The following is a 54,523-nucleotide window of genomic DNA, read 5'->3' as shown; positions in this document are numbered from 1 at the left end:
CGGCCGGCTCGCAAAACACGAACCGGGCCTCACGGCCCTGATCGGCGAAATAGTGCGTCACCCCGGCAGCCAGACCGCCGCCACCCACCGGCAGCATGACGATGTCGGGCATGCGCGCGCCCGGCATCTGGTCCGCGATCTCATAGGCGACCGTCGCTTGGCCCTCGATGATGTCCTTGTGGTCGAAGGGCGGCACCATATGGGCACCGGAGCTCTCGGTGAATTCGAAGGCGGCGCGATAGCAGTCGTCGAAGAAATCGCCGACCAGCCTGATCTCGACAAAGTCGCCGCCAAACAGCCTGGTCTTGTCGATCTTCTGCTGCGGGGTCGTCACCGGCATGAAGACCACGCCCTTCTTGCCGAAATGACGACAGACGAAGGCAAAGCCCTGCGCATGGTTGCCGGCGGACGCGCAGACGAACAGCTCGGCCTGGTTGCCCTCGCCAAGCGCCTTGCGGAAGAAGTTGAAGGCGCCGCGGATCTTGTAGGAGCGCACCGGACTCAAATCCTCGCGCTTCAACAGCACCCGGGCGCCGGTCTTTTTCGACAGATAGTCATTTTCCTGCAGCGGTGTCTCCGGGAAGATCTGACGGATCGCGGAGGCGGCGGTGGCGACGCGCGAGGAAAAGCTGGTCATGGCAAGATCATCCCGGGATCGCCCGCGGGCGAGTTAGACAATATCCCTATTACACATCCGGCCCGGCAAGACCATTGCCCGGTCGAGCCCGCGCCCGCAACGGCGCCGTCCCGAAATGCTAGCAAGCACTTGGGGACGTTTGTTCATGTTTTCTCGCATCGAGCCTAGCCGCGCATTGGTGGGCGCCTGAATTCGACATCCGGCCGAGATGCAGGCGCCTGCCCTCTGCGGCGTTGCGGCCTTGCTGCCGCTTTGGCTTTCGCGCAACAGTGCGAAGGCCGTCGCGAGGCGCCGACCGCATTTCGGCTGGACACGACTTACTTCCGCCGCACTTGGCCTGCTGGGGAGATATCGCGGAGGGTGGACGGCCCTTGTTTGGGCTCGAGTGGAATTTTTATCGTGCATTTGAAGACGATTTGCATTCTTGCGCTTGCGCTGCTGGTGGCGGGCTGCGGCGGCCGCAAAACCGAGGAACTGCTCGGCAGCGCGGTCATGTCGGCCCCGGTGACGGAAATCGCGGGCAACCACTCGATCTTCATTGCCACGACCCGGAAGCCCTCCGATGACCCCAACAAGGTTTTCGACGGCGAACGCTCGGCGACGCTCAACTACGCCCGCGTCAACGTCACCGTTCCGGGGCTCCACACGACCGGGCAGATCGAGCGGCGCTCACGCGGCAAGTCGAACGATCCGGCCAAGTATTTCATGGCTTCCGAGGTCGTCGGCTACGACACCCAGCCGAAATTCTCCAGCGCGCTCAACGCCGACATAGCGGCGCGCGGCGGCCGCGTGATGGTCTTCGTCCACGGCTACAACACCGGCTTCGACGACGCCGTCTACCGCTTGACCCAGATTGTCCATGATTCCGGCTATCCCGGGACGCCGGTGCTGTTTTCCTGGGCTTCGGGCGCCAAGACCACCGACTATGTCTATGACAAGGAAAGCGCCAGTGCCGCCCGCGACCAGCTCGAAGTGACCTTGCGAATGCTGCAGCAGTCCGGTGCGCGGCGCATCGACATTGTCGCCCATTCGATGGGAACCTGGGTGACAATGGAAACGCTGCGCCAGATGGCCATCAGCGGCGATCGCGATCTTGGCGGCAAGCTTGGCGATGTGGTGCTGGCCTCTCCCGACATCGATGTCGATGTGTTCAAGAGCCAGATGCGCCGCTATGGCAAGCCCGACAAGCCGTTCATCCTGCTGTTGTCGGACGACGACCGCGCGCTGAGGTTGTCCGGCCTGATCGCCGGCTCGCGGCCGCGCGTCGGCGATTACAAGGATGCCGCCGACCTTGCCTCCTACGGCGTTACGGTCGTCGATCTCTCCAAGGTCAAAGGCAGCGACAGCTTCAACCACACGAAATTCGCCGACAATCCGGCACTGGTGAAGATGATCGGCCAGCGGCTGCGCGAGGACGATGGTTTCGCCAGCGACCGGGACGTGACCGACCGCATCAGCCTGCTTGGACAGTAGATGCGGCACCGCGGTTTTCGCCGTGCCTGTTCACCATCGCCGAACCATTGGCCTACTTTGAACTGGACCGCGCCCGTCTCTGGCCTTATCGGAGTATCGAGCGACGTCATGCGTTTGACGTCTCCTTATGCGGAAGCCGACGCGTGGCCTTGCGCTTGAAGAGTTATGGTGTCGTCGCGTTCGCGCTGCTGGTTGCTGGCTGCGCTGGAAATACGCATGATCTGCTCAACAGGACGACGGTCACCGTGCCGGCATCCGATATTGCGGCCAGCCATGAAATATTTGTCGCCACCACCCGCCAGAAGGCGGCGAAGGATCCGCGGCAGGTCTTCGACGGCGACCGTTCCCTGACCACCAGCTTCGCGCGGGTCGATGTCACGATTCCGAAGAGCCATCAGGTCGGCAACATCGAGCGCGCCAAGGGTTCGGCCAACAGCAACCCGGCCAAGGATTTCACAGCCAGGGATGTCACCTTCTACGAAGGCGCGCCGCAATTCGCCAAGGCAGTCGGCACCGATATCGCCATGCGCGGCGACCGTGCGCTGGTTTTCGTGCATGGCTTCAACAATGGTTTCGACGACGGCATCTACCGGCTGACGCAGATCGCCCACGACACGAAATATCCGGGTACGCCGGTGCTGTTCTCGTGGGCGTCGAGCGCCAAGACGACGGGCTATATCTACGACAAGGACAGTTCCACCGCCGCCCGTGACGATCTCGAAGCAACGCTCAGGATGCTCGCCAAGACGCGGGTCAAGAGCATCGACATCATTGCCCATTCGATGGGGACCTGGTTGACGATGGAGGCGCTGCGCCAACTCGCCATCACCGGCGACCGCGATCTCGGCGGCAAGCTGGGTTATGTCATCCTTGCCTCACCGGATATCGACGTCGACGTGTTCAAGAAGCAGATGATCCGTTATGGCAAGCCCGACAAGCCGTTCGCCGTGCTGCTTTCAGGCGACGACCGGGCTCTCAAATTGTCCTCGTTCATCTCTGGCGACAAACCGCGCGTCGGCGACTATGGCAATGCCGCCGACCTCGCCTCCTATGGCGTGTCGGTGGTCGACCTGACCAAGACCAAGGGCGGCGACGGCGGCCTCAACCACGCGAAATTCGCCGACAACCCGTTCCTGGTGCAATTGCTCGGCAATAGGCTGCGCACGCCGGCGGGCCTCGCCGCGGACGAGGACCCCGCACAGCTCACCGATATCGGTCAGGGCCTGGGAAAGGTCGTCGGCTCGGCTGCCGAAGTCATCATCACGACACCGTTCAAGGTGCTGACCATCGCCACCGGCGGGTGAGCAACCAGGAGCGGACGGCTGGTTTCAGACGAATAGATCGACTTTCTGGAACGTCGTTACGTCGATCAGCCCGACGTCGGAAATTCTCAACTCCGGAATGACCACCAGTGCCAGCAGCGAGTGCTGCATATAGGCGTTGTTCAGGGAACAGCCCATCTTGCGCATCGCCTCGGTCAGTTTCTCAGCCTTGGCGGCGACGATCTCGGCGCGCTGGTCCGACATCAGCCCGGCGATCGGCATTTCGACCAGCGCCAGTTCCTTGCCCTTGGAGAACAGCACCACCCCGCCGCCGACTTCCCCCAGCCGGTTCACGGCCAGCGCCATGTCCTGCTTGTTGGTGCCAACGCAGATGATGTGATGGGCGTCATGGGCGACGCTGGAGGCCATGGCGCAGTCGGCCATGTAACCAAAACCGGAGACGAAGGCATTGGTGACGCCACCCGTGCCCCGGTGCCGCTCGACCAGCGCGATCTGGCAGACGTCGTTGCGGCGATCCATGGCGACCAATCCGTCCTCGACCGGCAGATCGGCCTCCAGCGCGCGCGTGGGTGCCTGGTTCTCGATGACACCGATCACCCGCACCCGCACTTCGTTGGCGCCCTTGGGTGCCGCGATATCGAAATCGCCGGCCTTCAGTTTCTTGCCCAATTTGACGGTGTTCTTCGCCGTCTTCGGATAATCATAGGCCGGGATATGGATGTCGAGCTTGCCGCCCTTGGCCAGCCTGACGCCGCGCGCATAGACCTCGTCGATGCTCATTGCGGCGAGATCGGAGACAATCAGCAGGTCGGCCAACCGCCCCGGCGCGATCGAACCGATCTCGCGTTCCAGCTTGAAATGAAGGGCGGTGTTGAGCGTTGCCATCTGGATCGCGGTCACGGGCTTCAGACCTTGGCTGATGGCGTGGCGCACCACCCGGTCCATGTGTCCCTCGTGCACCAGCGTGCCGGAATGGCTGTCGTCGGTGCACAGGATGAAGTTGCGCGGATCGATGCCGCTTTCCGTCACCGCCTTGATCTGCGAGGCAACGTCGTACCAGGCAGAGCCCAGCCGCAGCATTGCCTTCATGCCTTGGCGTACGCGGGCGATTGCGTCCTCGGCGCGCGTGCCCTCGTGGTCATCCTCGGGTCCGCCGGCGACATAGCCGTGGAACGGCAGACCAAGATCGCGCGAGGCATAATGCCCGCCAACCGTCTTGCCGGCCTTGACCGTCGCGGCGATCTCGCCCGACATCACCGGATCGTTGGCGGCGACGCCCGGGAAATTCATCACCTCGCCAAGTCCGATGATGTTTTCCCAGCCCATCGCTTCCGCGACATCGGCGACCGTCAGTTCGGCGCCGGCATGTTCGAGCCCAGGCGCCGAGGGCACGCAGGACGGCATCTGCACATGCACGTTGATGGGCATGGCCACGGCCTCGTCATGCATCAGCCGCACGCCCGGCAGGCCCAGCACATTGGCGATCTCGTGCGGATCGATGAACATCGAGGTGGTTCCGTGCGGGATGACGGCGCGGCAGAATTCGGTGACCGTCACCATGCCGCTCTCGACATGCATATGCGCGTCGCAAAGGCCGGGCACGAGATAGCGTCCGCCCGCGTCGACCACCTTGGTGCCCTGCCCGATCGTGTGGCCGGCATTCGGCCCGCAATAGGCGAAGCGACCGCCTGAGATGGCGATGTCGGTGCCGGCGATGATCTCGCCCGAATGGACGTTCACCCAGCGCCCGTTGCGGATGACGAGATCGGCGGGTTTGCGGCCCATCGCGACATCGACCAGATCGGTCGCCATTTCGGTCCACGGTTTGGGTTTCGTCGCGCGAGCGGGCGGCTTCGTGGCCATCAAAGACTCCTGTTTGCCCGACTGTGCCAAGCCGACGGCGTTTTGGCCAGCGAGGATGAAGGGATTTGCCTGGAGATTTGCCGGATTACTCGGGTTTCAGGTCGACTTCGACCTTGGGGTTGCCGGCCGGAATCCGCTCGGCGATGCGCTCGACCTCGCCCTAATCACCTTTGCGGAAATCCGATTCCGTTTTGCCGCAGATCAGGTTATGTTCCGATCCAGGATATTTGACTCTTCTCGGGGGGTTCGATGCATCGCCTGGTCGCAAGTGCCGGTCTTCTTGCAGTCCTGTCCGTGCCGGCTTTCGCGGCCGACGCGATAGTCGACGTGCCGATGACCGCGCCTGGCTTCGACTGGACCGGCTACTATGCCGGCCTGCAGGCGGGATATGGCTGGGGCCGCTCCGAGATCACCACAACGGAAGGCGCGCCGTTTTCCATCACGCCTGACGTCGACGGAGGGTTCGTCGGCGGGCATGTCGCCGGCCTTTGGCAGTTCGATCAGGCCGTGCTGGGCGCCGAGGCGGACCTCAACTATTCCTCGGTGGACGGCACGGCGCAATCAGGCTTGGGAGACACATTCGGCGCCGAAATCAAGTGGTTCGGGTCGGTCAACGCCAAGGCCGGCGTCGCCGTGGACCGCCTGCTGGTCTACGGCATCGGCGGCATAGCGTTTGCCGACATCGAGACGTCGCAGACCTCGGGGCCAGGGTTTGACAACACGCGCACAAATGTCGGTTGGACCGTGGGCGCGGGCGTCGACTACGCGCTGACCGACAAGTTCGTCGTCGGCGCGCAATATCGCTATTACGATTTCGGCTCAGAGAACCATGAGGCGCCAGCCCCCTTCAGCGATCGCGATCAGAGCGTGAAACTGAACACGGTCGGCGTCAATCTCAGCTACAAGTTCTGAACGTGGCCACCGGGCGTCGTTGCTGGACAAGCAGCGCGCGGACCTGTCTTGCCGGATGTGGGGCGGCCGGCGCTCCCAAGTGGGCGGGGGGATGGGTTGGGCCTGAGAGGCGCCGGCCAGGCGGATCAAGTCCGCCGCCCAGATATTACCCACGCCCGCGGCGCGGATAATTCCGTGATCGCGCCAGTATCGTTACGCGACCTCCTCTGGGTTGCGCGTTCGGGCACCGCAGAACACGACTTGACGGGCTGTGTCTGGCGTCTGAAAAGGGCTGGCCTGCGGACGTGGCGGAATTGGTAGACGCAAGGGACTTAAAATCCCTCGATCTCTGATCGTACGGGTTCGATTCCCGTCGTCCGCACCACATTGGATATGGAACTGCGCTCCTTGGCAGGCGCGCCCCTGAATATCAGGGCGGCCTCCCCTTATCATCTAATCTTCAGGGAGAAATTGCCGTGGATCTGGATGCCTAGCCGCTCGCCTTTTCTCCACCGCACTTCCGCTCGATAGGTCGCGCCGTCCAACGGTACGCGCAGCCGGAAGTTATCTGGCACTTTTGCCCCCGCGGCGACACGCAACTCGGCGCCGTGCTCATGCTGATTTCTGACGGCGCAGCCTATTTCGCCGTCCTGCGTGATTATGAACGCGTCCTTCAAAACCACCTCACGCAGGTGCGTTCGACGCTCTACCGGAGGGTCAGAAGGTTTATCAGTCATGCAAGCCGCCTCCGACGAGCGAAATGCTCCCAGACTAAAGTCTGCGGCTCAGGACGCAAAGGTCCGACGTTTTTCGCTTAAATCCTGTGCTTGTCCTTTGTACGCTCGTCATATTATTAAATCGTGAAATATATACCCTATAGTCATCGCCAAGGTTGTCACCTGACAGTGCGGCAGAGACAGTCGAAAATGCATGGCATGGGGAACCCGGTATGTTCGTTGACTTCTATGAAATGCTGGAAATCAGTCCGAATGCCAATTCGGAAACGATAGAGCGCATTTTTCGTCACTTTGCCATGCGCTACCACCCCGACAACCAGGTCACCGGCAACGAGTCACGCTTCAGCGATATCCTGGAGGCTCACAACACGCTCAAGGATCCGGTCAAGCGTGCGCAATACGATATTCAGTACAAGGCCCATTTGAACCTCCGGGCCGAGCTGACCGATCAGGCGAGCAACAGCAACAACCTCGATCGCGATTCGGTCTTTCAAGCCAAAGTGCTCTCACTGCTTTATGTAAAACGCCGACAGGACGTCAACAATCCTGGCATTGGCGACGATGAGCTCGAACGAATGTCAGGCTGTCCGCGTGAGCACCTCGAGTTTCACCTCTGGTATCTAAAAGCGAAGGGCTGGATAGCCAGAACAGAAAACGGGACGTTCGCCATCACCGTCGAAGGCATCGATCGCGTTAATTCCGAACATCATCGTGACGCAGCAACCACCCGCCTGTTGGATCATGCGGGCTGAATTGGAATCCCTCGGTCCCTGATCAAGCCGCCATCGGGTTCAGCTTCAGATGCTGGATCAGGATGATGGTCTTGGCATCGATGATGCGGCCATCGGCGATGCCGGCCAGCGCTTCGTCGAGCGGCATTTCCAGGACCTCGATGTCCTCGCCTTCGTCGGGTGCGCCGCCGCCGGCCGAGATGCGGTCGGCGGGCGAATAGCGCGCGATGAAGAACCAGAGCCGCTCGGTCACGCTGCCGGGACTCATGTACGGCGAAAACAGCCGCTCGATCTTGTTCAACCGGTAACCCAGTTCTTCCTCGGCTTCCTTGCGGATGGCGGTCTCCGGATCGTTTTCGTCCAGCAGCCCGGCACAGGCCTCGATCAGCGGTTCGCGGTGGCCGGTGACATAGGCGGGATAGCGGAACTGACGCACCAGAAGCACGGTCGAACGCCGGGGGTCATAGGGCAGGATCACCGCACCGTCGCCGCGATCATAGGTCTGGCGAATCTGCGTCTCCCATTGGCCGTCACGCCGACGGTAGTCGAGCACCGTCTTCTTCAGGACCGCCCAGTCGTTGGAAAGAATCTCTTCCGAGCGGATACGAATGCGGTCTTCCATCTGACACCTCGATGCTTGCTGGCGGAGGCAGGCGTAGCCGCGAACCGGTAAAGGCGCAATCGGGCCAGCGATTGGTCCAGCACCCTTCACTGTCTCGTGTGTGGTATGGACGGGTGCCATTGCCTAAATAGCGCATTCCCGTCCCCGGAGTTTGTTCATGACGACATCGCTTTTCCAACCGATCACACTCGATGGGCTCACCTTCCCCAACCGCATCGCCGTGGCGCCGATGTGCCAGTATTCCGCCGAGGACGGCTCGGCCAGCGACTGGCATCTCTACCACTGGATGAACTTGGCCATGTCCGGCGCCGGCATGGTCACGGTGGAGATGACAGATGTCGAGCGGCGCGGACGCATCAGCCATGGCTGCCTCGGCCTCTATTCCGAAGACAATGAGGCCGCCGCGCGCCGCGCGCTGGACGCGGCCCGGCGCGTGGCCGCACCCGGCACGAAGTTCGGCACGCAGCTGGCGCACGCCGGCCGCAAGGCTTCGAACCGCAAGCCTTGGGAAGGTGGCGGCCCATTGCAGCCAAACGAGGATCCCTGGCAGACCGTCTCGGCCTCGGCCATCGCCTACGACACCGGCTGGAACGTGCCGCACGCCCTGGAGGGCGAGGAAATCCTGCAGCTCATCGAGCGGTTCGCGGAAGCCGCCATGCGGGCCGAACGCGCCGGCTTCGACTTCATCGAACTGCACGCGGCGCATGGCTACCTGATCTTCCAGTTCCTGTCGCCGCTATCCAACCAGCGCACGGATCGCTGGGGCGGCTCGCTGGACAACCGGATGCGTTTTGTCGTCGAGATCGCCAGGGCGGTGAAGAAAGCAGCGCCAAGGCTGATGCTCGGCGCACGGTTGTCGGTGAAGGACTGGGTCGATGGCGGCTTTGACGTCGAGGACGCGATCGAGGTGGCGAAAGCGCTGAAGGCCGAAGGCATCGCCTATCTCTGCTGCTCGAGCGGCGGCAATTCGCCATTGCAGAAATTGCCCACCGGGCCGGGCTATCAGGTGCATCTGGCGGAAGCCGTACGCAAGGGCGCCGGCATTCCAACCCGTGCGGTCGGCCTGATCGACGACCCGAAACAGGCGGAAGCTGTTATAGCCGAAGGCCGCGCCGACATGGTGGCGCTGGCACGCGCCTTCCTCGCCGATCCGCGCTGGGGATGGCGTGCGGCCGCCACCTTCAGTGAAAAAATCCATCCGGCACCGCAGCTCGCCCGCTCGGTGCCGACGATGGAACATTGGATGAAGGCCGCCGGCTGATCGCTCATCTCCCGATCCCGGCGCACTCCTGCTTGTTATCCCGGACCGTTCGCCGACGGCCCGCTTCAATTCTGGCCGCAAGCTGTTACGCTGGGTCAGGCTGCGGCGGGCGCGGCCGGCTTGGGAGATAATCATGTCGTTCAGGGCATTCTTGTCGGCTGCAGCACTTACGGCCGCAGTCGGGTTTTGGCTCGGCGCTTCGACGCCGACCGTCGCGCAATATTGCGAGGGTACGGTGCACGGCCTCTCCGGCCGCTACAATCTGGCGACCGGCAGCGGCTTTCTGGCCGTGCGCACACGGCCGAACTCGTCGTCGCGGATGATCGGGCAATTGTTCAACGGCGACCATACCGAGATCTTCGACCGGCGCGGCAACTGGTACCAGGTCGAAATCGGCGGCGGCACCGGCTGGGCGAATGCATGCTGGCTGCGCAACAACTGCGGTTACTGAGACGCCAATGCATCCAGTGCGCGTCACGGACGCGACGCGACTTTTGGGCGCAGACCGAAGGCCATTTTTGCAACCAAATTGGCTGCTTTGCGTTGCGGCCATGATGGACAACAAACCTTTTGAAACGCCTGTCGTGGTCGAGCTTGGCCACGTCGGCAAATATCGCCATATCCGCTCGACCCAGGAGGCGGCGGAGTGCCTGATGACTGTGTGGCCGCTCAATCGCGGCCCCCGTCATCGTGATGCTCTCGACACTTGCCTCAAAGTGCTGGAAGGTTATCGTTCGACAGCGGAAGCGCGCCGGGCACTGATCGAGGCCGCCAGGGAATCGGAAGTGCTGGTGCCCGACGATAAGCTGCCCGACGACCGGTTGCATTGAGCAGGCGGACCTTTAACTGGAGGTTTTCATGGCGAAGCTGACTTACAAGATCGTCGAGCACGACGGTGGCTGGGCCTACAAGGTCGGCTCAACCTTCTCGGAGACTTTTCCCACCCATCAGGATGCGTTGCGCGCCGCCGAGATCGCTTCGGCCGAGCAACAAGTGGCGGGTTCCACCGACGGTATCCAGTATGAGGACGCCGAGGGCAAATGGCACGAGGAACTGGCCGACGGCCGCGACCGGCCTCAGACTGAAATCTCGGATTGATCCAGCAGAACTATGGCCGCGGATAGTATGAAAACCATCCGCGGCCAGCCGGCGCCCTGCGGCCGAATTACTTGCCGCAGTACTGATCGTTGACGTTCTGCCCGGAATTGGCGTCGGGACCAGGCGTGTTGTGAGCACATGGCCCGATACCTCCAGTTTGGCCTTGGGTGCTCAGCCCCGAGCCGTAGGCGTTGATGCTTCCCGTGGTGCGTGGATCGACAGTTGTCTCATCATTGTTGCCGAACAGCCACCAGCTGTGGTTGGTATATGTCGGTTCTGACGACTGAGCCATGGCCGATGTGGCGAGACCAATCGTCAGAGCGGATGCGGCTAGAAGTTTTACATACATATTAGTTACTCCGTATCTACTTTGGTCGTCTTGGGTGCGACAGGGTGAAAACCCAATAGTCAGCCGAATGGTTCCCTGAAATTCTCGTGAAGTGGCGGTGATGCCGGGGCGACAAAAGCGCGCGCCGCGATGCGCTTGATGAAGGCGACGACTTGTTCAGGCGCGGCGAATTGCGGCATGTGGCCAAGGCCGTCGACCGCCTCGAAATCGAGTCCGCCGATCCTGTCGCGCATCGGTTCGCCATGGATGGCCATGCCGATGACGCGGTCGGCGCTGCCGAACAGGATGCCGGCCGGCATAACAATCTCGCCGTAACGCTGCTCGACGCCGCCGAGATCCTGTTCGACCGCGACGACATCGGTTGAAGTCGCATGGAAATGCGCCGGCCGCAGCCCCAGCCACCCGCCGCCAGCGACCATGTAGTCGGCGGGCAAGGGCTGCGGCCCGAAGATGAATTTCATGGTCGGCTCGGCGAATTTCAGGCTCGCCGGTATCCCGACCGTGTAGGCAATTATCCGCCGCAACAGGCGCGAGGGAATGTAGAGCAGGTCAAATCTTTGGCGCGTCCTTGTCTCCAGATGGGTCAAGGGCGCCAGCAGTGCGATACCGGAAATTGCCTCCGGATGTTCCACGGCCAGGGTCAACGCGATGGCACCGCCCAGGGAGTGGCCCACCACCAGTGGCTTTTCCAGCCCAGGGTTTCGATGAAGCGCCGCACGATCTCCGCCTGCTCGGGCAAGCGGCCCGTTGCGCCCCTCGCCCGCGTCGAATAGCCCGACCCCGGACGATCCAGCGCGGTCAGCCGGTAGCCGCGACCGAAACGGCCAACCACGGTGTGCCGGAAATGATGCAACTGGGCGCCAAGCCCATGCAGGAAGACGATCGGCCGTCCCTGCCCCACATCGACATAGTGAATGTGGTTGCCGTCGATCTCGATGGAACTTCCGACCGGCGGCACCAATCTTTCCGCTTTCGCCGCGATCCACAGCGTGGCCAGCAGCAGAGAGGCAAGCAAGAGGATTGCCGCAAGAAAGGCCGCGCCAAGCAGCCAGAGCAGAATCGACATCAGTATTCGTCACCCGGATCCGAGCCGCGCACCTTATCCGCCTGCGATGCCGCCGCAAGGATGGGCAAAACGGGCTGACTTCGCGAGGCGTTGATCGTACTCAGGGCCCCGAGGCGGAAACGAGCTTGCCCTCATCCTGAACGAACCATACCGGCCCACTGCAATCCAGGGTGATATCCTTGTGGGAACGTTCGCCATTTGGCGGGCATTGCCGCCGCCCGTCGGCCGCGCTATTCAGACGACCCGTCTGCCGGAGCCTTCCATGCCTGAAATCGTCACTGCCGCCATGCTTGTCATCGGCGATGAGATTCTGTCCGGCCGCACCAAGGACAAGAACATCGGCCACCTTGCCGATATCATGACGGCGGTCGGCATCGACCTGAAGGAGGTGCGCATTGTTCCCGACGAGGAAGACGAGATCGTCGCGGCGGTGAATGCCGTGCGCACACGCTATACCTATGTGTTCACCACCGGCGGCATCGGCCCGACGCATGACGACATCACGGCCGATTCGATCGCCAAGGCATTCGGCGTGCCCTGTGAATACGATGCCAAGGCCTATGCCCTGCTGGAGGCGAGCTATGCCGCACGCGGCATCGAATACACGGAGGCTCGCAAGCGCATGGCGCGAATGCCGCGCGGCGCCGACCACATCGACAACCCGGTGTCCGTGGCCCCCGGATTCCGCATTGGCAACGTCCATGTCATGGCCGGCGTGCCGTCGATCTTCCAGGCCATGCTCGACAATGTCGTCCCGACGCTGAAGACCGGCACGAAAATGCTGTCGGCCACGGTGCACTGTCCGTTCGGCGAGGGTCTTGTCGGCGGGCCGTTGGGTGAGATCCAGAAAGCGCATCCGGATACGATCATCGGCTCCTACCCCAAATATGGCGATGGCAAGTTCTGGACCGAACTGGTGGTTCGTGCCCGCGGCGCGGATGCGCTTGAAGCCGCGCGCGCCGATGTCGAGGCCATGGTGGCTGGCTTCGCCGGCAAGGCGAGCTGATCCGGCGCAAACCGGAACCAAGGCCGACACTGTAACGTTTCCCTGCCGCGACCCGTCACTCGCAAGATTGAGGGACCATCATGCGCTTCAAGACCATCGTTGCCATTCTGCAGAACGAGCAGGACGCCGAGCGGGTGCTCGACTGCGCCATTCCGCTTGCCAGCCGCTTCGAAAGCCATCTGATCGGCATCCATGCCGAGGCGCTCCCGGTGCCCTACACTTCGGCGACGGGTTTTCCCGATACGGAGTTCCTGCAGGTTTCCGCCGACATGAACCGGGAGCGGGCCGAAAAACTCCAGGCTTTCTTTCTGAGGCGCATCGAGGATTCCGGCCTTTCCTTCGAATGGCGCAGCCTGGAGAGCTTCTCCGGCGACAGCGCGCTGACCGGCATTTCAAACGTGCGCGCCGCCGATCTCATCATCGCCGCCCAACGCGAGACCGACGGCGATCCTGGCGCAGACGTCGATACGCTGGTCTACGATGCCGGCCGGCCGGTGCTGGTGGTGCCGCATGCCGGCCCTCTCGTCACCACCTTCAAACGCGTTCTGCTCGCCTGGAACGGCAGCAAGGAGGCCGCCCGCGCCGCCTTCGATGCCCTGCCCTTCATCATCGAGGCCGACAAAACCGACATACTGGTCATCGATCCACCCGATACGCTCGACGAAAGCCCGGAGGCCGCGGGCGCCGAAATCGCCTCCGCGCTGTCGCGCCACGGCGCCACCGTCAGCGTCTCGGTGCAGAAATCGGGCGGCACCTCGGTCGACGACATGATCCAGAACAGGATCGCCGAGACCGGCGCCGATCTGCTGGTGCTTGGCGCCTACAGCCACTCCTGGCTGCGCCAGCTTCTGTTCGGCGGGGTGACGCGCACGGTGCTGCGCACGGCACAGGTAGCAGCCTTCCTGTCGCGGTAAGTCCACAGCGATCGCTACCAGCCACCCTTGCCAAGCCGTGGGGTTTCCAGTTAATTCCGCGCGCATTCCCCTGTTTTCTTGCACGCGGCTGTCGCGTGCCGCGGAGTGCGCGAGACATGTCCCTTCCCGAAAAAGCTTTCCCGGTCTCCTGGGACCAGTTCCATCGCGACGCCCGCGCACTTGCCTGGCGGCTTGCCGGCGCAAGCAAGGGTCAATGGAAGGCTATCGTCTGCATCACGCGCGGTGGCCTGGTCCCGGCGGCTATCATCTCGCGCGAACTCGGCATCCGCGTCATCGAGACGGTCTGTGTCGCCTCCTATCACGACTACACCAGCCAGGGACAATTGCAGGTGCTGAAGGAGATCACGCCGGCCTTGCTGGCCGACGATGGCGCCGGCGTGCTGATCATCGACGACCTGACCGACACCGGCAAGACCGCCGGCATCGTGCGCGCAATGATGCCCAAGGCCCATTTCGCGACCGTCTACGCCAAGCCCAAGGGCCGGCCGCTGGTCGATACTTTCGTCACCGAGGTCAGCCAGGACACCTGGATCTATTTTCCCTGGGACATGGGCTTCACCTATCAGAAGCCGATCGCCGACGATCACGCCGGCTGATTCGAGGCAAGCCGCTTTTTGCCAATCAAGCCAGCGCCGATGACGATATTTGCTTGCGCGGAGCGACCCGCCGACAAGCTATCCTGTGAAATCGACGCCTTGTTGACGGGAATTAGCCGGCGTGACCGAAGTTTTTACTTTTATTGGCCACAATTAGCCGTAAGATTCATAAGACGGCAAACGATTCTGGAGGCTGGGGCTAGCTTCTCCGATGTTGACACGGCCAACGACGCACAACCACCTTGCTGAAAGAGTCCGACGGCTCTTCGGCACGGCGCCGTGCCGTCTGCAGGTTGCTGCCCTGCCCTGGCGCGATACTGAGGATGGCGTCGAGGTCATGCTGATCACCAGCCGCGACACTGGCCGGTGGGTGTTGCCGAAAGGCTGGCCGGAAGCCAGGGAGCCGCTCTGCGAAGCGGCCGCGCGCGAGGCCGCCGAGGAAGCCGGTTTGCGCGGCAACATCTCCCATCTCGAAGCCGGCCGTTATTTCTATGCCAAGGTGCTGGCTTCGGGCGAAGAAGTGCCTTGCGAGGTGCTGGTGTTTCCGTTGCACGTCGACAAGATCGCAGACCGCTGGAAGGAAAAGCACTCCCGCACCCGCAAATGGGTCAGTTCCAGCGAAGCCGTGCGCATGGTCAATGAGCCCGACCTCTGTCAGATCATCGCCTATTTCTGCGCCGACCCACGCAGGTTTTCCTAATCGACGCCTTTTGCGTGTATCGCGGCGTAACCACAACCTTGTGCTGTGCCGCAATGGTTTGCTAATTTTTCTCCGCTAAGAGTCGGTCACTCCTGGTTTGATCGATGGCGAATCCCGTAGACCCACTTCAGCAAGATCCCGGCGAGCCAAAGCGCGAGCATCGGCCGCGCGTGCTCAAAGGTGGAACGATCATCACCGGAATCCAGAATTCAGAAGTCGGTTGCACGGTGCGCAACCAGCATGCGGACGGCGCCGAACTGAAAATACCGCTCGAAGCTCGGGTTCCCGACCATTTCCTTCTCTATGTGCCGCTCGACGGCGTCGCCTATCGCTGCGAGGTCCGCTGGCGCCGCAACGACCGGATCGGCGTACGGTTCACCGGTACCGAACCCAAGCCGAAGCTGCACTACGGCTGACGCCCTGCGCACCGGCTTGCCGGGCTTTTGCTGTCTGCGGGACAGTCTTTACGCAGCCCGCGTATCGCGGACTGGGTGATCGCGTGTGCCTGCCGCCGGAAAATGGCCGCCACAGCGGTCAATTCTATCCCCGTTATCCACATGTGTGACACACAAGATGTTGGGGTCACAAAAGCTACGCAAACGAATCCTTGACGGCTCGAAACGAGTCGCCTTTTATAGGCCATGCGCTCCTGTTGAGAGCGCGACCGGAAAGTTCTGAGCCCGGTCTTTTTCCCGGATTATGTGCGTTTTGCCCGCATTTCCGCCTGTTTACGAGGCCGGCGGAAGCGTTGGGATCGTGGGTGGTGGGGCGACGAAAGGGAGAATTGTCGGACTGGAATAAATTGTCTGTTAATACTATATTTAGTGTTTGCAGCTAGGTTCGACGCTAGATAGTGTGAACTTCCCTCGGATGAGGGAATCGAAAAATTCAGTTTTGAGGGACCCGCGGGGTCGATTGGCAGCCTCGGCAAATGCCCGGCAAGCGTTTTGTCGTGTGCGTGGCCGCGCCTGCGAAGAGGAGATGCCGGCATTGTTCGCGATGCCGGCAAACGGCGGACTGCGCGTTTCGTCTTTTGGGGGGCAGAAATCCCCCGATGAAAGCGCTATATATAGACAAAGGGACCGGACCAATGCGCATCGAGCGTCGTTTCACCAAGCCAGGACATGCAGGCCAAGAAGGGGCCGCTTATGCGGAGATCGAATTCCGCAAGGCGCTTTCCGAGATCAAGAATCCGGATGGCTCGGTGGTGTTCCGCTTGGACAACATCGACGTGCCGGCGCAGTTCTCCCAGGTCGCAGCCGACATCCTGGCCCAGAAATATTTCCGCAAGGCCGGCGTTCCCGCGCGCCTGAAGAAGGTCGAGGAGAACGACGTCCCCTCCTTCCTGTGGCGCTCCGTCGCCGATGAGGCCGAGCTCGCCAAGCTGCCGGAAGCCGAGCGCTACGGCTCCGAGATCGACGCCCGCCAGGTCTTCGACCGGCTGGCCGGCACCTGGACCTATTGGGGCTGGAAGGGCGGCTACTTCAAGGCGTCGGAGGAAGACGCGCGCGCCTTCCGCGACGAGCTTGCCTATATGCTGGCGACGCAGCGCGTCGCGCCGAACTCGCCGCAATGGTTCAACACCGGCCTGCACTGGGCCTATGGCATCGACGGCCCAAGCCAGGGCCATTTCTATGTCGACCCCTTCACGGGCAAGCTGACGAAGTCGAAATCCTCCTATGAGCATCCGCAGCCGCATGCCTGCTTCATCCAGGGCGTGCAGGACGACCTCGTCAACGAGGGCGGCATCATGGATCTGTGGGTGCGCGAGGCGCGCTTGTTCAAATATGGCTCCGGCACCGGCTCGAACTTCTCGCTGCTGCGCGGCGAAGGCGAAAAGCTGTCCGGCGGCGGCCGCTCGTCCGGCCTGATGAGCTTCCTCAAGATCGGCGACCGCGCGGCGGGCGCCATCAAGTCGGGCGGCACGACGCGCCGCGCCGCGAAAATGGTCATCGTCGACGCCGACCACCCCGACATCGAGGAATTCATCGACTGGAAGGTCAATGAAGAGCAGAAGGTCGCCTCGCTGGTGACCGGTTCCAAGATCGTCAAGAAGCATCTCGAAGCGATCATGAAGGCTTGCGTCAATTGCGAAGGCCATGACGACGACTGCTTCGATCCGGCCGTCAACACGGCGCTGAAGCGCGAAATCAAGGCGGCCAAGAAATCGGCGGTGCCGGAAAACTACATCTACCGCGTCATCCAGTTCGCCAAGCAGGGCTACAAGTCGATGTCGTTCAAGACCTACGACACCGACTGGGATTCTGACGCCTACCTCACCGTTTCGGGCCAGAACTCCAACAATTCGGTGTCGCTGAAGGACAACTTCCTGCGCGCCGTCGAGACCGACGCCGACTGGCACCTGACCGCCCGCAAGGACGGCAAGGTCTTGAAGACGCTGAAGGCGCGGGACCTCTGGGAAAAGATCGGCTACGCCGCCTGGGCGTCGGCGGATCCCGGCCTGCACTTCAACACGACGATGAACGACTGGCACACCTGCGCTTCGGCCGGTGCGATCCGGGCCTCCAACCCGTGCTCGGAATACATGTTCCTCGACGACACGGCCTGCAACCTCGCCTCGATCAACCTGCTCCCCTACCGCAATGCCGACGGCACGATCGATATCGCTGCCTACGAGCACACGGTGCGGCTGTGGACCATGGTTCTCGAAATCTCGGTGATGATGGCGCAGTTCCCGTCGAAGGAGATCGCCAAGCTCTCCTACGACTACCGCACGCTGGGCCTCGGCTATGCCAATATCGGCGGCCTGCTGATGACTTCGGGCATTCCCTACGATTCCGACGAGGGCCGCGCCATCTGCGCCGCGCTGACCGCTATCATGACCGGCGTCGCCTACTCCACCTCGGCGGAAATGGCTTCCGAGCTCGGCGCCTTCCCCGACTATGACCGCAACGCCCAGAACATGCTGCGCGTCATGCGCAACCATCGCCGCGCCGCCTATGGCGACAAGGACGGTTACGAAAAGCTCGCCGTCAATCCGGTGCCTCTCGTGGCGTCGGACCTGAAGCAGCAGGATTTGGCGACCCACGCCAAGGCCGCATGGGACCGCGCCATCGAGCTCGGCGAGGAGCATGGCTACCGCAACGCGCAGGCAACCGTCATCGCGCCCACTGGCACGATCGGCCTGGTCATGGATTGCGACACCACCGGCATCGAGCCCGACTTCGCCCTGGTAAAGTTCAAGAAGCTCGCCGGCGGCGGCTATTTCAAGATCATCAACCGCGCCGTGCCGGAGGCGCTGCGCACGCTCGGCTATTCCGAGAGCCAGATCGCCGAGATCGAGGCCTATGCGGTCGGCCACGGCAATCTCAACCAGGCGCCGGCCGTCAACCCCGGTTCGCTCAAGGCCAAGGGCTTCACCGACGACAAGATCGCTGCGCTCAACGCCGCGCTGAAGTCGGCCTTCGACATCAAGTTCGTCTTCAACCAGTGGACGCTCGGCGCCGACTGGGTGAAGGAGACTTTCGGCTTCACCGACGAGCAGCTCAACGACTTCTCGTTCGAAATGCTGCCGGCGCTGGGTTTCTCCCGGAAGGACATCGAGGCCGCCAACATCCATGTCTGCGGTGCGATGACGCTGGAAGGCGCGCCCTTCCTCAAGGCCGAACACCTCCCCGTGTTCGACTGTGCCAGCCCGTGCGGCAAGATCGGCAAGCGCTCGCTTTCGATCAACAGCCATATCCAGATGATGGCGGCCGCCCAGCCCTTCATTTCCGGCGCCATCTCCAAGACCATCAACATGCCGAACGACGCGACGGTGGAGGATGCCAAGAGCGCCTACATGCTGTCGTGGAAACTGGCGCTGAAGGCGAACGCGCTCTATCGCGACGGCTCGAAGCTGTCGCAGCCGCTCAATGCCTCGCTGCTCGCCGATGGCGAGGAGGATGAGGACGATGCGATCGAGCAGCTGATCCAGGCACCGGCTGCGGCGCGCGCGGCGCAAGTGACCGAGAAAATTATCGAGCGCGTCGTCGAACGTCTCTACCGCGACCGCGAAAAGCTGCCGAACCGCCGCAAGGGCTACACCCAGAAGGCGGTTGTCGGTGGCCACAAGGTCTACCTGCGCACGGGCGAGTTCGATGACGGGCGCCTCGGCGAGATCTTCATCGACATGCACAAGGAGGGCGCTGCTTTCCGCGCGATGATGAACAACTTCGCCATCGCCATTTCGCTCGGCCTGCAATATGGCGTGCCGCTCGACGAATATGTCGAAGCCTTCACCTTCACCAAGTTCGAGCCGGCCGGCATGGTACAGGGTAACGACGCGATCAAGAATGCCACGTCGATCCTCGACTACGTGTTTCGCGAACTGGCTGTGTCCTACCTCAGCCGCCACGATCTCGCCCATGTCGACCAGTCAGATTTCGACAAGACTGCACTTGGCCGAGGCATCACCGAAGGCAAGGCGACGCCGTTCTCGAAGGGCCTAACGCGGGGTGTTTCGCCGGTGAAGCTGGTGTCGGGTGCCAGCGCCGAACCGAAAGGTTTTGGTGGAGTTTCGAGCCCCTCGGCTCCTGCCCGGACCGTGACGACTGCTTTTTCTGGATCCAACGTGCTGACGCTCAAGCCCGCCAGCGACGAGGCCATCGCCTACAAGCGTGACTATGAGGAGCGAGCCAGGGAACTGGTCGAGGACATTGTCTACGAGGAGCAGGCCGACGAGGCTTCAGGCGCCTCGGCACTGTTCACAGACGCCGCCGCCCATGAAGCAGCCGAGGCGAAGGCGCTTGCCGCGACCCGCCGCCAGCAATCACTGATGCAGGGCTACACCGGCAACGAATGCTCCGAATGCCACAACTTCACCATGGTGCGAAACGGCACCTGCGAGAAGTGCGATACGTGTGGTTCGACGAGCGGGTGCAGCTGAGAAAACTATAGCCCGACCTCTTTGGTCGGGCTTTATTTTGAAGAATAATTTCACCTCAAGGTGAAAAGCTGGGAGAAAAATATGGCCAACCAAAATCTCACGCCTTTCGGGTCAGCCTGTCGAGATATTCGCATAACCACCAAAATGAGGATGATCGACCAAGCAAAGCAGTTCGCTTGTTCTCCGTCCTTTATTTCGGCTGTCGAAACAGGGGAAAAGCAACCTCCAGAAGGCTATGTCCAACGCTTTTGCGAATGGCTCAAACTAGATAAAGTAACAAATAAACACCTGCAAATACTCGCAGATTCTAGATCGAACGTTATTCGTTTCGTACCCGTGGACAAAGAACGGGCGGCGCTGGCTCGCAGGCTTTTTAGAACTATAAATAAAATGTCGCCTGACGACATTCGAAAATTAAACATGTCCCTTAATGGAGACGAAAAATGAGTCACGACTACTGTGTGCCGGCCAAAAGCCGCATTGGTGTAGAGCAAGTGGCTGCGGCTTGGCGGCAGGCACTGCGTATTCCAATGGATTGTCAAGCGCCGGACATGGTGGCGTTGCTGGAAAATGAGATGCCGAAATTATTTGGCCACTTCGCACTTCTGGTGAAAGAAGATCATCGCATGAGTGGCGCTGAAGGTTACACTGAATTTGCGCCTCCAAAGATCGTACTTTCCGAAAGCACCTATCTCGACGCGTGCAATTTCGGCGGCAGAGGCAGATGGACAGCGGCTCACGAACTTGGACATCTCGTCCAGCATGAGTGCGCGGTACCGATGGAGCGCGCTCCCGCAAAATACTCAAAAATGAAGGAACTTCCCGCCTATGCGAGTGCCGAGTGGCAAGCAAACGCATTTGCTGCGGCATTCCTTATGCCAGAGTGGCTGATCCGCGAATTCACCAGTGTTTCTGAGGTCGTAGATTTTTTCTCGGTAAGTCGCAAAGCGGCTGAACGTCGCCTGGACGAGCTGAAGCTATCGGAAAAGCGGATACTTTCAGTCGAAATCCGAAATACGATCGAGACTTGGAAAAAGAACGACAGAGGCAATTCGGAAAACACCGAAGCCGACTCCTGAGAGCCGGCTTCGGATACCGCGAAAAAGCCGAAGCCCACGCGGGGCGAAGAGTTTGGTTTCCCTCTCCTGTAGCAAGGTTATTATAGGGGAATCTGACGCTCGGAGTCGAGGTAGCTTTGGTGCAATGCATCTATGAGAAAATGAGATGGCAAACAAAGAGCGTAAAACCTTCGACCTAGGCCGGGACTCCAAAACGGGTCATTTTATCCCAGTGAAAGAAGCCGAGCGCCGGCCCAATACCACGACCGTCGAACGGGTGCCAAAACCTGGATACGGGGACACGAGAAACGAATCGTCTCGGAAAAAATAGTCCAACACAACGAGCACCTTCTCCCTGGAGGGAGAAGGTGTCCGGTAAAGTGAAGCAAATAGTTACCCCACCGGCAACATCCGCAACGTCTGCTCATCAAACATCGGCTCGTCCTGACCGACGCGGACAAACAGCAGCTTGCGCCCCTCACCCGCCGGCACCTCGAAATACTGGATGCCGTCGGGCATTTCGCCCCATTCGCCGCAGGGCGGCTCGGGAACCCCGTCATTGGCGAGCGCCTTCAACTTCTTGGCATAGGCAGCATTAGGACTGAATGTGTAACGCTTGACGTCCGCAGGCACGGTGCCCTCGGTGTAAGGCGTCAGCACACAGCGGGCGCTGACGGCCTTGTCGGTCTTTTCAAGGAACAGCCGCTGCACGGCAGCATCGGCGGTTTCGCCTGATTTGATGTCGAACACCTCGACAAGCGGGTCGGCCGCGCCGCCATCGCTGTACTTGATGGCGAGCGCATTGCCGACGAATTCGAAATGAATCTGGCGGAAGCCAAAATCACAGCGCTGTACCCAGGCGGCGAGCCCGATATTTTTGTCCCTCAGCCTTTCCCAAACACATTTGTCGATGGGCGGGCGCGACGGCGCCGGTTCGCCCGCCACAACGGGAATCGATGCGGACGCAAGCAGGGCACAGGTCAAGCTGATCAGTCTCATCGCGCTATTCATCGCTGCATCCCGTCAGCACAAAGGCATCCCAGGCCGTGCCGTCGGGGTTGGCGTTGGCGAAATCCGGCCATTCGGCGAACGTCGCACCGAACTCCGGCAGCAGCAGCCCTTTCGGCGCCGGTGTCGCTTCGCGGGAATTCAGTTGCTCGGCGCCGCCTCCGGTCAGGGCGTAGACCTGCCCGTCCCATATCCTGCACAGCCCGCTGCCGTCCTGAAGGCCCGCTTCGCGGTCGTCGTCGGTGCAGGCGTGGCGGATGGTGCCGAGCGGAAATGAATTTTTGCCGTTGGTCCAGGTGATGTCCGCCGGCAGACTTATGTCGGTATGGGGCACGGTCAGCGAGAACACCTGCGTCGTCAGTGCCGCCGGTTCGTTGTCGAGCGGCCGGAATTGCATGACCGCGCCCGAACGTGGCTCCCGATAGGTGGCATGGCTCAGGAGGCATTCCCTGGCGCTCGCCGCTTGCATGAGCCCGATCGAACCCAGGACAACAAAGGCCAGTTTGCGAATGATCATCGAAATCTCGGAGACAGCGTTGTGAAGCAGGGCCGGCTGCGCCGGGCTACCCAGTCTCGCATCATCCGTGCAAAACCATAAACGAAATCCGGAACCGCTGTGTCTATCGCACCTCGATCGAAAACTTGCCCCACACATACCCGCAATCTGTATGATCAGCCACAGCGGCCCAAGAGACAAAAGATGCAGCGTTTGGCAATGATCATAGCGATCTCCGCAACTACGATTGTGCCGGCCGCAGCGGCAGCGCCCTATGTCGGGACGTGGTCCAGGGACAGGTTGAACTGCCATGCGACCGCAGACGTCCAGCGCCAGACTGTCTTCACGGTGGATCAGTCGGCCCTGTCGTTTCCCAACCTCGGCTGCGAGCACGCGAGCTTCCGCGGAACCGCCACCGGTTGGATCGTTCGCGCCAGCCAGTGTTATGGCGAGGACCCATCGCTCGACGAACCCTTTTCGCGCATCATCCATATCAGAAGAGATGGCGCGACGGTGCGGTTGACCTGGCGGGGATTCGACAGCGGACCTCTCGTCCGCTGCTGAAGGCGGCGACGCTTAGACCAGCCCGACCAGCAACGCCGCGCCGCCGAGAAAGCCTGCTGAACAGACCCACAGCAGCCAGAGCCCGCGCACCCGGCATTCGAGCACCGCCGAGGCGGGATTGGCGGGGTCATAGTGCACGTCGACCTTGCCGCCCTCAACATACCGCCTCGCCTGACCGCCGACGAGGCCGGGCAGCGAGGCCGTCACGCTGGCGCCGAAAGCGACACGATCGGCACTGTAGCGCTGTCCGGCGATACCATAGCTGTAGACGATGCGGGATTTGAAGACAGTGCGCCAAGGCCGGTATCCCACGCCTTCGAACCGGTCGCGGATCTTGATCGCCTGCAGGCCGGACGCATCGATACGGCCGGCGGTGGTCGGCCATTTTGTCGCCTGCTCGGCCATCGATTTCTGGGCAAAGCCCATGCGCAGCACAAAAAGACCCATGAACAGCAGGAATGCCGCGGCACCGAGGTTCTGCGGCTTAGGCAAATGCGGCCCGATTGCCTCCAGCACGCCACCGACGGAAAACACCAGCACCAGCGCACCGACCACCAGCCCCGCCGAAAGCTGGATCATGAACTTGAAGGCACCGTCCGGCATGGTGCGCTCGATCACGGCCTTGCCCGGGCTGGACGGGTCATAGAACACGGTTACCGCCGCGCCGCGCGGAAACCGCGCAAGGGTTTCGGCGACTTCGAAATTTCCGAGGTTCTCCTGCACGCTGTAGTGCGAACTTTGATATGTCTTGCCGCCCACCTTGTACTCATAGGTGACGGCCGGGAAATTGCGGATTTCGGTCGAAGTGCTGCTTTCCGAGCCAGTGCCGGAGCTCGTCACCTCGCGCGCCTCGACGCGCGACGAGACGATCTTTCCAGGCGTCGGCAACCAGCGGCTGGCCGCCTTGACCTCTCGCCATTTCAGGAAGGTGACGATCGACAGCATGCCGGCGACCGTGCAGGCAAAGCCAACCAATAGAAATTTGAGCTCCAACTCGTCCCCCCCGACGACCAAGAGTGCAGCAGCCCACATATAGACAGCACGGCGACGAAAATGTCTTGTCTATTCGCAAGATTGGGAGATGAACGCCGGCAAGGCCATCCGCACGATGACGTGATAAAAGGGCTACTTGACGATCGACCCGATCGGATAAAATCCAAGAAGACAACAGCCGGGACGATGCGCATGAGTGACAAAGCCGACGACGAACCCGATATCGTGAACCAGCTCGCCTATGTCAGGGCCGACCCAACCCAGCACGACACGCTGACGCTTCTCGCCATGATCGATGCCGCGATCGCCGAGATCATGAGCCTGAGGACGAAGCTGCGGCTGAGCGAGGAAAAGCACAGCGGGAGCAACCAGTTCCGATAGGCCGGGAATGAGCGCCTGGGCGACGGACGGTCCTAGTTCGAGTCAGCCATCATCTGCCGGCCGCCGCCGCCGGCCCAGGCGCGCCATTGCCGCTCATCGCCATGGAAGACGTTGAGATCGATGCGGCCGGTCACGCCATGCGACAGGCCGGAGCCGGAATACTGCCAGAACAGCCACTTGCGATCGGGATAGACCTTTGACGGGTGCCGGGCCACGGCGCGCAGCCAGAACGGGTAGTCCGGGAAGGCGCCCTGAAGGTTGTCTCGGTAGAAATCCGGCGCCGTGTAGATGATTGGCCGCTGGCCGTAGTGGCGCTCCAGCTTGTCCGTGAACACCTGCATCTTCTCCAGCACCTTTTCGCGCGACGGCCGCCGCTGGCAGCTGGAGTCGCCGTTCCACTCGACGTCGATCACCGGCGGCAGCGCGCCCTCGACCTTGGGTACGTTGCGGATGAACCAGTCGGCCTGCTCGCCGGCGGTGCGGCACCAGTAGAAGAAGTGATAGGCGCCGCGCTTGAGGCCGGCGGCGTCGGCGCCGCGCCAGTTCCTGGCGAACATCGGGTCGAGATGATCGCCGCCGTCGGTCGCTTTGATGTAGGCGAAATTGGCGCCCTGGGCGCGCAGCTTCTCCCAGTTCACGTTGCCTTGCCAGCGCGACACGTCGACACCGTGCACGGCAAGGTGACGGGGCGACGAGCGGCCGAAATTGATCGGCTTGGCATCGCGGAAGCCGTAGCGCGTGACCGGGCCTGCAAGCATGGGCGGTACCGCCCGCGACAACAGCTTCGGCGGGGACACCAGGGCAGCCTCCTCGATCGGTGGCTCGACGCTGTCGGGCAGTTCGGCTGCGGGAAACGCCACCGTCTCCTCCTCCGCCAGGCCAAAGGGCCGAGCGGTGTCGTCCTCGGGCGCAACCTCGACCCGATCGCGAGCCGCGTTTGCCTTGGCCCGCGGAACGGATGCGATCGGCGCGCTTGGCCGAACAACCGAACTGGTGGTTTCACTGGATGGCTTCTGCATGTCGAGCGCATCCATGCCCGATGTCGACGAACAGCCGGCAAGGCACAGCGATGCGATCACGAAACTGATGACGCCTGGTAACCGCATCTGGACCTGTACTCAAAACACAACAGACCGAAGGCAACGGCCGACGGACAACCAGACGAGTTATGAACGAGAAATTACCAATAAAGATTGAATCAAGTTTTTTACCATAGCTGTGGCCCCTTTCAGACAGCCGCCGGCAGCGGTCCGGCCAAGCCTTGACAGCGCCATGATGTGGCTGTTGAGAACGGCATGCGGCGTTTGCGCCGGCGTTCCCAAGATTCCTGACAAGGCGCCGGGCCACGCGGCTGGCTCGTCAACGACAAGCTCGACGAACTCAGGGGCCTGCTCGACAGCGGCAGCTGAGGAACACTTTCAAAAGGGAGCTTTCGTGCAGTCGTTTATCGACCAGAGCGTTTGTTTCATAGAGAACCATCAGGCCTGGGCGGGCCTCGTGGTCGGCTTGCTGGCCTTCGGCGAATCGCTGGTGCTGGTCGGCATCCTGTTGCCCGGCACCACGGTGCTGATCATCGTCGGCGGCCTGGTGGGCGCCGGTATCGTCGAGCCGCTGCCGGTTCTCCTCGCCGCGATGATCGGTGCGACGCTCGGCGACACCATCTCCTATTTTCTCGGCAAATGGCTCGGGCGCGGCGTCGTCCACAAATGGCCGCTCAGCCGCTATCGCCGCGAGATCGCCAGGGCGCGCCTGTTCTTCCAGCGCTACGGTTTCGCCGCGGTTTTCGTCGGCCGCTTCTTCGGTCCGGTGCGTGCCACCGTGCCGCTGGTCGCGGGCATGATGGGGATGAACAGACGCCGCTTCCAGATTGCCAACATCCTGTCGGCGATCGTCTGGGCGCCGGTCGTGCTGTCGCCTGGATGGCTGGTGGCGAAAGGGGCCGACAATCTGCCCGAACTCGACGCGACCAGCCTGTTCGGCTTGGCGGTGATCGCGGCCATGGTGGCGGCGATCATCGTCGCCATAATTGTCATCAGGCCGCGAGGCAGGCGCGATACACGGGCTTAGCGCGTATCGCGATCCAGGGCGCCAAGCATCAGCGCCTCCTGAAGACGCCGATCATCGGCCCCAGGTTCCAGTAGTCGTCGTTGCGGCCGATGGCCGGAGCGAGCAGGCTCGATATCGTGCCGTCGAGAAAGAGCGCGTTGTCGCAACCGAGCGCGTCGCGAAACAGGCGGGCGAAGGCATGGAACGTCACCGTGCCGTTCGAAATGGCAAAGACGGCAATCCCATCCTTTCGCACCCCGACGCCATCGCGGCTCTTGCGCGACGTGCCGTCGGACCGGAATTTCGGGTGAAGCTGGCCGTCGATCACCAGCATTGGCCCTGATTGGGTCGCATAGTCGGTGGCTGGTCGCTGCCTGACGAAGTCCCTGGTCGCCCGGACCACGGCCTTGCCGCCGCCGATGTAGAAGATGCCATTCGGCTGCAGCGAAAAATTGCCGCTACCCGATCCCGTCTTCACACCGGCCATTTCCTGGCCGTGTTCGACATAGAGGCCGACCGGCCTGAGGTCGGGATGATACATGCCGGCATTGATGGCAAACAGCATGGTACGTCCGGCCGTCCGCTGGGCGTCGTCGAGATTGTGCAACGATTGAAAAGGCTTGCCCGCCGGGTCTTTCCAGAACAGTTCGATCGAATACAGTTTTGGATCGACCTCGCAGACGAGAAAGCTCGCCGCCTCGAAGGCGACGTCACGGCACGGCGGCACCGAAGCGAACCACTGGCCGAATGCCACCGTCGTGGCGACCGCGTGCGGCAACGCGGCCTTGAGCAAGGCCAGCAACAAGGGTGCCGAATGCAGGAGTGTCAAAAAATCCATGCGCGTTCCGGATTGTCGGTTCCAACGAACTGTCGTGGATAGCACCGCTTGCCGGCACGATGAAGGATTTGCTTGAGGGGGAGCGTGGACTACAGCCCGGACGGCCCGCGGCGGCTATTTGACGGCGCTGACCAGCTTCTCTTCGCCGGCAAGAATGGAGACCCAGTGCCCGGTGTCGTCGCTCGCCTGTCTTTTTAGATAGCGATACGGCGTCTGGTTCCAGAGACGAACCTTGTCGACAAGATTGTCGAGGATGAAGTCGCCCTTGTCGGTACGCACCGTCAGCACGGCATGGCCTTCGCCGTCCGGCTTGCGAACCACCGTCATCAGGAGGTTGGCTATGGCAATGCCCAGGCTGTTGAGCTCACGCCGCTTTTCCAGCGCGTAATCCTCGCAATCGCCGAAGCCATTGTCCGGATAGGCCCACCATTCCTCCTTGCCGTAATTGTCCATGTCGCTCATCGGCTTGACGCGCGCGTTGACCGAAAGGTTTACGGCGTTGATCTCCCGCGACAGCCTGGCGGTCAAGCGCGCCGGCTCGCTGTCGGGTGAACGGATCGAGCACTCGGCGGAATGGATCTTGCAGAAATCATAGTGGCCGATCGGCTGGGAGGTCGAGCCGCCGACAACCATGGAAACGGGAGCCGCGTAGGCGGAATTTGCCGCCGAACAGAAAGCAATCAGGCCAATCGCAAGCCCCAGCCCCTTCGCCTTCCGGCGCCAACCCATCGAGGATGCCATCCGGCCCCGCCCATCTGTTTTGTTAACAGAACGTTAAGGGCGGATATTGCCGGGAGTCAATGAAGGCGTCCGATCACATCTTCGGGCATGGGTTGATGCTCTCCTGGCGGTTGCAGCCGCGCAACACCGGAGGCGTGCCGGTCCGGCCTAGACAAGCCACCCCATCGCCACGCCCATCAGCAGAACGAGCCCGAGCACACCGCGATAGATAACAAAAGGCCATGCGGAGAAGCGTTCGAGCACGCGCATCAGGCTCCAGATGGCGAAAAAGGCCGATATCGAGGCCACGAGCAAGCCCAGACCGAGAACCGACCATCCATGGGCATCGAGATGCACCTTGTGCAGCTCCCACAATTCCTTGAGGCCGGCGAGCGCGATGGCCGGCAGCCCGAGCAGGAACGAGAAACGGGCCGCCTCCGCCCGCTTGAAGCCAAGCCCCAGTGCCGCCGTCAGGGTCGAGCCGGAACGGGAAACACCGGGTATCAAGGCACCGATCTGAGCGACGCCGACCAGCAATGCATCGGCCCGCGACGCGTCGGCCATGGTGCGCCGATGGCGGGCAAAGATTTCCGCCAGCCCCAGCAGGACCGCCATGGCGATACAGGCCCAGGCAATTACTGTCAGGCTGCGCAACGGCGAATTGCAGGTGTTGAGAACGCCCGAGAGCGCCACGCCGGCGATGACGATGGGGATCGTCGCCAGCACGATCCACAGCACCAGACGGAAATGCCGGTCGGCAAAATCGCGGCGCGTGAGGGCGGCGAGTGACCCGAACAAAAGATCCCTCACGTCGCCCCAGAAATAGCTGACCACGGCGGCAAGGGCCGCCAGTTGCATGGCGGCGGAGAAAGCGGAGCCCGGATCCTGCCATCCAAGCACGGCCGGCACGATGCGCATATGGGCGGTTGAGGAAATCGGCAGCAGTTCCGTGATTCCTTGCACCAGGCCAAGGAATGCGACCTTGGCAAAGCCAAGGCCGACAAAGCCCGTGTCGACGCCTTGCGTGCAGATATCAGCCATGTCGGGTTCCATACGGGAGGGATCGGACTAGCGAATGCATCGATGGCGATCGGTGCCCAGCAAGCCATATCGTCATGTAGCGTAGAATCAATTTACGGATTTGTAAGCTGGCGCCGCCGCGTCAGCCGCGCACGGTTCAAACCGACCCGAAGGGCCGGCGATGCTCCCATGGGTGGAGGTTGGCAAGACGATTACGGGCAAAGCCAGAGTTTCTGGCAGGTCTTGGCAATTACATGCGCGGGCGGCACGACAGGTTCCTCCGCGGATGGCCGGCGAGCCCGCTCGAGCAGCATGCGCACCTGTTCCGGGCGCACACGGTCACGCTCCATCACAAGCAGGACCATCGGATCGCTCAAAAGCTCGTCCAGGGTGCTGATGCTGTCGTTCATCCGTCGTCTCCTCGAATGCCGGGCCCGCGACGCTTAGATAGGATGACAAAGATGGCCCGCCAATGACGCTTTGCCGGCTATCGCGTGTCTCTTTGGACTATTTTTTGGTCATCCTGGGGCACGTCCTCCTGTTGACGGGAAGGAGGAAGCCTAGGCCGGCGGAGCGCCTTCATATTGCGGCAGGCCGTCGTCCAGCATCACCCAGGGCTGTTTCGAGGTGGTCCAGATATGCATCTGGGGCCTGAACAGCGACGGGTCGTCGAGCGAACCGGTCGTAAGGCCGATGATGCCGGCGGAATCGCGCCGCGAAAACATCGTCGTTCCGCAGTTCGGGCAAAAACCACGCTTGAGATCCGGCGAGGTGTTGACCGTGGCCAACGGACCCTCGACCGTTACATCATCGATGCGGAACAGAACGCGCGCATTGAAGGCCGCGCCGATCACCTTCTGGCAGAGCCGGCAATGACAGATGCGCTCGTTGATGGGGTCGGCGTCGGTGCGGTAGCGCACCGCCCTGCACAGGCATCCGCCCTCATATTTTGCCATCGTCTGGATCCATTGGTGGAATGAACAGGCGGCAAGGTAGCGGCGAGACCGATTGGGTCAATTGAAAAGCTTTGATACAAGCTCATCGATTATCGTGATGTGGCAGGACCGTCATGACAGCGGACATCGAAAGAATCGGCATTGCGGCTCTGTTCGGACCGCCCTCGCCCGCCCGCGACCGCTGCGACGCCAGGATCATGGCCGCCGCGGCTGGCATCGGTTTCATGGCGGTTCGGGATTTTCCCGGCGATGACTGGCTGACGCCGGACAAGCGCGCGCAAGTGCTGCGCATCTTTTCGCTTCCCGACACCGAGAAGCAGAAACTGCTGCGCTGGAATTTCGATCACACGAAGAAGAATTTCTACCGCGGCTGGTTTCCGCTGCAGCCGCAAGCCGTTTCCTACAAGGAAGGTATCGACATGGGGCCGGACCTTGCCGACGCGGCGCGACTGTCAGCCTCCGACGATCCCTTGTGCGAGCCAACACCACTGCCGGCCGAAAATGCGCTGCCAGGCTGGCGCACCGCCGCAGCCGACTACTATCGCGCGATGGAGACGGTCGGCACCATGCTGATGCGGTCGATCGCCCGCGGGCTTGGCCTGCCTGAACTGATCTTTGATGCCTATTTCGACGGTGGCATCTCGACGCTGCGCCTGATCCGCTATCCCCTGCGTGACGCCAATGCCGTCGTCGATACCGGCGGGCCGGAGTTTTCGGTGATCCACAAGGGCGAGACGCGCACCATCATCGGCCGCGAACATGCCGATTCAGGCTTCGTCACTTTGCTGGCGCAGGACGGCGTCGAAGGCTTGCAAGCGAAGAACCTCGCCGGCGAATGGATCGACGTGCCTCCAGCCAACGGCACGCTGGCGGTCAATTTCGGCCAGTTGCTGGAACACTGGACCGGCGGCCGCGTGCTGGCGACACGGCACCGGGTCATTGCGCCGAAAACGGTGCGGTTCTCTATACCGTTCTTCTACGAGCCGCGTGTCGATGCGGAGATCTCGCCTCTGCCGTTGGACGACGCCGAACCGTTCGAGCCGTTTCTCTACGGTGACTATCTCTGGGAGTCGGCGACGAACTTCGTCGAGATGAGCGGCATCAAGCATCTGAGGCAGCCGCGCCGAGCCAAGGCTTCCTGAACAACTCGCCGGCCGTCTCGCTGGAGACGGCCGGCGGAGATGGTGGAGGTCATTCGGCTTCGCCGACCACCTCGTCCCAGCTCTTCACCTTGGTCTCACCGTTGAGGAACGGCAGCGCGGCGGCCGTCAGTTCCGGGGCGAAGAAGACGTCGTAGTGGGTGCGGTTGGGCAGGATCGCCAGACGGTTCTGCGACAGGTTCTCGCGCATCCAGCCGGCATCCTTCAGACCGCCGCCGAGCATCTGGTAGAACTTGATCTCATGCTCGGGCTTGTACATATCGCTGTCGCCGTAAGCGAGCATGACCGGCATCTTGAGCTTGGGAACATCGGCCGAGAAGTCGTAGTTCTGGCGCATGAAATTGCCGAGCGCGTCGAGCAGTTTCGGGAAGTCTTCCGGATGCGGCGCGACGGCGACATAGGATTTGTACATCGGCGTGTCTTTCATGAACGCCGCCGCGGCGGCGCTCACCTGCGCCTGCTGCGGACGCATCTCGTCGTAAAAGCCGTCGGCCGCATAGCCTGTCGAGACAAGGACCAGCCGGCGCACAGCCTCGGGATGCTGGACCGCCATGCGGAAGGCAACGTCGCCGCCCAGCGAATAGCCCATGACGTCGACCTTGTCGTAACCGAGTGCCTTGACGATACCGGCCATGTCGTCGCCGATCGCCTGCAGACTGAATGGCCGGTCGCCAAGCGCCGTGCGGCCGTGCCCCTGCAGGTCGACCCCGATGACGGTGCGGTTTTCGGCAAGCTTGGGCAGGATCGGCGCGAACATATCGAAGGAGCCGAGGCCGCCATGCAGCAGAAGCAGCGGCTCACCCTTCCCATAGACGGCGTAATAGTAGTTCACGCCGTTGATCGGCAGCAGGCCGGATTTTTGCGGCTTCGGCAGTGTTGTCGTTTCGGTCGTCATGGCAGGCTTTGACTCCTCTGTGTTGGCTGGGCCCGACGCGGCCACCAAGGCTGCGAGCGAGGCAAGAATGGCGATAAAAGTCGATCTGGACATGTCGGGTCTCCTCCGGTTCTGCCCAAGGACGAGCGAACACGGCGCGGGCCGACATGGTCTGTGGAAATTTTGTCTGGCGAGGATCAGCCAGGCATTGTCGGCCGGCTAAAAACTGCGCGTCAGTGGCGCTTGGCTTGCACCAGATAGGCTTCGATCTCTGACTCGCCGAGCCATTTGGCGGCCTCCAGACGATGCAGTCCTTCGACAAGTATGTGCCGCTTCCCGTCATGGCGGACCTGGATCGGCATCTTCATGCCGTTTTCCAGTATATCCTCGGCCAGATGCCGGACGGTTTCGGGGTGCAGCGTCTTCTTGCGCGCGGTGGGCACGTAGATATCGTCAACCTTGACCTTTTGCACCCTGAGCATGCCTGTCCCCGTGGCGGAACCGCCGCCGCCCTCTGAGATAGTCCGTTTGCTGAGCGCGGCCAAGGGTGCGGCTAACGAATGCTGGCATGATCGTTTCTATTTGACGCCTGGCCGGCGGATCGCCGAAATGGCGCCTCCGATGGGCCAGGGCTTCATGATCAACCTGCCGACCGAATTCCCCGATTTCGGGCTGACGCCCGAGCAACGCCGCCACGCCGTGCGCGGTCATTATTACGAATGGCCGGGCATGGATGGCGAGCGCGGCGAGATCTGGTGCTACAGTGATCGGTTTTCGTATCGTGCCGGCGAAACCGTGACGCTGCATGTCAGTTCCACGGCTCCGTCCTTCGGCATGACGATCGTTCGGGACGGCGGCGCCGAGACGAGGGCGTTCGAGAAATCGGGCATCGCATCTCGCTGGCAGGACAGTCCGGACCAATGCTCGGCCGAAGGCTGCGGCTGGGAATCCTCCTTTGAATTCCGTGTGGAAAACGACTGGCCGTCCGGCGCCTACCGCGTGACCCTGACCGCCGACGGACGCGACGGCAAGCCGATCCGATCCCACCATCTGTTCATTGTCAGCCCGCAGCCAGGCAAGAAACCCGGCCGTGTTCTGCAGGTGGCGGCGACGGGCACCTGGCTTGCCTACAACACCTGGGGCGGCTCCAACCACTATCAGGGCATCACCGGCCCCGACCGTAACCAGTACTCGCCCATCGTGTCGACGCAGCGCCCCTGGTGCCGCGGCTTCGTCGTGCTGCCCGGGGATGCGCCGCGCGTGCCGTTGGAGGTCGCGGTGCCGCCGAAGACCGCGCCGCGCTATCCGCACATGGAATGGGCGCTCGCCACCGGCCATTCGAAGAAATACGCTTCGTCGGGCTGGGCCAGCTACGACAGCCATTTTTTTCGCTTTGCCGAACGGGCTGGTTACGATGTCGACCTGACAAGCCAGCACGATCTGCATTTTTCGCCCGAGATTCTCGACGGGTATGACTGCGCGGTCTTCGTCGGCCACGACGAATACTGGACCTGGGAAATGCGCGATGCGGTCGACTTCTATGTCGAGCGCGGCGGCCATGCGGCACGCTTTGCCGGCAATTTCATGTGGCAGACCCGGCTGGAGGACGAAGGCCGCCGGCAGGTTTGCTACAAATACCGCGCCCGGGCCGAGGATCCCGCCTATCACGGCGGCGACGTGACACGCGCCACCAATTCCTGGGAAGCGCCCGAAATCGGCCGGCCGGGTTCGGCGACCTTCGGGCTCAACGCCACACGTGGTGTCTATGCCGGCTGGGGTGGCTGCGCGCCACGTGGCGTACGCGGCTTTCCGGTCTATCGGCCCGAGCACTGGGCCTTCGCCGGCACCGGCATCTATTACGGCGACCTGCTCGGCGCCGACAGCCATGTCTATGGCTATGAAGTCGACGGGCTCGATTTCGAGATACGCGGCGGCCTGCCCCATCCGACCGCCACCAGCGGCGCACCCGATGGCTTGCAGGTACTGGCCCTCGGCATGGCCAGCCAGGTCGAGGAAAGCGCCGACATCCCGATCGAGGACCAGTTCCTCACCGACGAGGATGGCCGCTTCACAGCCGAAACCTTGTTCGGTGAGGCGAGCGACGCCAATCTCGAAAAGGTCAAACGCGGCAATGGCATGATCGTCAACTTTCCACGCGGCAAGGGCGAGGTGTTCCACGCCGGAAGCTGCGAATGGGTCGCCGGCCTGCTAAGACAAGACCCGATGGTCGAACGGGTTACCCAGAATGTCCTCGATCGGTATCTTGGAAAGTCCTGACATGTCGAAAGTCCAGCCCGCCGTTCAAGACCCCGATGCCCGGCGCCAATCGCATCTGTTCTATCTCTCCAGCCTGCGCCGGCCGCTGATCGACCGCGCCGAAGGCATCTACATGTGGACGCAGGATGGCCGCCGTTTCATCGACGGATCGAGCGGGCCGATGGTCGCCAATATCGGCCATTCCAACCGCAATGTGCTCGATGCGATGAAGCGGCAGATGGACCGCGCCACCTTCGCCTACCGGCTGCATTTCGAGAACGAGCCGGCGGAAGAACTGGCGCGAGAACTGGCTGGAAAATTGCCGGAAGGCATGGACCGCATCTTCTTCGTCTCCGGCGGCTCCGAGGCGACGGAATCCTGCATCAAGCTGGCACGGCAATGGGCTGTCGCCACCGGCCAGGCCAGCCGCTGGAAAGTGATCACCCGCTTTCCTTCCTATCATGGCGGCACGCTTGGTTCGCTTTCGATCACCGGCGACGATGCGCTGGCCGAGACTTTCACACCGATGATGCGGGTGATGCCGACCGTGCCGGCACCGACCGCCTGGCGCGACCGCGACAATCTCTCGATGGAGCAGCGTGGCGTCCGCTACGCCGAAATGCTGGAGGAAAAGATCCTCGCCGAAGGTCCCGAAAGCGTCGTCGCCTTCATCATGGAACCGATCGGCGGCGCCGCGACCGCGGCCCTGGTGGCGCCGGACAGCTATTACGCCCGCACACGCGAGATCTGCGACCGCTACGGAATCCTGCTGATCCATGACGAAGTGATGAGCGGTGCCGGCCGCACAGGGAAATTCCTCGGCGGCGACCACTGGAACTGCAGGCCTGATATCGTCGCGCTGTCGAAGGGGCTGGGTTCGGGCTATGCGCCGCTCGGCGCGCTGGCGGCGCCGATGCGACTGGTCGAGCCGCTGCTCGCGTCAGGCGGTTTCCAGCATGGCCACACCTATGCCGGCAATCCGCTGGCCTGCGCCGCCGGGCTTGCGGTGCTGGGCGAAATGGACCGGCTCGACCTGATCGCCAACGCTGCCGCCATGGGTGACGTGCTGATGGACGGGCTGAAGGGGCTGGTGAAGCGCTTCCCGTTCATCGCTGACGTGCGCGGCAAAGGCTTGCTCACTGGTGCCGAAATGGTCGCCGATCCCGATACGCTGAGGCCAATCGACCAAGGCAAGAGGGCGACGCAGCGGCTGCTCGACCTCGCCTATGAGCGCGGGCTGATCATCTATGGCCGCAAGGTCAAGGGCGGCGTCGACGGCGACAATTTCATGGTGGCGCCGCCGATGATCGTCACCAGCGAGCAGGTCGGCGAGATCATCTCCATCATCGGCGACTCGCTTGAAGTTCTGGCCTCCGAGCTAGACCTGCCGGTCGAAGGCCGGGGATAGAGCAAATGGCACCGCGTAAAGTCATCATCACCTGCGCCGTCACCGGTTCGGTGCACACGCCGTCGATGTCGCCCCATCTGCCGGTGACGCCGGACCAGATTGCCGCGGACGCCATCGCGGCGGCCGAGGCCGGCGCCTCGATCCTGCATCTGCATGCCCGCGACCCAAAAGACGGGCGGCCGACCGCCGATCCCGATGTGTTCATGCAGTTCCTGCCGCGCATCAAGCAGGCGACCGATGCGGTGATCAACATCACCACCGGCGGCTCCTCGCTAATGACGCTCGACCAGCGGTTGGCGGCGCCGCTTCGGGCCCAGCCCGAAATGTGCTCGCTCAATATGGGTTCGATGAATTTCGCGCTGTTCCCGATGCTCGACAAGCCAAGGGAATGGCAGCACGAATGGGAACCGAAGCTGCTCGAAGCCACGCGCGACACCATCTTCAAGAACACCTTCGCCGACATGGAAGGCGTGCTCGAGCGGCTGGGCAAAGGCTGCGGCACCCGCTTCGAATTCGAGTGCTACGATGTCGGCCACCTCTATTCACTGGCGCATTTCCGCGACCGGGGGCTGGTGTCGGGGCCGCTGTTCATCCAGTTCGTGCTCGGCATCCTGGGTGGCATCGGCGCCGACCCTGACAATCTCGTCCATATGAAGCGCATCGCCGACAAATTGTTCGGCGACAGCTACCAGTTCTCGGTGCTCGCCGCCGGCCGGAACCAGATGCCGCTGATCTCGATCGCAGCCGCGATGGGCGGCAATGTGCGCGTCGGGCTGGAAGACAGCCTCTATGATGGCCGCCAGCTGGCGAAATCCAACGCCGACCAGGTGCGCCGCATCCGTGGCATTCTTGACGGGCTTTCTCTGGAGATTGCCACACCTGCGGAGGCGCGGGACATGCTGGCGCTCAAGGGCGGTGACCGGGTGGCGTTTTGACGAGATGACAGCGCCTGTGATGAGTGCGATCCTCCTCCGCCCCGGCACCATCGATGATGTCGAAACCATCCACGCGGCGATCCTGAAACTCGGCACCCATATCGGTGCGCCCGAGGAAATCATCGCGACGGCGGACGATCTCAGAACCTGGGGCTTCGGCGAAAAGCCCGCCTTCTCGACCCTGGTCGCCGAAGTCGATGGCGAATTCGCCGGACTTTGCCTGCATTTCCCGATCTTCTCGACATGGATGGGCCGGCCTGGCGTCTATGTGCAGGACCTCTATGTCGAGGACCGGTTCCGTGGCCGCAAGATCGGCGAGCGCCTGCTGCGGCGCGTGGCGGCCGAGTGCCGCAACCATGGCGGGGTCTATCTCAGGTTGTCCGTTGATACCGACAATGAGGGCGCCAAGGCCTTTTACGAGAGGCTGGGCATTGCCTGGTCGAGTTACGAGCAGACGCAGAAAATCATCGGCGAGGCCTTTTTCGCCTTCGCCGACGCGCCGGAAAATGGGGAGCAGGAATGAAAGCCTTCTATGCGCAGGAGCAGAAGCGGCACGACCCCAAGGCCTTTCTTTCCAGCGGCGCGGCGCAGCCCAACCCGGAAAAACCGGAACGCGTCGAAAGATTGTTAGCCGGCGCAAAGTCCGCCGGCTGCACGATCGAGCGGCCGCGCGATCACGGCCTCGGCCCGGTCTCGGCGGTGCACACACCCGAATATCTCGACTTCCTCGAACATATTTTCGAACGCTGGCAGCGCATCGCTGGCGCATCGGCCGAGGTCATCCCCAACATCCACCCGATCGCCCGCAACGGCTCCTATCCGGCCTCCGCCGTCGGCCAGGCCGGATATCACATGGCCGACACCGCTTGCCCAATCTCAGGCGAGACATGGCAAAGTGCACTGTGGAGCGCCTGGAGCGCGGTCGAGGCGGCGGAAACGGTGACGGCAGGCGCTTCCGGCGCCTATGCATTGTGCCGCCCGCCCGGCCACCACGCCTTTGCCGATGTCGCCGGCGGATTCTGCTTCATCAACAACTCAGCCGTTGCGGCACAAATACTGCGCAAACAGGCGGCCCGCGTGGCGATCCTTGATGTCGACCTGCATCACGGCAACGGGACGCAAGGCATTTTTTATGCGCGACCTGATGTGCTGACGGTGTCGCTGCATGCCGATCCGGTGCGGTTCTACCCGTTCTTCTGGGGCCACGCCGACGAGCGCGGTGAAGGTCCGGGACTTGGCTACAATTTCAACCTGCCGCTGCCGCGGAAATCCGCGGATGCGGCGTTTCTGGAAGCGCTCGGCGTGGCGTTCCAGCGTATCCGCGCCTTCTCTCCCGATGCGCTGGTCGTGGCGCTCGGCCTCGACGCGTTCGAAGGCGATCCGTTCGGCGGGCTCTCGGTGACGACGCCGGGCTTTTCGCGCATCGGCGAGGCGATCGCCGGGCTTGGCCTGCCGACGGTCATCGTCCAGGAGGGCGGCTATCTCTGCGACGCGCTCGGCGACAATCTCACCGCCTTCCTCACCGGTTTTGGCGGCAAGGCGCGGTGACAATGCAAGTTCGCGTCAGGGGCGTTGCTGCCTGAGCATGGCAATCACCCGGTGAACGCTCTCAAGCGTCTCGTCGATTTCGGACGCCATATTGTAGTGCGCGATGCCGATGCGCACGACGCCCTGCTCGGCAGGAATGCCGAGCTGGTGGACGATTTCCCAGGCATAGTTGTGGCCCGACCACAGGAAGATGTTTTCGGCGTTCATCTGCCTCACGATCGTTTCGGGCACTATGCCGTCCACGGTGAAGGAGACAGTCGGCACACGATCGCCGAGCCGTTTCGGATCGGTGATGCCGTGGACGGACAGGCCTGAAATGTCGGACAGCCCATCGATCAGCCTTTGTGCCAGCGGGTTTTCATGGGCGATGGAGACTTCGAACGCCTTGGCAATCCTGCGCCTTCTCGACCCCTCCTCGCCGGCTGACGTGCCGAGTGCGGCAAAATAGTCGACCGCGGCCGTGAGCCCGGCCATCAGTTCGATCTGCGGCGTGCCGAGTTCGAAACGCTCTGGCAGTCCGTTCGAGGAACAGCGGCATTTATAGGCTTTCAAACCATCGATAACGTCGCGCCGGCCCCACAATATGCCCATATGCGGACCGAAGAATTTGTAGGCCGAGCAGATCAGAAAATCGCAGCCGAGCTCCTGCACGTCGATCAGGCCATGCGGTGCGAATTGCACGGCGTCGACATAGACCAGCGCTCCGGCGTTTTTTGCAAGTTGGGTCAAGGACTGGACCCTGTTGATCGAGCCTGTGAGATTGCTGGCGTAGTTCAACGCCACCAGCCGAGTCTTCCCGGACAACAGACTTGCCAGCGTCGCCTCCTCGATCTGCCAGGTCTTTTCGTCGAACGGCAGCCAGTGCACGACGAGGTCAAGGTCCTCGGCCAGTTGCAGCCAGGGCGACACATTGCCCTCATGATCCATGCGGGTGAGGATGATTTCGTCGCCGGGCTTCATCGTGCGGCCGAGCGTTCGCGACATATGATAGGTCAGCGTCGTCATGTTGGCGCCGATGACGATTTCCTGCGGGCTTGCCGCACCGAGGAAATCGGCCATCGCCTGATGCGCCTCGTCGACGACCTGCTGCGCCGCGATCGTCGTTTCAAAATAGCCGCCGAGATTGGCGTTGGTCGTCAAAAGGCAGCGCGAGACCGCGTCGGCCACGGCCTGCGGCACCTGCGTGCCGGCAGGATTGTCGAGATAGATGCGTCGCCGGTCCTTGTCGGTCAGCGAGAGAGCGGGGAATTTTCCACGCACGGCCTCGATCGAAAAGTCCACCATTGTCTTCCCCCGTTGCTGTTACTCGACAATTCCGCGCCCGGGATCGGTCACGGACAGGGATTGCCGACCCTCTGGTGAACGGTGTCCACCGCCTTCTGCATTTCTTCGGTCCAGACGACATCCACCGAGGACAGCGCCATTTCCAGTTGGGAAATGGTTGTCGCGCCGATGATGTTGGAGGTCACGAAGGGCCGGCTCGAAACATAGGCATTGGCAAACAGCGCCGGCTCCAGGCCGAAAGAGCGCGCCAGTTCATTGTATTCGAGTTGCGCTTCGGCGGCATTGGGCGTCTCATAACGCTGACCGCGATTGAACAGTTGCGAGCGCGAGCCCTGCGGGCGGGCGCCGTGATCGTATTTGCCGGTCAGATAACCCTGTGCAAGCGGCGAATAGGCAAGCAGCGACACCCCTTCGCGCTCGCAAATCTCGGCGAGGTTCACCTCGAAGGTGCGGTTGACGAGGTTGTAGGCGTTCTGGATCGAGGCGACGCGCGGACCGATCTCTTTGCCGGCCTCTGCGAGGAAGCGCATCACGCCCCACGAACTCTCGTTCGAAAGGCCGAAATGGCGGATTTTTCCTGCCTTCACCAGTTCCTCGAACACCGCGAGCGTCTCCGCGATCGGCGTTTCGCCGACTGGTGCGCAGACAGAATCGGCACGCCGCGCCACCGCCCCGATGCGCGTTGGGTTGGCACCCCAGGGGATGTCTCGTTCCGGCCAGTGGATTTGATAAAGGTCGAGGTAGTCCGTGCCGAGCTTGGCCAGCGACTTGTCGATGGCATCAAAGATATCGGCCCGCACCAATTGCGAGGGCCGGTCGCCGCGAAACCAGGCATTGGCCGTGCGGCCGACGACCTTTGAGGCAAGGATCACCTTGTCACGATTGCCCTTGGCCTTCATCCAGCTGCCAATGATCTTCTCGGTCCGCCCTTGCGTCTCCGCCTTGGGCGGGATCGGATAAAGTTCGGCGGTGTCGATGAAATTGACGCCACGCGAGAAGGCCAGGTCCATCTGGGCATGGCCCTCGGCCTCGGTGTTCTGCTGGCCCCAGGTCATCGAACCAAGGCAAATCTGGGTAACAAGAAGATCGGTCCGACCGAGACGGCGTTTGTGCATGGAATTCTGCTCCGGAGGGAAGGTATGCGCGGCTGCGCGGAGAGGAATTCGCATCTTATAGGAAAAGCGGAGGCGCTCTCCAAGCCTCACCGGGCCGACTTTTGCGTGAGCAGAGGCGGTTAGCGGCGTGCGGCGGCCACGCCGCGGCGCTTGGCCTCGTCGATCAGCATATTGGCGATCTGCATGCGGATCATGGCGCGCTGGCGCAAATGCGGGGCAACGCGGTCGGGATGATTGGCGAAAGCAAAGCTGCGGCGCATGCGACCGAAATCGGCAGCGTTCTTGGGCTGATCCAATCCCAGTTCGACCGCAATCGATTCAGGATCGATTGGCGGTAATTTTTCTTCCGGCTTCGGCTCTTCGCCAGCCAGGGCGAGCCTGGCCTGTTCAAGCAAGGCGGCAAATTCGCTGGCCAGATCGACACCAGCCTCGCGATATTCCGCGGCGGATACCTTGATGCGGCCGGAATGGAGTTCATCGGCGACCGAGAGATAGTCGAACGGGATGGATGGGCGCGCGCCGGTCTCCTCGCCCTCGCTGTCGTCGCCTTTGTCAGAGGCAACGAAGAGGTCGTCGAGCAACGAAGCGAAATCACGCTTGGCGCTGGTAGCGATGTCAGCCTCCCTTGCCTGACTGTCTGGATTACCGAGCATAGAACCGGCTCGTTAAAAATACATGCCGCCGGTCGCAACGAATTTTAGCCGTTGCGAGGATTGCTATCGACTGCACCTTCAATCAGCCCGACAATTCGCCAGGAGTGGCGAGGAAAACTGGCGATGGTGCCAGCTTCGAAGCCTACGACTGGCGCCGCGCAGAAGTTTCATCGGGGCCGCAAAAAAATAAAAAAAATCATCCGGGCATGGCAGGCATGCAAATGCTGCAATGCACAATCTTCACGATTCACCTATACTGTCTGGCGTGGAGGACCAATCAGGAGCCTGAAACATGGGTTTCTTCACGGAAATGTTCGCCCGGCCGCGCCCGCAGGAACATCAGAGATATCGCGCGGCGCTCGCGTTGCTTCATTCGATGAGCAACGCCGAGCGTGCCGACATCGGCGTCAAGCCCGCCGATTTCCCGCGCATCGCCCGCGAAATGTCCATCCGCTAAGCAGGTGCGAGATGTCCCGGATCGATCCAGGACATCTCAATTCCTCAACGCGATCCCAGGAACGTCGCCTTGCCAAGCGGCACGCCATTGTGGCGAAGGATGTCGTAGGCGGTGGTGAGGTGGAAATAGAAGTTGGGCATGGCCACATGCAGCAGATACTGCATGCCGCGCAATGTCGTTTCCCGGCCCGCCAGCTTCAACTCGATCATCCTGTCATCCGACCCGTCGATATCGGCTGCCGAAAAAGTCGCCAAATAGCCGACCGTCTTGGCGATCCTCGCTTCGAGTTCGGCAAAGCTTGCTTCATTGTCCTCGTATTTCGGCACTTCGCGGCCGGCCAGCCGTGAGGGCGCACCCTTGGCATGGTCGGTTGCGATCTGCACCTGCCGGCTCAGCGCGAACATGTCGGGCGCAAGCCGCGCCGTCAAAAACACCTGCGGGTCGATCTTGCGGTCAAGCGCATTCTGTTCGGCTGCCGCCAGCACACTGGAAAGTGCCTTCAGCCTGGCTGAAAACACGGGCACGGATGCCTCATACATCGATATCGTCACGTCAGATCTCCTGTCCGGCAGGAACGCCGGCGGGAGGACCTAGCGCCCTCAAGCCCGATTTTTCAAGCTGAAGCCGCACGGCGTCACCACGTCGCCGCAATCGCCATGGTAGAATCTTCGTTATCGAGCGGAGATTCCCGATGAGACGCGCCCTTCTCGCAGCGACTGCCCTTCTCTCCCTTGCCACGACAGGTCAGACGACATTGGCCGCCAGCGATACACCCGAAGCGCCTTACGTCGATGATCGGTCGAGCGCGGATGCGGTCGTCCGCTCTCTCTACAGCGCCATCAACCGGCATGAATTCGCGCGCGCCTGGGGCTACTACGGCGATACAAAGCCGGCAAAGGATTTCGATACATTCGTCAAGGGCTATGACGGCACCGACAGGGTGGAGGTCAGGACCGGTCCGATTTCGGACGAGGGCGCGGCGGGCAGCATCTATTACAACGTCCCGGTCGCCATCCAGGCAACCGACAAGAAGGGCGAAGCGAAGGTTTTCGCCGGCTGCTACACGCTGCGCCAAGTCAATGTCCAGATCCAGGCGCCACCCTTCCAGCCGATCTTCATCGACAAGGGTGCGCTGAAGCCCTCCACCGCCGGTCTCGACGAGGCGTTGCCGCCAAGCTGCGGCGACGGTCCGCCGCCGCCGAAGAAGGATACCGCGCTGGAACAGGCCAAGAAGACTTTCCTCGCGACCTATGGCGACCAGTGCGACAAGGATCTTTTGGCCAATGAGCCGGAGGTCTTTTCGATCAAATACAAGGACAAGAATGCTCAGCCGGGCGACCCGGACAAGGAAACCCGCCTGTTCCACTTCTCCTGCTCGGCCGCCGCCTACAATGAAAGCTCGGTCTACTACATGACCGACGAGGTGGACGGTGTCAGGCAATTGCAGTTCGCCGAGCCTCAGACCGATATACGCTACGAGAATAATGACAGCGAAGGCAAGCTGTTGAGTGTAACGGTAATCGGCTTCCAGACCACAGGATGGGCGGTCAATTCCGACTATGACCAGGACGCCCACACGATCACCACGTTCAACAAATGGCGCGGCGTCGGCGATGCTTCGGATGCCGGGACGTATCTGTTCCGGAACGGCGATTTTTCGCTGGTTCAGTATGACGTCGACGCGTCCTATGACGGCGAGGAGAATCCGCAGACCATTGTCGACTACAACACCGCGCCTTAGAGCGGTCCACACACATTGGCCCTTACGGCGCCTTCGACAGCATCCAGTTGAGCGTGCCGCGCCAGTCGACCATGCGGATCGGCGTGCCGTGGGTACCGGTTTCGAAGCGGACGAAGCGGGTCGGATAGGTTTTTGATTTCGCAAGGATAGAGCGGAAGAACGCTTCCTGGCTGGCCACGGGAAAGACCACGTCATGGCTGCCCTGACCGAAGAACACTGGCACGCGACGCTTGAAGGCGGGACTTGCGAGAAAGCCCTCGTCCCACAGCGATCCGAGCAGCAGCATTCCATTCACGCGGCCGCCAGTATCCTTGCGCGCGGCAAGCTTCCAGCACAGCGCTCCACCCATCGAGCCGCAGGCGATGAAGATTTTCGCGCCCGGGGACCGTTCGGCATAGTGATCGATCAGGGCCGCGACCAGTGCTGCGCCCTTGTCGCCGAAATCAGGAAAATCCGGAGAGATATAGAGCCCGCCATTGCCGGCCATCAGGTTCTTGAGGCGGTTGAAATTGCCGCCGAAGGTGAAGTCGTCGATGCCTTGCTTGCGGCTGCCGCCCTGCCCGTGCAGATAGAGCACGATGACGGCGGCCCCTTGCGTCTTGCCGACGGCGACATGCCTGACATCGCCGGCGTCCGTCTTCAGCATCAAATCCTGCTGCACCTTGCGCACGCCGGTGTCGGTGTACTGGGCATGCACGCGCTTTTCCGGCACCTCGTCGCGCTGGTTGATGTCGCGCATCTCACGGTAATCGATGACCGTGTAGGCGCCGTTGCTGTCGGATGAGAGCGTCGCCGGATAGGCGAAGACATCGTCCTTGAAGGGTTTTAGCGTGAGAGCATCAGCGTGGGCAGCGATCGGAAATATGATTGCAGCCAGAAAGGCCAGGAAAGCGCGAGATAAGCGGCGGCGAAGCAAGATGGGGAATGCCATATAGAAGGCATGCGGAATACAGGCCGGGTTTGTCAATCCTGCAGCACGCCGCCTGCGCTTTCCAGCGCCTCTCGGGTGTCGACATCGACGGATGCGCCCTCGCCGATCTCGACATCGATGACATCGAGCCCCTCGGCCTCGACCAGATGGCGTGCGCCGGTGTCGCCTTCGAGATGGGCGAGGGCCGCGAACAGCGAACGCGGCAGGAGCACCGGATTGCCGCGTTTGCCTTGATGAGAGGCGCGGACCACTGAGTTGCCGCCGGCCCGGCGGAAGGCATCGATGAGCCTGTCAAGGTCGTCGGATGCGACACCCGGCATGTCTCCCAGAACGATCATGGCACCGGCGACGTCTTGCGGCAGATAGGCAATTCCGGCCTTCAGCGAGGTCGACAGGCCATCGGCAAAGTCGGGGTTGTCGGCGAAGATGACGTCGAGGCCCGACAATGCCGCGCGTACCCGCTCGCGCTGATGGCCGGTGACGACAATCGTGCCTGAAGCCTTCGAGGCGAGCGCGCGTTCGGTGGTGCGGCGCACCAGCGGTTGACCGTCGAACAGCGCCATCAGCTTGTTCGGTCCGCCCATGCGGCTCGACCGGCCCGCCGCCAGAAGCACGATCCCGACCTTGAGCCGGTTTTTGGCCGGCAGCAGCTCGCGCGGCTGCGGTCGCGTCGGTATCTCCATCAGCAGGCCGCCGACACCCATGCCGGCGATGTCGCGCGCGGTGACATCGAGGCCTGCAATCAACCGGTCGAGCACCCAGTCGAAGCCGTTTTCCTTGGGGCTGCGGGCGCAGCCAGGCGCGCCGATGACGCGCTTGCCGCCGAGCGTGCCGAGCACCAGCAGATTGCCGGGATCGACAGGCATGCCCGCGCGAACAACAATCCCCCCGGCCCTCTCGATCGCCGCCGGAACGACGTCGGCGAAATCGCTCATGGCTGAAGCCCCGAAGATCACCACCATGTCGTTGTCGCGCGCAAGCGCGATGGCGGCCTCGGCGACAGGGCCGATCTCATGCGGCGTGCGGCGCTCCGCCGTCAGCCTGCCGCCCGAGCGCGCCAGCCGGGCTTCGGTGACGCGCAACGTCTTGTCGAGCACAGTTGGTTTGATCCCCGGCAGCACCGTCTGAATGACACCGACACGCACCGGCTGATAGGCGTTGACGGCAAAAATTTCGACGCCGGCGCAGATTTTCATCACGGCGTCGACCAGTGTGGAAGGGACTGCGAAGGGAATGATCTTCACCGTCGCGACCATCTGGCCCTTTTCGACCGGCGCATGCCGGGCCAGCGTGGCGATGGTGATGGTGGGATCGACGGCATTGATGGCGTCGATGACAGCGGCGTTGACCGTGAAGATACCAGCCGCCTTGGCGTGGAGATTGACCCGACCGGTGGCGGCGGGCTTCGCCTCGATGCCGCCAAAGGTCATGCTCTGCGCAATTCTTTGAGCCGCGGCGTCCTCGCCGAGATCGTCAGGAGCCAGCACGGCCGCGACAACCTGCAGGATACCCGCCCCTTCGAGTATGGAGACATCTTCGGCGCTCAGCCTGTGCGCCTTGCGAAACCGTTTTTCGCCGGCGGTGGTAGCATGCGCCAGCACCGCCCCCTCGGCGGCCTCGATCGGTATCGGACCAAATTTCACGCCGCCGCGCCCTTCACATCGAGACCGCGCGAGCGGAAGGCAAGGATGGTCTGCGCGAGAATGGCGACGGCGATCTCGGCGGGGGTTGCCGCCCCGATGTCCAGCCCGATCGGCGCGTGGATACGCGCGATCTGGTCGGCACTCGCGCCCAGCGCCAGCAGGCGCTCGACGCGCTTGGCATGCGTCTTGCGGCTGCCCAGCGCCCCGACATAGAAGCAGTTGGCGTCGAGTGCCGCCTTCAGCGCGAAATCATCGATCTTCGGGTCATGGGTGACGGCGGCGAGCGCGGTGTAACTGTCGAGCGGCTGGCGCTCCAGCACATCCTGCGGCCAGTCGGGATGCAAGGCGACATCGGGAAAACGGTCTGATGTGGCGAAGGCGGTCCGCGGATCGATGATCTCCAGGGGATAGCCAGCGATCCGGGCCATCGGCGCGAGCGCCTGGCTGATATGGACGGCGCCGATCACCACCATGCGCGGCTGCGGCAGATGCGCATTGAGAAAAAATGTCCGACCTTCCGCCTCGACGGAGCCGGAATTGCCGGAGCGAAACGCCTTGGCGATCGCCGCTCCGAGATCGCCGGCGACCTGATCACCCTCCCGCACGATACGATCGCGACCGTCACCGAGATCGGTGACGAGGATCGCCGCGCGGCGGGCGCGTCGTTCGGCATTGAGCGTCTTCAGCGCGTAGGGATCCATCCGAGTTCAGCCCAAGCGCTCAACATAAACCTTGATACGGCCGCCACAGGACAGGCCCACCTGCCAGGCCGTCTCATCGGCGACACCGAACTCCAGCATCCTGGCCTTGCCGGAGCCGATGACGTCGACCGCCTCGGTCACGACGGCGCCCTCGACGCACCCACCCGAAACGGACCCGTGGAAATTGCCACCGGCATCGATGACAAGGTGGCTGCCGACCGGGCGTGGCGCCGAACCCCAGGTCTCGACCACGGTCGCGATAGCCACATCCTTGCCGTCCTTCATCCAGGTTTCCGCGATGATCAGCGGGTCGCGGGCCTCATCGAGATAAATGCTGTCGCTCATCGTTGCTTCTCTCAGGGTCTGTTTTTCCAGGGAACCAGGAAACATATGGCTATGCGGCGTGCCTCGCGCCAGCACCCATCCAGCGCCGCGGATCGACCGAAAGCGCCGATTTCTTGTCGAGCGAGGCGCAGAGATCGGCGAGCGCTTCGAGATTGTGCACGGAGCGGAATTCGTCGACATGCGGCAGCATCGCCTTGACGCCTCGGGCGCGCGCTTGGAAACCATCGAAGCGCAGCAACGGATTGAGCCATATCAGCCGCCGGCAGGATTTGTGCAGCCGCTCCATCTCTTCCGACAAGCCCATGACGTCGTCGCGCTCCAGCCCGTCGGTGATCAAAAGCACCACCGCGCCCTGTCCCAGCACGCGCCGTGACCATACAAGGTTGAACTCGGCCAGCGTATCGCCGATGCGCGTGCCGCCCGACCAGTCCTTGACCGCCGCCGAGCAATCGGCAAGGGCGGCATCGGGATCGCGGTGGCGCATCTGCCGGGTCAAATTGGTCAGCCGCGTGCCGAAGACGAAAGTGTGCACGTGCCGGCGCTTTTCCGTCAGCGCATGCAGGAAATGCAGGAAGATGCGCGTGTACTGGCTCATCGAACCGGAAATGTCGGCCAGTACCACCAGCGGCGGGTGGGTTTCGCGGACCGAGCGGAATTTCGGCAGGATCAGTTCACCGCCGGTGCGCGCCGCCGAGCGCATCATGGCACGTGGATCGATGCGGCGGCCGTGCGCATCGGCCTTGAAGCGCCTGGTCCGCACCATGTCGAAAGGCAATCGCAGCTCGGTGATAGCCTTCCTGGCGTCCGCCATCTCGGCGGCATTCATCTGCGCGAAATCCTTGCCCCGCAACACCTCGTTGCCGGAAAAGGTGAAGCGGGCGTCGACTTCGATCTCAGGGACTTCCTGCGGCGTCTGGTTCTTCTGATGACCCTCGAACATCGCCTGGCTGACGCGGTTTTCGGCCGCGCGCGGCTTCTGCTTCTGCCTGACGTCAGGGGCCACCGGCGAAAACATCGCCAGCAGCTTCTCGATCAGTTCGCGCGATTTCCAGAACAGCCTGAAGGCTTCGTCGAAGGTGGCATGATCCTCATGGCGCGAGACCAGCACGGCGTGCAGCGTCCAGTAAAAATCATCGCGCGAGCCGATGCCGGCGACGAGCACCGCCTCGATCGCGTCCTTGACCGAGGCCGGCCCGACCCGCATGCCGGCCTTGCGCAAGGTGCGGGCGAAATAGACGATATTGTCGGCGATCCGCCCGTCCTCGGTCGCCTCTCTGGGGTCGGGACGCGAAGCCTTCATTCCCCTACTCCGCCGCCGCAAGCTCGGCCTTGACCTCGTCGAGGATGCGCCGGCCCTCACCCGCACCGATGCGGGCAATGTCGTCCTGGTATTTCAGCAGCACGCCGATCGTGTCGGACACGGTCTCCGGATCGAGCGCCACCTTGTCGAGTTCGGTCAGTGCACCGGCCCAGTCTATGGTTTCGGCGACGCCAGGTACCTTGAACAGCTCGAGCTGGCGCAGCTTCTGGATGAAGGAGACCACTTCGGCCGAAAGCCGCTGGTTGGCCCGAGGCACCTTGCGGCGCACGATCTCCAGCTCGCGTTCCGCATTGGGATAGTCGACCCAGTGATAGAGGCAGCGCCGCTTCAGAGCGTCGTGGATCTCGCGCGTGCGATTGGTGGTGATGATGACGATCGGCGGCTCTTCCGCCTTGATCGTGCCCAGCTCAGGCACCGTCACCTGGAAGTCGGAGAGGATCTCGAGCAGGAAGGCCTCGAACGCTTCGTCGGTGCGGTCGAGCTCGTCGATCAGGAAGACCGGGGCGGCGCCCGTCTTGCCGGTCAGCGCATCGAGCACCGGCCGGCGGATCAGGTATTTTTCCGAGAAGACGTTCCGCTCCATGGCGGAGCGCTCGACCTTGCCGGCAGCCTCCTCCATGCGGATCTCGATCATCTGCGCGGCGTAGTTCCACTCATAGACGGCCGAGGAGACGTCGAGCCCCTCATAGCACTGCAGTCGGATCAGCCGGCGGCCAAGCGCCTCGGCCAACACCTTGGCGATCTCGGTCTTGCCGACGCCGGCCTCCCCCTCGAGGAAAAGCGGCCGTTTCATGCGCAGCGACAGGAAAAGTACCGTTGCCAGCGACCGGTCCGCGACATAGTCCGCGCCGGTCAGGAGATCGAGCGTCTCATCGATCGTCCGCGGCACGGGGCGCGGTTTCAAGTCGCTCATTCTTTCTCCGTGGGTGCGACCGCCCCACTTTGCAGGACGTGGTAGCCGCGCGCGTGGTAGATCAGCGGCCGCAAATTATCGCCCATGCGAAGGCCTGTCACCTTGCCAAAAAGCACACGATGGGTGGCCAGGTCCTTGGTGTCGATCAACTCGCAATCGAAAACGGCGAGCGCGCCTTTCAGCGTCGGCGCGCCGGTGGAAATCACGTCCCACTCGCCAAGCGCGAAACGCTCTTCGACCGGCAACCCAGTCATACCGGAGAATCCAATCGACAGCGGCTCCTGGTGCGAAGCCAGCGTGTTCAAGGCAAACCTGCCGTTCTTCACGAACGGCTCGTTTTTGGGGTTTTCACGGTTGAGGCAGACCAGGATGGTCGGCGGCGTGTCCGACACGGAACAAGCCGCGATCACCGTCGCGCCACGCTTGCCGGCGGGTCCGTCGGTGGTCACCACATGAACGTGACCGGCAAAATGGCTCATCGCGTCGCGATAGGCCTGCGGTCCAATATCGTTTATCTTCAGCACTGGAGATTTCCACAGCCAAAACCTGAACTGTTATATATGGCCAGACATCACATGCCACAAGCGAAGTGCTTGGCCCATATCCGGAATTCGCGTGTTGCACCAAGGCCGGACAGCCTTTAGGTCTTGGCGGGAATTGGCGCCCGCGCGCACGGGCTTGGAGGGACGGTTCGGCAGGATGCGATCCGGGGGAACGATATCCATCGCACTGGCCTGGCTGTTGCTGACCGGTGCCGCTGGCGCCCAGACGCTCACGATCGGCGTCGCCGCGCCCCTGTCGGGACCATCGGCCATCCTCGGCAAGCAGATCGAGGCCGGCGCCCGGCTGGCGGCAGAGGCAAACGGCATCCAGTTCAAGACCGTGGATGACGCCTGCACCGGCAACGGCGGCGCCGCGGCGGCCAGCGAGTTCGTGGCAGCCAAGGTCAATGTCGTGATCGGCTTCCTCTGCACGGAGGCTATCGAAGCGGCGATGCCTGTCCTGAAGGACGCCAACATCCCGGTCATCACCATCGGCGTGCGAACCGAAAGCCTGACCGACCGCCGCGCCGAGACCGGCTGGCCGGTATATCGCTTGGGACCACGCGGCGACGATGAGCGCAACGCTGTCGCCTCTAACCTCACCCGGCTGTGGCGTGACGAACTGTTCGCCATCATCGATGACGGCACCATCTATGGCCGCGAGATCGCCGAGACGTTTCGCGCGGCGGCCGAGCAGGCAGCGCTGAAACCGGTCTTCGTCGACACGTTCCGGCCGCAGCTCGACAACCAGATCGGCCTGGTGGGGCGGCTGAAAAAGGCCGGCGCCACGCATGTTTTTGCCGGCGGCGACGGCGACGACATCGCCATCATGGGGCGCGATGCCGCCCAGCTCCAGACGGGCATCGTCCTTGCCGGCGGCGAAAACCTGCGCACGCCGCCCGGCGACGTGCCTTATGCAACGGGCACCCTGATGATCGCGCCGCCCGAATGGGCCGATGTCGCGGACCCTAAAGTGCTGGAGAGCTTTTCCGCGCAAAAGATCGTGCCGGATGGCTACACCTTGCCGGCCTATGCGGCGGTCGAGATCGCCAAGGCGGCGACGGCGGACGCCGCAAAGTCCGGCAAACCACTGACCGATGCGCTCACCGGGCATGATTTCACCACGGCGATCGGGCCAGTCCGCTTCGACGCCAAGGGCGACCTCAACCAGAGCCCCTACCGTGTCTTCCGCTTCGACGGCACCCGCTTCGTGCCCTTGGAAAACAACTGATGTTCCGCACCGGTCCGCGCAATCTCATATCAGACGTTGCCGGCCTGCGCGTCGGCAATGCTTCCGATGCCAGGCTTAAGTCCGGCGTGACGACCGTCCTTTGCGACGAGCCGGCGGTGGCGGGTGTGCAAATCCTTGGCGGCGCGCCTGGGACCCGCGAGACGGATCTGCTGGAACCGCACAATTCCGTGGAGACAATCCATGCCGTCGTGCTGTCGGGCGGCTCGGCTTTCGGCCTCGATGCGGCATCGGGCGTGCAGGCCGCGCTGCGCGAACGCGGCATCGGCTTCGAGGTGGGCGGCTTCCGGGTGCCGATCGTGCCGGCGGCGATCCTGTTCGACCTGCGCAATGGCGGCGACAAGGACTGGGGCCGCTATCCGCCCTATCGCGACCTCGGCTATGAGTCGGTACAGGCAGCCGCCGTCGATTTCCAACTTGGCACGGCCGGCGCCGGTACCGGTGCACTGACGTCGGGGCTAAAGGGTGGCCTGGGTTCCGCCTCGACGTTGCTGGACAATGGCGTCACCATCGGCGCGCTGGCCGCCGTCAACCCAACCGGATCGGTCACCGTCGGCCGCACCCGCTATTTCTGGGCGGCGCCCTTCGAAATCGGCGATGAATTCGGCGGGCTCGGTTATCCCTCGCCCATGCCCGAAGACGCAAAGCGGATCTTGCTGAAATACCGCGACAAGGATCACGGGCGGCAGATGGAAAGCGGCGGCAACACGACCATCGCCATCATCGCGACAGACGCGGTCCTCACCAAGGCCGCCGCGAAACGCCTGGCGATTTCGGCGCATGACGGCTTCGTGCGCGCCATCTGGCCAACGCACACGCCGGCCGACGGCGACCTGGTGTTCGCGCTGGCCACCGGCAAGAGCGGGGTCGAACTGACCGCCGACGCAACGGTCGACCTCTATGCCGCGGCCGGCGCCACCATGGCGCGCGCCATCAGCCGTGGCGTGTTTGCCGCGACGCCGGCTGATGGCGACCTGTTTCCCGTGTGGTCGTCACGCCTGGGCTAAAGCCATCGATCAAACCGGATCGGATTTTTCTTCCTCGAATGTCACGGCGACATCGGAATTCGCGGACAACCACACCTTCTTGCCATCGACCTCGGCAACCAGGGCCAGGGAAATATAATGGTGATGACCCTTGTGGGCGCCCTCGCCGCTGTCGGCCTTGGTCAGCTTGATGCGCTGGCCATCGACCTTGTCGACGGTGCCGATATGCACGCCATCGGCGCCGACGACTTCCATGTGCTCACGAATTTTGCTGGTGTCGGTCATGTCAGGTTCTCCATTGGGGTGGTTGCCATTGGAATTGCCGACAATAACAAATGACGAGCGGATTGGATGCATCGGCTTTGGCCCGCACGACGTTTTGATTGGGCAATCAACCGCGTCCAATCTCCTCTCAGGTCCATGCGTTCGCCTTCACTCGCCTGTGGAATCCGGCACTATTTCCGCTTGACCAGCCTCTGGTTTGCGCGGCAGCAACGTTGAGCATTTTGCCCGCCTCTGTTAGGACGCGACCAACGCAACGCGAAGCTGGAAATCGATCCATATGATCCCTCGCTACTCCCGGCCGGAAATGGTCGCCATCTGGTCGCCCGAAACCCGGTTTCGCATCTGGTTCGAAATCGAGGCTCATGCCTGCGACGCGCTGGCTGAACTGGGCGTCATCCCCAAGGAAGCGGCCAAAACCATCTGGGAAAAGGGAAGCGCGGCGGAATTCAACATCGAGAAGATCGACGCCATCGAGCGCGTCACCAAGCATGATGTCATCGCCTTCCTCACCCATCTTGCCGAATTCGTCGGGCCCGACGCGCGCTTCATCCATCAGGGCATGACGTCCTCGGACGTGCTCGACACCTGCTTTGCGGTGCAACTCACCCGTGCCAGCGACATCCTGCTGGCCGACATCGATACGTTGCTTGCCGCGCTCAAGCGTCGCGCCTTCGAGCACAAGGACACCGTCACCATCGGCCGCAGCCACGGCATCCATGCCGAGCCGACCACCTTCGGCATCAAGCTCGCGCAGGCCTACGCCGAATTCTCGCGCTGCCGCGATCGGCTGGTGCACGCGCGCGAAGACATTGCCACCTGTGCGATTTCAGGGGCGGTCGGCACCTTCGCCAACATCGAGCCCTATGTCGAGGAACATGTGGCCCAAAAGCTGGGACTGAAGCCGGAGCCGGTGTCGACGCAAGTGATCCCGCGCGACCGCCACGCCATGTTCTTCGCCACGCTCGGCGTCATCGCCTCGTCCATCGAGCGGCTGGCGATCGAGGTCCGGCATCTGCAACGCACCGAAGTGCTGGAAGCGGAAGAGTATTTTTCGCCGGGCCAGAAAGGCTCGTCGGCGATGCCGCACAAGCGCAATCCGGTGCTGACCGAAAATCTCACCGGCCTTGCCCGCATGGTGCGCTCCATGGCGTTGCCGGCGATGGAGAACGTGGCGCTCTGGCACGAACGCGACATCTCGCACTCCTCGGTCGAGCGCATGATCGGCCCGGACGCCACCGTGACGCTCGATTTCGCGCTGTCACGCCTGACCAGCGTCGTCGACAAGCTTGTCGTCTATCCCGAGAACATGCTGAACAACATGAACAAGTTCCGCGGCTTGGTGCATTCCCAGCGCGTGATGCTGGCGCTGACGCAGGCTGGCCTCTCGCGCGAGGACTCCTACCGGCTGGTGCAGCGCAACGCCATGAAAGTGTGGGAACAAGGCGCCGATTTCCTTGAGGAACTTCTGGCCGACAAGGAAGTGACCGCAGCGCTGCCGGAGGCGCAAATCCGCGAGAAATTCGACCTGGGCTACCACACCAAGCACGTCGACACGATTTTCAAGCGGGTGTTCGGAGAGGCGTGAAGCGGATCTGGTGAAACGCAGGCGCCAAGCTGGAACACCCCTCATCCGTCTTGGCGCTACGCGCCAATCCACCTTCTCCCACAAGGGGCTTGTTGCGCAATTCTGGCATTGTGATTCACTTCGATTATTGCTCGGAGGGATTTGCGATGGCGGTGAAGCGGACGGGACAGATGAGCTTTGTCGAGGCGTTCCTTGGGAACAAGGCGGTTGGCTCGTCGGGAATCCTGGGTCGGATCGAGTCGCTGGTGAAGTGGTACCGTTTCGAGAAGCTGCTTGGCGGGCTCAATCATGGTGGTCCGGGCCATCCCGGCTGGCCAGCGCTGGTTCTCTTCAAGGCCCTGCTCTTGCAGTCGCTTTACGGGCTGTCGGACCGCG

At 62.4% G+C, this 54,523-nt stretch carries 59 protein-coding genes, 1 tRNA gene and 1 pseudogene (1 of these 61 cut by a window edge); 32 read left to right on the top strand and 29 right to left on the bottom strand.

Annotated elements, in window-relative coordinates; genetic code table 11:
- A protein-coding gene (ilvA, locus tag M653_RS0123265; RefSeq protein ID WP_027145504.1) for a threonine ammonia-lyase IlvA crosses the window boundary here: on the bottom strand, window positions 1-637 show its 5' portion. Its footprint begins 620 nt before the window's first position; the window shows 637 of its 1,257 coding nt (coding positions 1-637); the start codon lies at window positions 635-637; the stop codon falls past the left edge of the window.
- A gap of 375 nt (window positions 638-1,012) precedes the next feature.
- Between ilvA and M653_RS0123260 the strand changes: the two genes are divergently transcribed.
- A complete protein-coding gene (locus M653_RS0123260) occupies window positions 1,013-2,110 on the top strand; it encodes an alpha/beta hydrolase (protein ID WP_027145503.1) in 1,098 nt (365 codons plus the stop codon).
- Window positions 2,111-2,253: 143 nt separating this feature from the next.
- Entirely contained in the window at window positions 2,254-3,414 is a 1,161-nt protein-coding gene (locus M653_RS0123255) for an alpha/beta hydrolase (RefSeq protein ID WP_027145502.1), read from the top strand.
- A gap of 24 nt (window positions 3,415-3,438) precedes the next feature.
- Here M653_RS0123255 and ade read toward each other — a convergent pair whose 3' ends face one another.
- Window positions 3,439-5,256, bottom strand: a complete 1,818-nt coding sequence (gene ade, locus M653_RS0123250; RefSeq protein WP_027145501.1) for an adenine deaminase — start codon at window positions 5,254-5,256, stop codon at window positions 3,439-3,441.
- Between the two features lie 249 nt (window positions 5,257-5,505).
- On the opposite strand from ade, the gene M653_RS0123245 reads away from it, so the two are divergent.
- Window positions 5,506-6,168, top strand: coding sequence for an outer membrane protein (locus M653_RS0123245; protein WP_027145500.1), 663 nt, complete (start codon window positions 5,506-5,508; stop codon window positions 6,166-6,168).
- A 278-nt stretch (window positions 6,169-6,446) separates the two neighbouring features.
- A tRNA-Leu gene (locus tag M653_RS0123240) sits at window positions 6,447-6,532 on the top strand.
- A gap of 64 nt (window positions 6,533-6,596) precedes the next feature.
- Here M653_RS0123240 and M653_RS0123235 read toward each other — a convergent pair.
- Window positions 6,597-6,884 carry a PilZ domain-containing protein gene (locus M653_RS0123235; protein ID WP_027145499.1) on the bottom strand — a complete coding sequence of 96 codons (288 nt, stop codon included), beginning with the start codon at window positions 6,882-6,884 and terminating at the stop codon, window positions 6,597-6,599.
- Between the two features lie 212 nt (window positions 6,885-7,096).
- On the opposite strand from M653_RS0123235, the gene M653_RS0123230 reads away from it, so the two are divergent.
- Window positions 7,097-7,636, top strand: a complete 540-nt coding sequence (locus tag M653_RS0123230) for a J domain-containing protein (protein ID WP_027145498.1) — start codon at window positions 7,097-7,099, stop codon at window positions 7,634-7,636.
- A 22-nt stretch (window positions 7,637-7,658) separates the two neighbouring features.
- Here the strand turns inward: M653_RS0123230 and M653_RS0123225 are convergent, their stop codons facing one another.
- Window positions 7,659-8,237, bottom strand: coding sequence for an NUDIX domain-containing protein (locus tag M653_RS0123225; RefSeq protein ID WP_027145497.1), 579 nt, complete (start codon window positions 8,235-8,237; stop codon window positions 7,659-7,661).
- Window positions 8,238-8,394: 157 nt separating this feature from the next.
- Here M653_RS0123225 and M653_RS0123220 point away from each other — a divergent pair, with 157 nt between their 5' ends.
- The 4 genes from M653_RS0123220 to M653_RS0123205 all read left to right on the top strand — a co-directional run bounded on the left by M653_RS0123220 (window position 8,395) and on the right by M653_RS0123205 (window position 10,596).
- Window positions 8,395-9,498: an NADH:flavin oxidoreductase/NADH oxidase gene (locus M653_RS0123220; protein WP_027145496.1), complete on the top strand. Its 1,104-nt coding sequence runs from the start codon at window positions 8,395-8,397 to the stop codon at window positions 9,496-9,498.
- Between the two features lie 133 nt (window positions 9,499-9,631).
- The gene (locus M653_RS0123215) at window positions 9,632-9,949 is read left to right on the top strand and encodes an SH3 domain-containing protein (protein WP_027145495.1); all 318 of its coding nucleotides are present in this window, start codon (window positions 9,632-9,634) and stop codon (window positions 9,947-9,949) included.
- 100 nt (window positions 9,950-10,049) lie between these two features.
- Window positions 10,050-10,328 carry a DUF982 domain-containing protein gene (locus M653_RS0123210; RefSeq protein ID WP_032935880.1) on the top strand — a complete coding sequence of 93 codons (279 nt, stop codon included), beginning with the start codon at window positions 10,050-10,052 and terminating at the stop codon, window positions 10,326-10,328.
- A 28-nt stretch (window positions 10,329-10,356) separates the two neighbouring features.
- Complete coding sequence (locus tag M653_RS0123205) at window positions 10,357-10,596, top strand: DUF2188 domain-containing protein (RefSeq protein WP_027145493.1); 240 nt, start codon at window positions 10,357-10,359, stop codon at window positions 10,594-10,596.
- A gap of 67 nt (window positions 10,597-10,663) precedes the next feature.
- On the opposite strand, the gene M653_RS1000000135940 is transcribed toward M653_RS0123205, so the two are convergent.
- Together M653_RS1000000135940 and M653_RS1000000134660 are read right to left on the bottom strand one after the other, a co-directional pair.
- Complete coding sequence (locus tag M653_RS1000000135940; RefSeq protein WP_084636821.1) at window positions 10,664-10,945, bottom strand: hypothetical protein; 282 nt, start codon at window positions 10,943-10,945, stop codon at window positions 10,664-10,666.
- A 59-nt stretch (window positions 10,946-11,004) separates the two neighbouring features.
- Window positions 11,005-11,931: an alpha/beta hydrolase gene (locus tag M653_RS1000000134660; protein ID WP_245262281.1), complete on the bottom strand. Its 927-nt coding sequence runs from the start codon at window positions 11,929-11,931 to the stop codon at window positions 11,005-11,007.
- A gap of 342 nt (window positions 11,932-12,273) precedes the next feature.
- Between M653_RS1000000134660 and M653_RS0123195 the strand changes: the two genes are divergently transcribed.
- The 8 genes from M653_RS0123195 (at window position 12,274) to M653_RS1000000135935 (ending at window position 21,215) form a co-directional block, all read left to right on the top strand.
- Window positions 12,274-13,017 carry a competence/damage-inducible protein A gene (locus M653_RS0123195; protein ID WP_027145492.1) on the top strand — a complete coding sequence of 248 codons (744 nt, stop codon included), beginning with the start codon at window positions 12,274-12,276 and terminating at the stop codon, window positions 13,015-13,017.
- An 80-nt stretch (window positions 13,018-13,097) separates the two neighbouring features.
- The gene (locus M653_RS0123190; RefSeq protein WP_027145491.1) at window positions 13,098-13,931 is read left to right on the top strand and encodes a universal stress protein; all 834 of its coding nucleotides are present in this window, start codon (window positions 13,098-13,100) and stop codon (window positions 13,929-13,931) included.
- A gap of 116 nt (window positions 13,932-14,047) precedes the next feature.
- Entirely contained in the window at window positions 14,048-14,548 is a 501-nt protein-coding gene (gene gpt, locus M653_RS0123185) for a xanthine phosphoribosyltransferase (protein ID WP_027145490.1), read from the top strand.
- A 211-nt stretch (window positions 14,549-14,759) separates the two neighbouring features.
- Window positions 14,760-15,248, top strand: a complete 489-nt coding sequence (locus tag M653_RS0123175) for an NUDIX hydrolase (protein WP_027145489.1) — start codon at window positions 14,760-14,762, stop codon at window positions 15,246-15,248.
- 104 nt (window positions 15,249-15,352) lie between these two features.
- A complete protein-coding gene (locus M653_RS0123170) occupies window positions 15,353-15,664 on the top strand; it encodes a PilZ domain-containing protein (RefSeq protein ID WP_027145488.1) in 312 nt (103 codons plus the stop codon).
- A 674-nt stretch (window positions 15,665-16,338) separates the two neighbouring features.
- On the top strand, window positions 16,339-20,136 hold the full coding sequence (locus M653_RS0123165; RefSeq protein ID WP_027145487.1) for a vitamin B12-dependent ribonucleotide reductase: 3,798 nt from the start codon (window positions 16,339-16,341) through the stop codon (window positions 20,134-20,136).
- 81 nt (window positions 20,137-20,217) lie between these two features.
- Window positions 20,218-20,583, top strand: a complete 366-nt coding sequence (locus tag M653_RS1000000136880) for a hypothetical protein (protein WP_156938252.1) — start codon at window positions 20,218-20,220, stop codon at window positions 20,581-20,583.
- Window positions 20,580-21,215 (top strand): ImmA/IrrE family metallo-endopeptidase, encoded by a 636-nt coding sequence (locus M653_RS1000000135935; protein WP_084636820.1) that lies wholly within the window; start codon window positions 20,580-20,582, stop codon window positions 21,213-21,215. Before M653_RS1000000136880 ends, M653_RS1000000135935 begins: the two co-directional genes overlap by 4 nt.
- Window positions 21,216-21,587: 372 nt before the next feature.
- On the opposite strand, the gene M653_RS0123150 is transcribed toward M653_RS1000000135935, so the two are convergent.
- Both M653_RS0123150 and M653_RS0123145 read right to left on the bottom strand, forming a co-directional pair.
- Window positions 21,588-22,205, bottom strand: coding sequence for a hypothetical protein (locus M653_RS0123150; protein WP_027145484.1), 618 nt, complete (start codon window positions 22,203-22,205; stop codon window positions 21,588-21,590).
- On the bottom strand, window positions 22,198-22,719 hold the full coding sequence (locus M653_RS0123145; RefSeq protein WP_027145483.1) for a hypothetical protein: 522 nt from the start codon (window positions 22,717-22,719) through the stop codon (window positions 22,198-22,200). Before M653_RS0123145 ends, M653_RS0123150 begins: the two co-directional genes overlap by 8 nt.
- A gap of 183 nt (window positions 22,720-22,902) precedes the next feature.
- On the opposite strand from M653_RS0123145, the gene M653_RS0123140 reads away from it, so the two are divergent.
- A complete protein-coding gene (locus M653_RS0123140; RefSeq protein ID WP_027145482.1) occupies window positions 22,903-23,262 on the top strand; it encodes a hypothetical protein in 360 nt (119 codons plus the stop codon).
- A gap of 12 nt (window positions 23,263-23,274) precedes the next feature.
- On the opposite strand, the gene M653_RS0123135 is transcribed toward M653_RS0123140, so the two are convergent.
- A complete protein-coding gene (locus M653_RS0123135) occupies window positions 23,275-24,255 on the bottom strand; it encodes a DUF3592 domain-containing protein (RefSeq protein ID WP_027145481.1) in 981 nt (326 codons plus the stop codon).
- Between the two features lie 192 nt (window positions 24,256-24,447).
- Here M653_RS0123135 and M653_RS0123130 point away from each other — a divergent pair, with 192 nt between their 5' ends.
- A complete protein-coding gene (locus M653_RS0123130; RefSeq protein WP_027145480.1) occupies window positions 24,448-24,636 on the top strand; it encodes a hypothetical protein in 189 nt (62 codons plus the stop codon).
- Between the two features lie 32 nt (window positions 24,637-24,668).
- Here the strand turns inward: M653_RS0123130 and M653_RS0123125 are convergent, their stop codons facing one another.
- The gene (locus tag M653_RS0123125; RefSeq protein ID WP_027145479.1) at window positions 24,669-25,742 is read right to left on the bottom strand and encodes a GH25 family lysozyme; all 1,074 of its coding nucleotides are present in this window, start codon (window positions 25,740-25,742) and stop codon (window positions 24,669-24,671) included.
- Between the two features lie 328 nt (window positions 25,743-26,070).
- On the opposite strand from M653_RS0123125, the gene M653_RS0123120 reads away from it, so the two are divergent.
- On the top strand, window positions 26,071-26,703 hold the full coding sequence (locus tag M653_RS0123120) for a DedA family protein (RefSeq protein ID WP_027145478.1): 633 nt from the start codon (window positions 26,071-26,073) through the stop codon (window positions 26,701-26,703).
- A 28-nt stretch (window positions 26,704-26,731) separates the two neighbouring features.
- Here M653_RS0123120 and M653_RS0123115 read toward each other — a convergent pair whose 3' ends face one another.
- The 5 genes from M653_RS0123115 to M653_RS0123095 form a co-directional block, all read right to left on the bottom strand.
- Complete coding sequence (locus M653_RS0123115) at window positions 26,732-27,520, bottom strand: phosphodiester glycosidase family protein (RefSeq protein WP_027145477.1); 789 nt, start codon at window positions 27,518-27,520, stop codon at window positions 26,732-26,734.
- 114 nt (window positions 27,521-27,634) lie between these two features.
- Window positions 27,635-28,261 carry a transglutaminase-like cysteine peptidase gene (locus M653_RS0123110; RefSeq protein WP_027145476.1) on the bottom strand — a complete coding sequence of 209 codons (627 nt, stop codon included), beginning with the start codon at window positions 28,259-28,261 and terminating at the stop codon, window positions 27,635-27,637.
- A 147-nt stretch (window positions 28,262-28,408) separates the two neighbouring features.
- Entirely contained in the window at window positions 28,409-29,281 is an 873-nt protein-coding gene (locus M653_RS0123105) for an undecaprenyl-diphosphate phosphatase (protein WP_027145475.1), read from the bottom strand.
- A 191-nt stretch (window positions 29,282-29,472) separates the two neighbouring features.
- Window positions 29,473-29,670 (bottom strand): hypothetical protein, encoded by a 198-nt coding sequence (locus tag M653_RS0123100; RefSeq protein ID WP_027145474.1) that lies wholly within the window; start codon window positions 29,668-29,670, stop codon window positions 29,473-29,475.
- Between the two features lie 150 nt (window positions 29,671-29,820).
- Window positions 29,821-30,216, bottom strand: coding sequence for a GFA family protein (locus M653_RS0123095; RefSeq protein ID WP_027145473.1), 396 nt, complete (start codon window positions 30,214-30,216; stop codon window positions 29,821-29,823).
- A 113-nt stretch (window positions 30,217-30,329) separates the two neighbouring features.
- On the opposite strand from M653_RS0123095, the gene M653_RS0123090 reads away from it, so the two are divergent.
- Window positions 30,330-31,358 (top strand): 2OG-Fe(II) oxygenase family protein, encoded by a 1,029-nt coding sequence (locus M653_RS0123090; protein WP_027145472.1) that lies wholly within the window; start codon window positions 30,330-30,332, stop codon window positions 31,356-31,358.
- Between the two features lie 49 nt (window positions 31,359-31,407).
- Here M653_RS0123090 and M653_RS0123085 read toward each other — a convergent pair whose 3' ends face one another.
- A complete protein-coding gene (locus tag M653_RS0123085; RefSeq protein WP_027145471.1) occupies window positions 31,408-32,364 on the bottom strand; it encodes an alpha/beta hydrolase in 957 nt (318 codons plus the stop codon).
- 119 nt (window positions 32,365-32,483) lie between these two features.
- The gene (locus M653_RS0123080) at window positions 32,484-32,732 is read right to left on the bottom strand and encodes a ParB N-terminal domain-containing protein (RefSeq protein ID WP_027145470.1); all 249 of its coding nucleotides are present in this window, start codon (window positions 32,730-32,732) and stop codon (window positions 32,484-32,486) included.
- 154 nt (window positions 32,733-32,886) lie between these two features.
- Here M653_RS0123080 and M653_RS0123075 point away from each other — a divergent pair, with 154 nt between their 5' ends.
- From M653_RS0123075 to M653_RS0123055, 5 genes are read left to right on the top strand one after another with little or no spacing between them, the layout of a single operon-like run.
- Complete coding sequence (locus tag M653_RS0123075) at window positions 32,887-34,527, top strand: N,N-dimethylformamidase beta subunit family domain-containing protein (protein WP_027145469.1); 1,641 nt, start codon at window positions 32,887-32,889, stop codon at window positions 34,525-34,527.
- Window position 34,528: 1 nt separating this feature from the next.
- Window positions 34,529-35,914: an aspartate aminotransferase family protein gene (locus M653_RS0123070; protein WP_027145468.1), complete on the top strand. Its 1,386-nt coding sequence runs from the start codon at window positions 34,529-34,531 to the stop codon at window positions 35,912-35,914.
- A gap of 5 nt (window positions 35,915-35,919) precedes the next feature.
- Entirely contained in the window at window positions 35,920-36,849 is a 930-nt protein-coding gene (locus M653_RS0123065) for a 3-keto-5-aminohexanoate cleavage protein (RefSeq protein ID WP_027145467.1), read from the top strand.
- Between the two features lie 19 nt (window positions 36,850-36,868).
- Window positions 36,869-37,372, top strand: coding sequence for a GNAT family N-acetyltransferase (locus M653_RS0123060; protein WP_084636819.1), 504 nt, complete (start codon window positions 36,869-36,871; stop codon window positions 37,370-37,372).
- Window positions 37,369-38,397: a histone deacetylase family protein gene (locus M653_RS0123055; RefSeq protein ID WP_027145465.1), complete on the top strand. Its 1,029-nt coding sequence runs from the start codon at window positions 37,369-37,371 to the stop codon at window positions 38,395-38,397. Before M653_RS0123060 ends, M653_RS0123055 begins: the two co-directional genes overlap by 4 nt.
- 15 nt (window positions 38,398-38,412) lie before the next feature.
- On the opposite strand, the gene M653_RS0123050 is transcribed toward M653_RS0123055, so the two are convergent.
- From M653_RS0123050 to M653_RS0123040, 3 genes are all read right to left on the bottom strand, one after another.
- Entirely contained in the window at window positions 38,413-39,681 is a 1,269-nt protein-coding gene (locus M653_RS0123050) for a cysteine desulfurase-like protein (protein ID WP_032935873.1), read from the bottom strand.
- 47 nt (window positions 39,682-39,728) lie between these two features.
- Window positions 39,729-40,796 (bottom strand): aldo/keto reductase, encoded by a 1,068-nt coding sequence (locus tag M653_RS0123045; protein WP_027145463.1) that lies wholly within the window; start codon window positions 40,794-40,796, stop codon window positions 39,729-39,731.
- Between the two features lie 119 nt (window positions 40,797-40,915).
- A complete protein-coding gene (locus M653_RS0123040; RefSeq protein WP_245262279.1) occupies window positions 40,916-41,449 on the bottom strand; it encodes a hypothetical protein in 534 nt (177 codons plus the stop codon).
- Between the two features lie 292 nt (window positions 41,450-41,741).
- Between M653_RS0123040 and M653_RS1000000135930 the strand changes: the two genes are divergently transcribed.
- Window positions 41,742-41,906: a hypothetical protein gene (locus tag M653_RS1000000135930; protein WP_084636818.1), complete on the top strand. Its 165-nt coding sequence runs from the start codon at window positions 41,742-41,744 to the stop codon at window positions 41,904-41,906.
- A 44-nt stretch (window positions 41,907-41,950) separates the two neighbouring features.
- On the opposite strand, the gene M653_RS0123030 is transcribed toward M653_RS1000000135930, so the two are convergent.
- Window positions 41,951-42,457 (bottom strand): DUF1993 family protein, encoded by a 507-nt coding sequence (locus M653_RS0123030; protein WP_027145461.1) that lies wholly within the window; start codon window positions 42,455-42,457, stop codon window positions 41,951-41,953.
- Window positions 42,458-42,597: 140 nt separating this feature from the next.
- On the opposite strand from M653_RS0123030, the gene M653_RS0123025 reads away from it, so the two are divergent.
- On the top strand, window positions 42,598-43,647 hold the full coding sequence (locus M653_RS0123025) for a DUF1176 domain-containing protein (RefSeq protein WP_027145460.1): 1,050 nt from the start codon (window positions 42,598-42,600) through the stop codon (window positions 43,645-43,647).
- A 22-nt stretch (window positions 43,648-43,669) separates the two neighbouring features.
- On the opposite strand, the gene M653_RS0123020 is transcribed toward M653_RS0123025, so the two are convergent.
- Genes M653_RS0123020 through M653_RS0122990 form a run of 7 tightly spaced genes read right to left on the bottom strand, consistent with a single transcriptional unit; the run spans window position 43,670 to window position 50,025 of the window.
- On the bottom strand, window positions 43,670-44,578 hold the full coding sequence (locus tag M653_RS0123020) for a phospholipase (protein WP_084636817.1): 909 nt from the start codon (window positions 44,576-44,578) through the stop codon (window positions 43,670-43,672).
- A gap of 32 nt (window positions 44,579-44,610) precedes the next feature.
- Window positions 44,611-46,221, bottom strand: coding sequence for a molybdopterin-binding/glycosyltransferase family 2 protein (locus tag M653_RS0123015; RefSeq protein WP_027145458.1), 1,611 nt, complete (start codon window positions 46,219-46,221; stop codon window positions 44,611-44,613).
- A complete protein-coding gene (locus tag M653_RS0123010; protein WP_027145457.1) occupies window positions 46,218-46,922 on the bottom strand; it encodes an XdhC family protein in 705 nt (234 codons plus the stop codon). Before M653_RS0123010 ends, M653_RS0123015 begins: the two co-directional genes overlap by 4 nt.
- A 6-nt stretch (window positions 46,923-46,928) precedes the next feature.
- On the bottom strand, window positions 46,929-47,267 hold the full coding sequence (locus M653_RS0123005) for an XdhC family protein (RefSeq protein WP_027145456.1): 339 nt from the start codon (window positions 47,265-47,267) through the stop codon (window positions 46,929-46,931).
- 49 nt (window positions 47,268-47,316) lie between these two features.
- The gene (locus M653_RS0123000) at window positions 47,317-48,567 is read right to left on the bottom strand and encodes a VWA domain-containing protein (RefSeq protein ID WP_027145455.1); all 1,251 of its coding nucleotides are present in this window, start codon (window positions 48,565-48,567) and stop codon (window positions 47,317-47,319) included.
- Between the two features lie 4 nt (window positions 48,568-48,571).
- Window positions 48,572-49,501 (bottom strand): MoxR family ATPase, encoded by a 930-nt coding sequence (locus M653_RS0122995; protein WP_027145454.1) that lies wholly within the window; start codon window positions 49,499-49,501, stop codon window positions 48,572-48,574.
- Entirely contained in the window at window positions 49,498-50,025 is a 528-nt protein-coding gene (locus M653_RS0122990) for a flavin reductase (RefSeq protein WP_027145453.1), read from the bottom strand. The genes M653_RS0122995 and M653_RS0122990 overlap by 4 nt, the downstream gene beginning before the upstream one ends.
- 175 nt (window positions 50,026-50,200) lie before the next feature.
- On the opposite strand from M653_RS0122990, the gene M653_RS0122985 reads away from it, so the two are divergent.
- Together M653_RS0122985 and M653_RS0122980 are read left to right on the top strand one after the other, a co-directional pair.
- Window positions 50,201-51,274, top strand: a complete 1,074-nt coding sequence (locus M653_RS0122985; protein ID WP_027145452.1) for an ABC transporter substrate-binding protein — start codon at window positions 50,201-50,203, stop codon at window positions 51,272-51,274.
- Complete coding sequence (locus M653_RS0122980) at window positions 51,274-52,299, top strand: P1 family peptidase (protein WP_027145451.1); 1,026 nt, start codon at window positions 51,274-51,276, stop codon at window positions 52,297-52,299. Before M653_RS0122985 ends, M653_RS0122980 begins: the two co-directional genes overlap by 1 nt.
- A gap of 9 nt (window positions 52,300-52,308) precedes the next feature.
- On the opposite strand, the gene M653_RS0122975 is transcribed toward M653_RS0122980, so the two are convergent.
- A complete protein-coding gene (locus M653_RS0122975) occupies window positions 52,309-52,563 on the bottom strand; it encodes a DUF2171 domain-containing protein (protein ID WP_023773164.1) in 255 nt (84 codons plus the stop codon).
- Window positions 52,564-52,840: 277 nt separating this feature from the next.
- On the opposite strand from M653_RS0122975, the gene purB reads away from it, so the two are divergent.
- A complete protein-coding gene (gene purB, locus M653_RS0122970; RefSeq protein ID WP_027145450.1) occupies window positions 52,841-54,148 on the top strand; it encodes an adenylosuccinate lyase in 1,308 nt (435 codons plus the stop codon).
- 146 nt (window positions 54,149-54,294) lie between these two features.
- A pseudogene (locus M653_RS0122965) lies at window positions 54,295-54,523 on the top strand (IS5/IS1182 family transposase); the annotation flags it as partial.

Source organism: Mesorhizobium sp. WSM3626, from assembly GCF_000513935.1.
Classification (GTDB): domain Bacteria; phylum Pseudomonadota; class Alphaproteobacteria; order Rhizobiales; family Rhizobiaceae; genus Mesorhizobium; species Mesorhizobium salmacidum.
The sequence above is the reverse complement of the archived record's forward strand: the minus strand, read 5'-3'. Positions and strand labels throughout refer to the sequence as shown.

What these genes read in the sequence shown, in the direction of transcription:
- ade (WP_027145501.1), bottom strand. Translation starts at nt 5,256, where the DNA reads ATGGCCACGAAGCCGCCCGCTCGCGCGACGAAACCCAAACCGTGGACC.
- M653_RS0123245 (WP_027145500.1), top strand. Translation starts at nt 5,506, where the DNA reads ATGCATCGCCTGGTCGCAAGTGCCGGTCTTCTTGCAGTCCTGTCCGTG.
- M653_RS0123235 (WP_027145499.1), bottom strand. Translation starts at nt 6,884, where the DNA reads ATGACTGATAAACCTTCTGACCCTCCGGTAGAGCGTCGAACGCACCTG.
- M653_RS0123230 (WP_027145498.1), top strand. Translation starts at nt 7,097, where the DNA reads ATGTTCGTTGACTTCTATGAAATGCTGGAAATCAGTCCGAATGCCAAT.
- M653_RS0123225 (WP_027145497.1), bottom strand. Translation starts at nt 8,237, where the DNA reads ATGGAAGACCGCATTCGTATCCGCTCGGAAGAGATTCTTTCCAACGAC.
- M653_RS0123220 (WP_027145496.1), top strand. Translation starts at nt 8,395, where the DNA reads ATGACGACATCGCTTTTCCAACCGATCACACTCGATGGGCTCACCTTC.
- M653_RS0123215 (WP_027145495.1), top strand. Translation starts at nt 9,632, where the DNA reads ATGTCGTTCAGGGCATTCTTGTCGGCTGCAGCACTTACGGCCGCAGTC.
- M653_RS0123210 (WP_032935880.1), top strand. Translation starts at nt 10,050, where the DNA reads ATGATGGACAACAAACCTTTTGAAACGCCTGTCGTGGTCGAGCTTGGC.
- M653_RS0123205 (WP_027145493.1), top strand. Translation starts at nt 10,357, where the DNA reads ATGGCGAAGCTGACTTACAAGATCGTCGAGCACGACGGTGGCTGGGCC.
- M653_RS1000000135940 (WP_084636821.1), bottom strand. Translation starts at nt 10,945, where the DNA reads ATGTATGTAAAACTTCTAGCCGCATCCGCTCTGACGATTGGTCTCGCC.
- M653_RS0123195 (WP_027145492.1), top strand. Translation starts at nt 12,274, where the DNA reads ATGCCTGAAATCGTCACTGCCGCCATGCTTGTCATCGGCGATGAGATT.
- M653_RS0123190 (WP_027145491.1), top strand. Translation starts at nt 13,098, where the DNA reads ATGCGCTTCAAGACCATCGTTGCCATTCTGCAGAACGAGCAGGACGCC.
- gpt (WP_027145490.1), top strand. Translation starts at nt 14,048, where the DNA reads ATGTCCCTTCCCGAAAAAGCTTTCCCGGTCTCCTGGGACCAGTTCCAT.
- M653_RS0123175 (WP_027145489.1), top strand. Translation starts at nt 14,760, where the DNA reads ATGTTGACACGGCCAACGACGCACAACCACCTTGCTGAAAGAGTCCGA.
- M653_RS0123170 (WP_027145488.1), top strand. Translation starts at nt 15,353, where the DNA reads ATGGCGAATCCCGTAGACCCACTTCAGCAAGATCCCGGCGAGCCAAAG.
- M653_RS0123165 (WP_027145487.1), top strand. Translation starts at nt 16,339, where the DNA reads ATGCGCATCGAGCGTCGTTTCACCAAGCCAGGACATGCAGGCCAAGAA.
- M653_RS1000000136880 (WP_156938252.1), top strand. Translation starts at nt 20,218, where the DNA reads ATGGCCAACCAAAATCTCACGCCTTTCGGGTCAGCCTGTCGAGATATT.
- M653_RS1000000135935 (WP_084636820.1), top strand. Translation starts at nt 20,580, where the DNA reads ATGAGTCACGACTACTGTGTGCCGGCCAAAAGCCGCATTGGTGTAGAG.
- M653_RS0123150 (WP_027145484.1), bottom strand. Translation starts at nt 22,205, where the DNA reads ATGAATAGCGCGATGAGACTGATCAGCTTGACCTGTGCCCTGCTTGCG.
- M653_RS0123145 (WP_027145483.1), bottom strand. Translation starts at nt 22,719, where the DNA reads ATGATCATTCGCAAACTGGCCTTTGTTGTCCTGGGTTCGATCGGGCTC.
- M653_RS0123140 (WP_027145482.1), top strand. Translation starts at nt 22,903, where the DNA reads ATGCAGCGTTTGGCAATGATCATAGCGATCTCCGCAACTACGATTGTG.
- M653_RS0123130 (WP_027145480.1), top strand. Translation starts at nt 24,448, where the DNA reads ATGAGTGACAAAGCCGACGACGAACCCGATATCGTGAACCAGCTCGCC.
- M653_RS0123125 (WP_027145479.1), bottom strand. Translation starts at nt 25,742, where the DNA reads ATGCGGTTACCAGGCGTCATCAGTTTCGTGATCGCATCGCTGTGCCTT.
- M653_RS0123115 (WP_027145477.1), bottom strand. Translation starts at nt 27,520, where the DNA reads ATGGATTTTTTGACACTCCTGCATTCGGCACCCTTGTTGCTGGCCTTG.
- M653_RS0123110 (WP_027145476.1), bottom strand. Translation starts at nt 28,261, where the DNA reads ATGGCATCCTCGATGGGTTGGCGCCGGAAGGCGAAGGGGCTGGGGCTT.
- M653_RS0123105 (WP_027145475.1), bottom strand. Translation starts at nt 29,281, where the DNA reads ATGGCTGATATCTGCACGCAAGGCGTCGACACGGGCTTTGTCGGCCTT.
- M653_RS0123100 (WP_027145474.1), bottom strand. Translation starts at nt 29,670, where the DNA reads ATGAACGACAGCATCAGCACCCTGGACGAGCTTTTGAGCGATCCGATG.
- M653_RS0123095 (WP_027145473.1), bottom strand. Translation starts at nt 30,216, where the DNA reads ATGGCAAAATATGAGGGCGGATGCCTGTGCAGGGCGGTGCGCTACCGC.
- M653_RS0123090 (WP_027145472.1), top strand. Translation starts at nt 30,330, where the DNA reads ATGACAGCGGACATCGAAAGAATCGGCATTGCGGCTCTGTTCGGACCG.
- M653_RS0123085 (WP_027145471.1), bottom strand. Translation starts at nt 32,364, where the DNA reads ATGTCCAGATCGACTTTTATCGCCATTCTTGCCTCGCTCGCAGCCTTG.
- M653_RS0123080 (WP_027145470.1), bottom strand. Translation starts at nt 32,732, where the DNA reads ATGCTCAGGGTGCAAAAGGTCAAGGTTGACGATATCTACGTGCCCACC.
- M653_RS0123075 (WP_027145469.1), top strand. Translation starts at nt 32,887, where the DNA reads ATGATCAACCTGCCGACCGAATTCCCCGATTTCGGGCTGACGCCCGAG.
- M653_RS0123070 (WP_027145468.1), top strand. Translation starts at nt 34,529, where the DNA reads ATGTCGAAAGTCCAGCCCGCCGTTCAAGACCCCGATGCCCGGCGCCAA.
- M653_RS0123065 (WP_027145467.1), top strand. Translation starts at nt 35,920, where the DNA reads ATGGCACCGCGTAAAGTCATCATCACCTGCGCCGTCACCGGTTCGGTG.
- M653_RS0123060 (WP_084636819.1), top strand. Translation starts at nt 36,869, where the DNA reads ATGAGTGCGATCCTCCTCCGCCCCGGCACCATCGATGATGTCGAAACC.
- M653_RS0123055 (WP_027145465.1), top strand. Translation starts at nt 37,369, where the DNA reads ATGAAAGCCTTCTATGCGCAGGAGCAGAAGCGGCACGACCCCAAGGCC.
- M653_RS0123050 (WP_032935873.1), bottom strand. Translation starts at nt 39,681, where the DNA reads ATGGTGGACTTTTCGATCGAGGCCGTGCGTGGAAAATTCCCCGCTCTC.
- M653_RS0123045 (WP_027145463.1), bottom strand. Translation starts at nt 40,796, where the DNA reads ATGCACAAACGCCGTCTCGGTCGGACCGATCTTCTTGTTACCCAGATT.
- M653_RS0123040 (WP_245262279.1), bottom strand. Translation starts at nt 41,449, where the DNA reads ATGCTCGGTAATCCAGACAGTCAGGCAAGGGAGGCTGACATCGCTACC.
- M653_RS1000000135930 (WP_084636818.1), top strand. Translation starts at nt 41,742, where the DNA reads ATGGGTTTCTTCACGGAAATGTTCGCCCGGCCGCGCCCGCAGGAACAT.
- M653_RS0123025 (WP_027145460.1), top strand. Translation starts at nt 42,598, where the DNA reads ATGAGACGCGCCCTTCTCGCAGCGACTGCCCTTCTCTCCCTTGCCACG.
- M653_RS0123020 (WP_084636817.1), bottom strand. Translation starts at nt 44,578, where the DNA reads ATGGCATTCCCCATCTTGCTTCGCCGCCGCTTATCTCGCGCTTTCCTG.
- M653_RS0123010 (WP_027145457.1), bottom strand. Translation starts at nt 46,922, where the DNA reads ATGGATCCCTACGCGCTGAAGACGCTCAATGCCGAACGACGCGCCCGC.
- M653_RS0123005 (WP_027145456.1), bottom strand. Translation starts at nt 47,267, where the DNA reads ATGAGCGACAGCATTTATCTCGATGAGGCCCGCGACCCGCTGATCATC.
- M653_RS0123000 (WP_027145455.1), bottom strand. Translation starts at nt 48,567, where the DNA reads ATGAAGGCTTCGCGTCCCGACCCCAGAGAGGCGACCGAGGACGGGCGG.
- M653_RS0122995 (WP_027145454.1), bottom strand. Translation starts at nt 49,501, where the DNA reads ATGAGCGACTTGAAACCGCGCCCCGTGCCGCGGACGATCGATGAGACG.
- M653_RS0122985 (WP_027145452.1), top strand. Translation starts at nt 50,201, where the DNA reads ATGCGATCCGGGGGAACGATATCCATCGCACTGGCCTGGCTGTTGCTG.
- M653_RS0122980 (WP_027145451.1), top strand. Translation starts at nt 51,274, where the DNA reads ATGTTCCGCACCGGTCCGCGCAATCTCATATCAGACGTTGCCGGCCTG.
- M653_RS0122975 (WP_023773164.1), bottom strand. Translation starts at nt 52,563, where the DNA reads ATGACCGACACCAGCAAAATTCGTGAGCACATGGAAGTCGTCGGCGCC.
- purB (WP_027145450.1), top strand. Translation starts at nt 52,841, where the DNA reads ATGATCCCTCGCTACTCCCGGCCGGAAATGGTCGCCATCTGGTCGCCC.